The sequence below is a fragment of the Sphingobium sp. 3R8 genome, from assembly GCF_020166615.1.
Taxonomy (GTDB): domain Bacteria; phylum Pseudomonadota; class Alphaproteobacteria; order Sphingomonadales; family Sphingomonadaceae; genus Sphingobium; species Sphingobium bisphenolicum.
Genome location: NZ_JAIQXR010000028.1, coordinates 1 through 56,598, shown reverse-complemented (window position 1 = coordinate 56,598; position 56,598 = coordinate 1). Strand labels below are relative to the sequence as shown.

Sequence of the window (56,598 nt, the reverse complement as noted above, 5' to 3'; positions counted from 1 at the left end):
CGCTACCCCAGTCAGGGTTCGCCTTAATGAGAGCATCGTACAGGCGGGCTAGCTTGCCGGTTGCCTTGACGTCGACCGGGTTCTCTTCAACTGCTTGGTAACGCTCCTTGCCTGCGGCGGGCAGGAAGAAACCGAAATTGTCGCCTATCTCATCAAAGCGGCAATGCAGAGAGTCGCCCGATGCAGGATGCTCGGCCGCAAGTGTTTCGCCGTCGGTGGCGATCAGGATTGCGGGTTTGGCCGATTTGGTTTTCTTTGATGCCCGCAGCGCATCCAGAATAACCGCACTTTGCCCGGTTGCCGCTGGGGCATAATGAAACTTCCTGTTGAACAAGATCCCGCCAGGCAGATCGGATTTGTTGCTGGATCCGTTGCGTAGTTTGGCGATGGCAGCGTTCGCGCCGTCGGTCGCCGCGGCAAAGGCGAAGGGAAACTCCCGCGCATCAAAAGGCTGGCTAGCGATCTCTGCCAATGCATCGTAAATTTCAGTAGGATTCATGCAATTGCCCCGGGTCTAGTCCATGAGTGGTAGTGCAAGAATCCGCGAGAAACTACCGTAAAGCTGATGCGGAAGTCAGGGGCGCCCCGGGCCAATCATGCCGGTCTATGCCAAACCAGTATGGGGATCGGGCACATGCGATGGCTTAACCCCTGCAACGGGAACGGCAATCGATCATGCCGCCTGGATGGGGACAAGACCGTAGACCTGCCCTCTCCGCATGAAAGCCGCTTTTGCACCTTCCAAGATCGCACACGCAGCATCCTTCATATCCGTATCATCGATCGACCCCCGCGCGATGATCAGTGAGCGTTCGCTAGTCGCTTTGAGAACCACAATCTGTTCTGCGTCGCCCAGCACTGCGATGTTGGGGTTGTGAGTGACGATGATGATCTGACGGCGTTCTTTGGCCATGCGGATCACCGGGACGAGTTGCGAAAATATGAACTCGCTATCAAGATTGTCCTCTGGTTGATCAATCAGCAGGGGGTTGATGTTTTCGGAGGAAAGCATCAGCGCCAAAAGCACGGATTGTTGCTGACCTAATGAAAGCTGCCCAAACTCGCGGACCAGAAATGATTTTTTGCCGCTGGGATCTTCGTGGGGGCGGGTAACGGTGAGCTTCGGACGGTCGAAAACCTGTACTGTTTCTAACCGGGCCAGATTTGCAGGCTCCTGAAAGCGCTTGATCAGTTCTTCCGCTTCGGCGCGGTTGAACAATGATACGTCATCCACGGTCCGGACAGCCTGGATCGATGCGCTATCCTTGGCGCGGATCGCAGCGAGCAGCTTTGGGACTGTTAAACGTTGGGTCAGGCAAGTCGCACGCGGCACCTGCGTCGTGCGCCATCCCATAATCTCGACAAGCAGCTCGTGAGCCTCAGGGGAAAATCCGCTCTCCTCGAACTTCAAGGTTACGTTGAGATCCGACAAAGCAGCGCGCAGCTTGGTGGTCGCCATGGTCGCGAACTTTTTGCGCTTCGCACAGATTTCCTTCCGTGCGGCCCACCGATCAGCGACCAGGCCATCGCGGCGCTTTTCAAGCTGTTCCAGATGAGGTGCCCACGCCTGGAGGTTGGTAAGGCCTGCCGTATATGTCGCCTCATCCTTTGTCAGCTTCGAGATGTAATTCATGTTGACGGTGATACCCGCCGCCTCCAGCGCGGCGCGCTGGTTCTGAAGGGTGGCCAGCAATACCTTTTCCTTGCCGCTCCACGCCTCGATTTTCGCCTGCACCAGCGTTGACAGGGAATTGGACCTGACGGTTATGATCGCTTCGGATTGCGTCAGGCCGCTCTCGAACGCGTCCGCCTCAGCGGTGATGGCCAGAAACTCATCCTTGCCGACAACCAAGGTTGAAGCATCCGCCGCTGTCCGCAGCTTTGCCAAGCTCTCTTTGACCTGTTTATAGTCAAGGCTTGTCGCAATGTTCCGAGCCAGGGTAACAATCTGATTGCGGGATTGCCGCTCACCTTCCAGCTGTCGACTGGTTTCAATAATTTGCTTGGCTTTGCCATCCGTGAATTTCTTGATCTGCTGTTGGACAATGGCAAGGTCGCGGCGATATTGAGGAATGAGCGCGATCTTTCCGCGCGCTTCGGTAATCTCAACTTCAATAGCCGCAATGGCGGTTCGAGCCTTTTCTTCGGCCAAGATCTCTTCTGCCACATTGGTGAAGCGGTCGAGATAAGAGAGTAATGCACCTGGATCGTCCTGCGCCTTTTGGCTGATCCGTTGCGTTTCGCCCTGTCCATAGCATTCGATCGGTAGAACCTCCGGTCCTTCTAGCGGATCGTGAAGGTTGGTTCCTGTTTCATCGCCCTTGCTGCAAAATAGCCGGTGTGGGGCGCCAGCAGGGTCGATGTAGGCCAGATTGATCCGGTCAGGCCATACGTCCGAATTAATGACGGAATTGCCGCTTGGATATCCTGAGAAAAAGCGCAACGCTTCGAACATCGTCGATTTGCCGGTGCCCCTGCCCCCGATAATGCAGGTAAGGTTAGGGCTGAAATGAATGGCCTGATCGCGAAGGAAGCACCCTTCTAGGCGCAACCCCAGAAGTGTAGGCACTTGTCTGGGAATCTCGTCCTCAAGACGCACGCGGGCGTCAGCATTCGAAAGCGCGTAGCGCAGGGCGTCAAAGCTCAGGTTCTGCACCTTGTAGCGCGTGACCTTGGTATCCCCCTTAGCGTTCCGGCCGAGCGCCTTAAGCGTGTGGGCATCAGAATTCAAAATTCTGGCCAGAGGCATCAAGCTCCCCCCATTGCGACCGGCTCGGTCGCGGCCCATGTCGGCACGCACATTGTCGGGATCGTCTGCAGTGAAGGTGATCGTCGACGCTGCCGATTTCAGCTCAATAGCCAAAAGAGCCGGGTGGCCGATGATGTCCCGCTTATGGGGACTGCCGCCGGGCATTTCGGTGTCGAGCCCTTTGGGCGCATCGACATGAGCAAGAATACCAAAGCCGCCGAGGGGCAACAGCTTATTGAGGCAATCAACCATAGCATTCTCTACCCGCGAATTTGCGGTTGATCGATCGCGCAAAGAGAGCTGACTATGAAAAGTCTGAAGCCGGTCTACATCCGGCAGGTAGCATAAAAGGTGCCCTTGCATGGTGCTAAGCTCAATGGCTGGGACCACGAAAATCGGCTTGCCCTTGGCGGCCGCGATCGCCTGCACCGCTCCGCTGATCTCGTTGTGATCGGCTACCGCGATGATTTTTAGGCCCTCAGCGACGGCGGCGTCCACGATCGCCGAAGGAGTGGCTAAGGCGTCCGTTACATCGTGGGATCCGGCATTACTGTGAATGTGAAGATCACCACGGACAAACCGCGCGCCATTTGTCAGACCAGTAACGTCTTCAAAGTCATCGAGTACGCTCACTTTGCCCCCTGCATCGACATTTTTGTCAACCACTTAGGATCATTGTTGAGGGTAGATAGCGCGATGTCGAGCAATTCGTGCAAACCGTGTAGAAATTGCCGGCTTGGTCGATGCGTATCATGAGGCGGGCCCGATCTGAACGAGGTGTGCCATGTGGCACACCTTATCGTGCGACCGGTATTTGATCGATGCTAGTGGTCCACGCCGGACTTTTCTGGGAGCGTTTGGTGTCGAAAGACCTGGCACCGCATCCTTGTGCGGCCAATACGATGGTGTTGCGGCCAAATCGGGCATTGATGCCATCCATTGCGGCGAGCAGGCCAGGTGCTTTGGGATCAGGCGTGACAAACAGGTCGGCTTGCCCCTCCCCCTCTTTGGTCAGATCTTCAAGCAACACGCCGCATTTGGTATAGACACCGCCTGGCTGAAACATCGCATCCATCATCTTTCCCGCGATGCCGACGATCACGCGCGGGTCATTGGTGGGCGGCGACAGCCGCGTCGTGCGCGAGGCAGAAGGTGGATTGGCTCGATAGCGTGAGCCATGGGCGAAGGCGATAAGCCGCCCCGCCGCTAAACCCTGTGCACGGATCTTCTCGGCCGCGCGCGCGGCGCGCCGAGCCATCGCCTCACGCAATTCCAGCGGATCGGTCACTGGTTCGCCGAACTGGCGTGTCACAGCCGTCGCCTTCGACGGTTCCAGGGCAACCTTGAAGTCGTCGCATTCCACACCGCCCAGCTCGCGAACTAGACGTTCGAGGACTACCGTGCCGACATCGCGCGCGACGGCGGGCGGAAGTGCGGCCAGATCGGCGGTTGTCTTGATGCCCAATGGGCGAAGGCGGGCTTCCAGCGCCCTGCCTATTCCCCACACTTCAGATACGGGCCAATGCTCAAACAGACGGCGGCGCAGCTCGACATCGTGGAGATCGACCACGCCGCCCCATACCTTCTCCGTTGCCTTCGCAAGCGCATTGGCAACTTTCGACAGGGTTCGTGTCGGTCCAAGGCCGATCCGGGTAGGCAGGCCCACCGATCGCAGAATGTCTTCGCGGACCTGGTGCGCTGTTTTCACGTCGCCCAAACCCGTGGCCAGCACCGGCAGACGGAAAAAGCTTTCATCAATCGAATAGACTTCGATCATGTCGGCGTGCTCCGCAATCACCGCGTTGAAGCGCCGGTTCATGTCCGCATAAAGCTCGTAATTGCTCGATCGAAGCTGGATGCCATGACGCTTGATATGGTCGCGCATCTTGAACACCGGGTCGCCCATTTTGACATGGAGCGCCTTTGCTTCCTCGCTCCGGGCAATAGCGCAGCCATCGTTGTTGGAAAGGACAATGACAGGCGCTCCGCGCAGAGACGGATCGAACACCCGCTCTGCGCTAACATAAAAATTGGCGATGTCGACGATGGCCCAGGACATCGGCTATCGCCGGTAATCGCGGACGCCGGTCCGCACGACGCCCCATATCTCGACACCTTCGGCCGGGGTTGGCTCATAACATTGCAGGCTATTGCGCGCTTCAAGCAGCATGACTCCGCAGCGGCACACGAGTTGGCGGCAGACGAACCCGCCATCGACGATTGCGATGACGATGTGCCCCTCGACGGGCCGGGTATCGCGATCGACCACAACGACATCATTGTCGTGGATCCCGGCGTCGATCATGCTGCTGCCGCTGATACGGAACACAAAACTCGCCGCTCGATCGAGCCGTAGCAGCTCGATCAGGCTGATCGCATCATCCTCCCAATCCTGGGCGGGGCTTGGAAAGCCGGCTCCTGCTGCGCCGACGATGCGAAGAACGGTCCCCTTCGGTGCGTCGGCAAGCGGGACCGGCTGCATCATCGGCAGCATATATGATTCCCTTCAAGCCGCTTATAGCCCGCATTGGAACGAAAAGTGAACAGATAGATTGCGCGTTGGCCGTGGACGAGTGTGGAGCGGCCCCATATGTCGCATGTGTAGCTTTGAATATGATGTGAGGAATGCGGTGCGGCTCTATCACTTCGTCAACCGGGAATTTGGGCTGGCCAATCTTACCAAGCGCCGTTTGAAGATCGCCCGGTGGAATGACCTGAACGATCCGTTCGAGCTTGCCGGAGCGATCTTTGCTGACAAGGATCTGCGCAAGGAGATGCGCCGCATCAAGGATGAAATCCATGCTGCGATGGGGATGCTCTGCTTTAGCAAAAACTGGAGAAATCCTGTCCAGTGGAGCCACTATGCCGACAACCATAGAGGCATTTGTCTCGGTTTCGACGTACAAGACGATATATTGCAGGAGGTAGATTATGTGCCCAAGCGTATCGAGTGTACGCTTGAAGAGATTCAGGCGTCATCGGATAAGGAAACACATGAAAATCTGATCCATGTGATGATGGCCACAAAATATATAGATTGGCATTACGAGCAGGAAGTCCGAGTTTTCTCCATGCTCAAGAACGAAGACAATGGACTGTTTTTTCAAAAGTTCGATCAGGATGTTGAGTTGCGTGAGGTCATCGTGGGGGCCAGTGCGCAAGTGTCACGCGCTGATGTAGCTCAGGCGCTGGGCGCGCACGCAGAGGGTGTCGATGTTTGCAAGGCGCGCTTGGGCTTCAACAAATTCGAGATCGTCAGAAATAAAGACGAAAGCCTCTGGAAGTGACGGAGGCCGTCTGATCGCCGTAAATGTCAGGTGGTTGCCGAAGCGTCGTCCAACCTGGTTTCCGCATTGATCGCTTCCTGCTCCGGCGCTGGAAGATGCCTATATAATGTGGCGACCGACACGCCGATCGTCGGCGCAATCTCTCTAGCGGTCATCCCAGACGCCAGGAGTTTTCGTGCGGCCTCGATGCGTTTGGGAGTCATGACTGTCTTGCGGCCCCCTACCCTGCCCTCACGCTTTGCAACGATCAGCGCGGCCGTCGTGCGTTCACGGACCAGATCGCGTTCCATCTCCGCCATCGCCGCCATGATGTGAAAGACGAGCTTGCCGGCAGTGCCTGCCGTGTCGATCCCGTCAGTGAGCGAGCGCAGGCCGATCTTACGTTCCGCCAGATCGGCGGCAAGATCGACCAGCCCTTTCATCGTTCGGCCGAGCCGATCGAGTTTCCATACCACCAGCACATCGCCAGCCCGCGCGTGGGACAAGGCATCTGTCAAACCGGCGCGGTTGGCTTTGGCGCCACTGGCCTTGTCGGAGAACACTTTTTCACACCCGGCCTCGTCAAGCGCGGCGAGCTGTGGGGCAAGATCCTGCTCCGGGGTGGAGACGCGCGCATAGCCGATCAGCATGGTTTGTTCTCAAAACTCATCTGCGATGCCTAGCACGAGACTTTTATTTTGCGAAAGTGTTTTGAGACGCGCGCAGTGGCTGCTACACGTTCTCACATGATGGCGCTTCAAAAACGATCGTTTGCGAGACAAGCCGGCGGGTCTTTGAGCACAACGGTCGCCGAAAGCACGAATGCCAACGGTGAGATGTGGCAAACGGTCGTCGAAAGCACGATCTTTGAACCATCAATGGCCTGCGCCCCCCAGCCAAATGGGGTGATGACCCGGAATCTTCGTGTTTTTGGCGACCGATCCATGCCGGCAGCACTCGCATGAGCCAGGAACCGTCCGTGCAAGGCGACCTGTTCGCTTTCGACAGCCCGCTGCTGACAGAGGTTCGTGGCGAGCGATCGCTTATGGCCTTCCCCTTCTTCGCGCTCAGCAAGACGAAGTGGACGAAGCCGCTCGAATATAAAACAGAAGCGGTCTCGATCGAGATTGTCTGCACGCCAAAGGGCGTAGCGACGATCTACGATAAAGAAGTGCTGCTTTATATCGCGAGCCTCATGGTAGCGAAGCTGGACGCCGGTGAGGAGGTATCGCAGGACTTCTTCTTCACCGCACATGATCTTTTCAGAGTAACGGGTGTGAGCGGTTCATCGCGCTCGTACACTCGTCTTTCCGATGCTCTGGAACGCCTGCAGGGTACTCAGATCAAGACGAATATCGAAGCGGGGGGCGAAGGTCAGGCCGGGTTCTTCTCGTGGCTATCAGACGCCCAGCTCCACTACACCAAGACCTCCAAGGGCGACAAAAGGCTCAAAGCCATCAAGGTCCGCCTGTGCGACTGGCTATTTCGTGCGATCCAGCGCGATCGGCGCGTACTCGACTATGATCCGACCTATTTCCAGCTCGGCCCAATCGAACGGCGGCTGTATGAAGTTGCGCGCTCGGCCTGCGGTCATGGACCGATCGAAGTGGAACTGGAAGAACTGCGCTTGCAGACCGGGTATCAAAGTTCGCTCAAGCATTTTCGTTATGAAGTGAAGCGCGTAGCTGACGAAGGTAGTATTCCGGGTTTCCTGTTCGACTTGACGGATCGCGCCGAAACCATCGGCGCAACTCGCGCACGAAAGAACGCAGGCGCAACTAGTGTGAAGATTACGCCAAAGCTACTGCTTCAGAACGCCTGATCCAGCCACGTTCAATCTCCCGCGAATCATGTCGTAGCTTCGGCGCCTGAACGGTCGCCGAAAGCACGAAAGACGGTCATTGAAAGCACGAACGTCGGTCGCCGAAAGCACGAAAGACGGCGCAAACGGTCATCGAAAGCACGAAATTTAGTGGCGATCGGTCATCGAAAGCACGAATCCTGAAGGTTTAATTGAGCCGCCCATTCGGCCACAAATATTGCTGTGCTGATTGCATCGTGCGTCGGCAAAGCGGGGATCGGCTGTGACCACCTAAAACGAATGCCCGGCACGGAGGCCGGGCACCCTGGAACGTGATGAGCGATGCTTGCAGGCATCGATCGGGACGTAAGACATCCTCCTCATACCTGTTCCTGAGCTTTGGTTCAAGGGAGCGTGCTTCGCGCCACGGATGAGTTTTGCCTGGTCCAGCCTCCATTCGGAGGTGGAATATGGCTCTATCAGTAGGCAACGCTGCGTTGTCCGCATTGGGCAGCATGGTGTCGACGCGCAAACCTGCGCGCTCGGGTGCGCAGCATCGGACTGGTGCGCCCGTTCGGCGTGACAGCGCTGAAGCCGGCACGTTCGAAGAGACATTCTTCGCCATTCCCGCGAAGGGGGAGACAGATCGCCTCCTTCATGTTGCGCGCAGGACGCTGGATGCAGGACGCCGCTTACGTCGCGATGCGCGCAGCGGAGCCAGAGAGCTGACCGCTACCGAAATCCTCATAGCGCGCCTCACCGCGAGCGCGGTGCGTATTTATGAGGAAATCCTGACACTGGCGCGGCTGAATAAGGGCCGCGTTTATCCCAGCTACGAGCATCTTTCAGGCGCGACGGGGCTTGGAAGGGCAACCGTCGCCCGAGCGCTGGTGGTCCTTGAAGCGATCGGCTTCATTGTGCGGCAGCGGCGTTTCAATCGCGTTGCAAATGAAGGAGCTGGACCGCGCTACGAGCAGACCTCCAACGCCTATCGGCCGCTCTTGCCTGAGAAGGTGCTTTCCTATCTCCCGCGCTGGCTACGTCCGGCGCCTGTGCCAGAAGACGAAATTCAACGTCGCCTCGATCACGAGGAAGACACCCAGCTTATGCTCAAATCCCTGTCGTGTCGCGATCTAGCTGAAACCGTCGTCGATGGGCCGTTGCGCAAGATCCTAGCCAAGCTGGGCGCTGCCATTGATAGCAGAGAGCGTGAGTATCAAATTGATCCTGAACCGCTAACCGATTCATATAATAATGGGCTCAAAAGAGTTGGCCTAGCCGGCCAACACTCTAACGCCTGACGGCGACAATGCTGAAACGTCATCGCCCCCCGATAAACCAAAGCAACCGGCACGGGCAGGACGCGCCGGCTACGCCGTCGCGAATGCTCCCCAGCAGGAGCAGGCGGCTTGGTCAGCGCCAAAACGATGATGCTGTGTATGGGGAAACGTCGAAATCGTTGCTCAGTCGAACCGTAGCGCCTGTTTTGGCGATAGTGCATGACGGCACCTTCGTTCTATCTATCCATGACATCGTACCAGCCCGATAGACTTACATCGTCCGCGAAAAATGGCACTCTCGTCCCTGCTTCACCCGGCAGTTCCTGAGCAGATGGGCATATGGGCGCTGGCCGCCTTGTACGATCAAGTGAATAACCTCTGCGCTACGGCTTCCGCTGTGCGGACCCTCCGTTTTTTCACTGGATCGCGGCGGCTGCGCGCCCCTTCAATTCCCATCAGGAACGAGCCTGATCGATTAGAAGGACAGGACCATGCAGAACATCGCGGAATTTCGGATCATCGGGCGGGTGGGCAAGATCACCGAGTATGACAAGGTAACGAAGGTCAGCGTCGCCTCGAACTACAACCGCCAGGACAATGGCGAGTGGGTGACGGACACGCACTGGAACGAGGTTTCGCTATTCGGCAAGATGATCGAGCGCGGCGCCAAGGCGCAAAAAGGCGATCTGGTGCATATCGCCGGTCGGCTTCGCCAGAACTCCTACGATACACCCGAGGGGCGCCGCTACACGGTGGAGGTAATCGCCGACGGTTTTGCCGTACTGGCGAAGGGCACTGACGAAAGATCTTAGGTCCGATCGGGGCCGCCTACCGGCGGCCCTTCCCGACGGCGCAATTCCAGCTCGACCGCTTCGCGCATGAAGTCGGCCTGGCTTTCGCCATCGCGCAATGTGGTCTTGATACGATCAAGCGTGCCCTTGGGAAAACGCGCGATCGTTTTGTCCTCCATTGGAGGGCGACCGACAGATCGGATCTTGCTAGAGGTCATCCAATGCCCTAATTACCGATACCGCATATTGACGGTATTAGCGGTATCGTATATTAGAGCGATTACCTTTTATCAAGGTGCGACGGAGGCGAGTGATGTGGGACAATCTACTGACGATCGGGCTATTTGTCCTGATCGCGTGGGCCGTCTTCACCAGCGATGGAAAGTATCGCGGCGCTCGCACCTGGAGCGGTGACACCCCCGATGAGGAAGGCCGTCGCAATACGCGCACGGATTCCAATTATCGCGGCTATGACCATTGGAATAACAACCGTTCGGATCGGGGCCTCTAACGCGTGCGGACCATTGCGATTAACGTAGAGAAAGGCGGCGCCGGAAAGACCACGATCGCCTGCCATCTGGCATGGGTTTTGGCGGACGCCGGGCATAGGGTTCTGGTTCTCGACCTCGATCGCCAGTGCAATGCCACCGACGCGCTCAGCGATTTCGAGAGCCTGGGATCTTGCAAGCCGCTGTTCGAGCCGAATTACGCTATACCCGACGAACTGCCCAAGCAAGCAATCTATTCCAACCGGATGGGCGGCGAATATGATGCTTCCTATCCGACGGCGCTGAGCAATGTGCGGAAGAATTTTCCGGTCCTCGGTCCGCATTTCGATTTCTGCGTCATCGACACACCGCCATCCTGGTCATGGATCAATTTTGCGGCCCTGCTGATTTGCGACCATCTGATTGTTCCGGTTGAACTTGGACCTTTCGGTCCTGCGGCGACCAAGCAGGTATCGGACTCGATCGCGACCGTGAACCAGCGGCGTACCAAACCCATCCATGTCGCCGGGCTGGTGCCCAACCGCGTGCGTCCGAATGACAGCCATCAGATGAAGATGCTGGAAGCGCTCAAGAGCAAAGTCGGGAAGAACCTCTTCACCAACTACCTGCCCGAGCGGGCACATTATAGCCAGGCCATTCAGGAGCATGTTCCAGTGTGGCGGTTTGGCAAGGACGTGCGCAGTTCGTTGCCGCCTATGCGAGCTTTCCTTGAGGAAGCTATGACCCGGATCGGGAGCGTGAAGTGATGGATTTCGACAATTTCGATGTCTTCGGCGAAAAGGCCGCCGTTGCCGATGCCGATCGCGTCCTCCTGATCGAGCCGGAACTGATCTATCCCGATCCTGACAATGTGCGTCGCGAGATCGATCCGTTCACCATCGATGAGATGGCGGAGACAATCAGCGAACGCGGCCAGCTTCAGCCGATCACCCTCGCCCCCAAAGACGAGGACGGTCGCTACCGCATCCTCTTTGGCGAACGGCGCTGGCGTGCTTGCAAGAAGCTCGGGATCAAAGTGCGGGCGATCGTCAGCAAGAGCGACGATCTATCCCAAGTTCGCATCGACCAGTTCATTGAAAACGACCAGCGCGAGGATCTTTCGACTGCCGACATGATCGCTTTCGTGACCGGACAGGTGGCGCAGGGGCGCAACCTGTCCGAACTCGCCCGCCTGACTGGACGTAACCGCACGCTGCTGACCCGCTATCAGGGACTGGCCAAAGCGCCCGACTATATCAGTGCGCTGTTTTCCGACATTTCGATGCGTAGTGCTGTCGCTCTGGCCCAGGCTGCGAAGAAAGATGATGCAGCTGCGCGGGCTTTCGTGGCGAACACATCGGCAGAAGATATGACTGTGCTGGCATGTGAGCGATTCGCGCGCGACATCGGTGCGAAGAAGACGGCCGCCCCAGTTACTTCGCCCGCTGAACCTGTGGGTGATGATGTCGAGCAGCCTGAACTTGCCCCGACCGATCACAATGCTGACGAAGCGCCTGAGAGCGAAGTCCCGCTTTCGACGGATGAGATCCGCTCCGCCGAAATCGAGCGCGCGATTGAGAGAACCCCTCCTCTGACGGTTGATGCGCCTACCCCTTCCCCGGCTCCGGCACGCACCGGCAAGTCGAAGCCCACCAAGCAGAAGGTGGAGCGCCCGACTATCGAGATCGGCGGGCAGCGCGCGATCGTTGTAGAGGCCCTGCTACATTTCGACGGTGAAGAAGCCCCGCGCATTGTGAGCTGGCGGTAAGCGCAACCGCTTATTCGGCGCAGGCACGCGCCGGATCGAAGCTCAATTTTTCCTTCCGCGAAATTCCGACTTCCGAGCTTGATGGTGTGCCACGTGGCACACGTGAAGGCTGTTTTAGGTGGGGGATGTTTGATGGCAGGATAGGTATTGCGGCGTCTAATGTAATACATTACCCTTCGTGCCATGTCCTCGACGCCGCAGCCTTCATCCCCCACCAAGGATACTGCGATGCTTACGATGCGAATTGATCGTGAGCTGCTGGCGGCATTCGATGCCCTCGCTGAGGGCAGGGGAGGGCGCAGTGCTCTCCTGCGTAATCTGATGCAGCACGCGATGAAGCAGGTCGCCGATGCCCCCCAAATTGCTCCTCGTTCGCAAATCGCTGGCAACCGCGTGTCGCTTAGACTTACCGACGCCGAAGCCGCCGTTGTTGATCAGCGCGCAGCGGAGAGGGGGGTAGATCGTGCCGGTTGGATTAAGGCGCTGGTTCGTCGCCACACCGGATTGAAAGGGGCCGTCGATGATGGCCTGCGCGATGCAGTGGCCCCGGTCCGAATGCAGCTTCAGCGCATTGGTCGCAATCTCAACCAGGCCATGAAAGCGGGCAATGCTGCCATGATGGCAGACAGCGGACTTCAGATCGATCGCGAGCTGCGCCGGATCGCTGACATGCGTGAGGACATCAATGACCAGGTGGTGTTGCTCGGCGATGCGCTGCGCGGCGACCTAAGTTTCTGGAAGGTCGCAGACTGATGCCTTTCGGTGAGAACGAAGAGGAACTTTGGGAGGCGATGAAGCCGCGCTTCCGTCCTCGTCTCGTAAGCGATCCGAATGCCCGTTATGCGCGGACTCTGGTCAGGGGAACCGGGGTTGCCGCTATCCCCGCCGCACTGCGCGCGATCGACCGTTCCGCAAGAGCTACGCTTGCGCGGGTCGTGCGCCGCACGCCGGAAGTGTTGGTGAAGGTCACGGGCCGTAAGAAGGGCGCCGAGCATCTTGCGGCTCACCTCGACTACATCGGTCGTAAGGGGGAAATCCCGCTTGAAACTCGGGATGGCGAACTGATCTCCAGCAAGGCCGAGGCACGGCAGATTGCTGAGGAATGGTCGGAGGCACTGGCTTGGCGTCGCGGTGCAACAGTGTCCGCTGTCTCCATGGTGTTTTCGATGCCCGCAGGCACGGACCCGGAGACAGTCAAGCAGGCGGTGCGTGAAACTGCGGAACGTCTGATCGGCGATAATCATGATTATCTCATGGCGCTGCACACGGACACACCGCGCCCACATGTTCATCTGACGGTCCAAGCCGAAGGGCTCAATCGCAAGCGGTTCGATCCTCGCCGGGAAGATCTTTTCCGGTTTCGTGAGGGCTTTGCAGAGGCGTTGCGGAGTCGCGGCGTCGAGGCCGAGGCAACGCCCCGCTACACGCGGGGACAGGGTCGAGCTGGAACCAGCATGGCGTTGACCCAGCTTCGGGAGCGCATTCGCAAAGGGGCATCGCGGCAACCAACTGACGCGGATATGCGGCAAGCTAGAGAGGCTATGCTGATTGCGTTCGGCAAGGCCGCTCAGCCATCGTTCGTCGGTAAATCTCATGCTCGCTGGGAGAGCATCAAGTCGCGCTATGGCGCAGCGGCCGATCAGCTCGACCAGACTGGCAAGGACGAAGATCGGAAACTCGCGAGTGAGGTGCGGCAATTTCTGCGTGATCGCGCCATTATAGAAACGGTGCCGGACAAGGTGTTGCGCGACGCGGAGCGTCGCATCAGGGCCGAGCAAGAGCGTGGTAATGGTAAGGCCGGACCCGATCCGGGTGTGCCACGTGGCACAGTCCCTCCATCCTCGCGGACCCGCTAATGGCGATTATTGGCCGTAAGGAGAATGGCAGCTTCAAGTGGAGGAGCAGCATGAAGCTGCCGTAGAGATCCACCTCCCCATGCGTTGCAGCTTGACCAACTGCGCATGTCATACGATATGCGTTCGCAAGGCGATGGATTTCCGCCGGGCTTCGGCCGAACCGCCTTCGGGCTGATGATTCCTACCTGATGCGTTTTCGCAACAAGGAGGAATCGTGCGCGCTAAATTCGCAATATTGCTGTCGAACCTGAACGTCCTGGCCTTTGCCAGGGACCGGCATGACCATGCCCTGTCCGTGTTGCGATGGCTGGCGCTCCTTGTTCCCATGGCGGCGGCGGTGGGCAGTCTTTGCGCGGCCTTCCTCTGGAGCCTGGATGTTGCCACGCGCACGCGCTTTGCGCATCCATGGTTGCTGTTCCTCCTGCCAGTCGGCGGGTTCGCGGTCGGGCTGCTGTATCATTTGTTCGGTCGCAGCGTCGAAGGCGGCAACAACCTGATCGTCGAGCAGGTCCATGAACCGGGTGGCGGCGTGCCCTTACGCATGGCGCCGCTGATTTTCGTCGGCACCGTTGTCACGCACCTGTTCGGCGGCTCGGCCGGGCGAGAGGGCACGGCTGTGCAACTGGGCGGCAGCCTTGCCAGCGCCTTCGCCACGATGTTTCGGCTTGATGCCGAGAGTACCCGCATCATCCTAATGGCCGGTATTGCCGCAGGTTTCGGGGCCGTGTTCGGCACACCGCTGGCAGGCGCGATCTTCGCGCTCGAGGTACTGGCGGTCGGCCGTGTGGAATATCGCGCGCTGGTGCCGACACTGATAGCCGCTGTTGTCGGCGACTGGACCTGTCACCAGTGGGGCATCCACCACGGGCTTTATCACATCGACTATCTCAAGGGCACGGTCGTGCCGATCGCCGTCGATCCATTAATTCTGCTTGAGGCTGCTATAGCCGGCGTGGCGTTTGGACTGGTCGGCCTGCTATTCTCCGAATTGTCGCACGGTTTCGGCGACTTCGTGAAGCGCCACATCCGGTTCGGACCGCTGCGTCCCTTCCTCGGCGGCCTTGCGGTGATCGCTCTGGTCTATCTGCTCGGCACGCGCGACTATCTTGGTCTCGGGGTCTGGGCACCCGATGCCTCCACACCCACGATCGCAAGCTTCTTCTCGCCCGGTCAGGATTACTGGAGTTGGGCGCTCAAGCTGCTGTTCACGGTCGTGACGCTGGGCACAGGCTTCAAGGGCGGCGAGGTAACACCGCTGTTCTTCATCGGCGCGGCACTGGGTCATGCCCTCGGCACACTTTTCGGCGGACCTGTCGATCTCTTCGCGGGACTTGGGTTCGTCGCCGTCTTTGCCGGGGCGGCGAACACGCCTTTGGCCTGCACCATCATGGGCATCGAACTGTTCGGTGCGACCCATGCCGTCTACATCGCCGTTGCCTGTTTCGTCGCCTACCTGTGCTCAGGCCACAGCGGCATCTATCTGTCTCAGCAGATCGCCGTCCCCAAGCATCCGCGCATTTCCATCAGCCCAGGCATGACGCTGCGGGGCATTCGCGCAGCGCGCACCCAGATCACCAGGCAGGACCTCCACACAAATGACTGACACAGCTATCCTTACGTCCAGCGAGATCGGCATGCTGCGTATCTATATGGCACCGCGTGATACGGCAGAGCCGCGCAAGGCATGGAAGCTGTGGTCAGCGCGTCCGCTCTATCGCGAGCTTGTCGTCCAGGCAAAGGCTGCCGGTCTGATGAACGCTGTAGCCCATCATACCCACTACGGTTTCAGCAATCACGGACCGGTGCTCGATCAGGGTGCGGAAACGAGCAATCCCTATCTGACCATGTGCGTCGAACTGATCGGTCATCGGGCGGATCTCGAACTGTTCTGCCAGCGCCACGCCGCCCTGCTGGAGACGAAGGTGGTCATCTACAAGCAGCTCGAGCATTGGGCGATCGACGCTGTGACAAAGCAGGAGAGCGATGTATGAAGATTCTCGCCGTCATCGTCGGAGCCGACAGCACTGCGACGTGCCTCAACGCAGCCGTTCTCGCAGCGCAGTGCGTGGGGGACTGCACGATCGAAGCGCTGAATGTCGTGGTCGATCCCGGCCAGCTCGTTGCCGCCAGCGAAGAGGTCGACATGCAGCGTCTGCGTGAACATTGGGAAGGCACGGCCAGCGAGCGATCGGCCGCCTGCCATACGGCGTTCGTGGCATGGACCGCAGGAGCCGCGCAGGACGCGCCGCCCATTGCCTGGCGAACCATCGTTGGGGATGAGCAAGGCGTGGTGACGCAGGAAGCGAACAATGCCGACTTGCTGGTCGTTATCGCCCATGAGCGGAACATGGACGGCGGGGACGCCCTGCATGCCGCGCTGTTCAACAGCCAAAAGCCAGTGCTGATCGTCCCGATTTCCTGGAAGCCACGGGCCGGTCAGCGCTTTTCGCATATCGCTGTAGGCTTGAGCGACTCCCCTGCGGCGAGACGCGCTGTCGAGGCGGCCACGCCTTGGTTGAAAGGTGCCACTGACGTCACCGCTATTCGGATCGGCGATGCAGATTATCCGGCGCTCAAACTGGAATCGCTGCTCGATGACGCAGGGATTGTGAACAGACTGCGCGTGGTCCCGCGCTCGCACGGGAACCTTGGCCATCAACTCCTGACGGAAGCCCATCAAGCCGGAGCGGATATGCTGGTGACGGGAGCCTATCGGCACAACCAGCTGATTGAATGGTTCGCAGGCGGCACAACCCGGCACTTGCTTGCTTGCGCGGACATACCGCTGCTGATGATCCATTGAGGCACAAGACGGCATGGCCGGGCGGCCCCCATCGACATGGTGCGGCAGAGATGGATAGCATCGTACGATGATCTCCATCCCGAACCTGACGCTCGCTTATCTGCTGCTCGAATGGGCGATACGGCTCATCATGGTGGTGGTCATTCCGCTGCGACGTCCGCCCGAAGCGGCACGCAGCTGGCTGCTACTGGTTCTGTTCCTGCCGGTGCCCGCCTTCATCCTGTACCGCCTGATCGGCCGCGCCGCGTTCCCGTCCTGGCGGCGGGATCGCTTCAGGCGTGCGGCGCCGGAGCGGGAGAGCGCCGCGCAGGCGCTAACAAGCAGTAAAAGCGCGCCTTCGCGGACAGCCGTGCTTGCACAATGGCTGGGCGGGTTTCCGAGCTGTGGTGGCAATGCCCTCTCTCTGCTGGAGGATTATGACGGCGCGATCGCCGCTATGGCGGCAGCGATAGATGCGGCCCATGTTCGGGTTCATCTGCTGACCTACATCTTGGCCGACGATAGGACGGGACTGAAAGTCGCAGATGCCCTTGGCCGCGCCCGCGCGCGGGGCGTTGATGTCCGCGTGCTGATCGATGCGCTAGGGTCGCGCCCCTGGGTGAAGCGCAGCCTGGCGATGCTGGCGGACCGAGGCGTCACCGCCCAGCTGGTCCTACCAGTTCGCTTCGCAGCGCTGCGCCGTGCGCGAAGCGATTTGCGCAACCACCGCAAGCTATGCCTGGTAGATGGCATGGTCGCTTTCGTCGGATCGCAGAATATCGTGAACCGTGATTTCAAACCCGGGATCGTCAATGACGAACTTGTCGCCCGGGTCGAAGGCCCGGTCGTCTGCGCGCTCGATGCCGTCTTTGCCAGCGACTGGTTTCTTGAGACCGAACAGACCATCGCGGTGTTGCCCTTGCCCGACGTCACCGGCGCCTCAGAGTTGCAGGCGATGCCCAGTGGCCCGGACTACCGCGTGCCAGGCTATGAGCGATTGCTCGTCGAACTCGTTCACGAGGCGCAAGAGAATATCACCATCGTCTCGCCCTATCTGATCCCCGACGAGGCCCTGCTGACCGCGCTCAAGAACGCGGTCGCACGCGGCGTCGCGATCGACCTTGTCGTTTCGCATGTTGTGGACCAGCGGCTCGTGAACCTTGCCCAGCGATCCTATTACACCGAACTGCTCGAGGCAGGCGTACGCCTCCACCGCTACCGCGACAGGTTGCTGCACGCGAAGAACGTATCGATCGATGGCCGCATCGCCGTCATCGGATCCAGCAACGCTGATGTCCGCTCCTTCATGCTGAATGCGGAGATCAGCCTGATCTTGCATGATGAAGCGTCCGCCGGACCTCTCGCGGATGTCCAACGGGGATACATCCGCCGAAGCGACCGACTTTTGCTGGAGGAATGGCGTGATCGCCCGCGTGTTTCCCGCTTCTGCGAAAATCTGGCTCGCCTCGTCAGTCCCTTGCTGTGACCTCACGCCTGCGGTGCCGGAAGTGTGCGGCAAGGCCGACGAGGAGCAGCACCGCGAGTACGGGCAGCAGAACATGGCCCACATCGCGGACGCGGCCAAAAGCGGCCTCGATGCCCTGACCGAACAGGTAACCGAGGGTCACGAAAACCGTCGCCCAGACCACGGCCGCCAATGCGTTGATAGCCATGAAGCGGGAGGCAGGAAGCGCTGTCGTGCCGATCGCGATGGGGCTGACAGTACGCAGGCCATATAGAAAGCGGAACCCGAACACGAACAGCACTGGCCGCTGCTCGAACACATCGATGGCGCGGCGGAACGCGGCCTTCTGCTGGACGCGCCGAACATAGCGATGATCGCGGGACCGGCGGCCGAGGGCAAAGAAGATCTGGTCCGCGATAAAGGACCCGAGTGCTGCCGCCGCGATGGCCGCCGGGTACGCGATCAGGCCACGATGGACCATCACGCCGCCCAGCACGACCACCGTCTCGCCCTCGATCCCGGCGCCGAGGAACAGAGCGGCAAAGCCGTACTGGCTAAGGACCGCTTCAAGCGTCACGGCTTCTGCCGCTGGACCACCGCGCCTGCCTCATCCGGCGCGCCGGAACGGATTACGAGGAAGCGGCGCTCTGCAGGCGCGGCGTCCTTGACGATCTGCCGGATCGGGCCAACCGCATTGACGATCGCCGCGCCTGCCGGATTGGTCATGAACTTGGCCAGCGGCTCGACCGTACCGGTACCATCCTGACGCGCCGCCAGACCCAGCGTAAAGGTCTGCTTGGGCGCCAGTCCGGCGACCGCGGCCTGCAGGATCTGCACCTGGCCCTGATCGAACAGCGACACCTGGCTCTGTCCCTGACCTTCCAGCACGACCTGCACTTTGCCCTGCGCCTTGGCGAGCGGCACGAGGTTGTCGAGGCCTTGCCCTGATGGCACGGCACCGGGAACATAGGCGACGCCTTGCGGGCCCTGTCCGATCGGGATCGTGGCAATGACCTTGTTCGTGGCCGTATCGATGACGGCGACCGCATCGTCATTTTCCAGCCCGACATACATCCGGCTGCCGTCGCCTGAGGGCCAAAGGCCGTGCGGCAGGGCGCCGACCGGCACCGAGGCAATTTCCGAAAAGTCGTCGGTGCGGAAGACCCTGACGATATTCTGCGTGCCGACCGTGACATAGGCGAACTGGCCTTTTGGTGTCCTGGCGATGTTGACGTGGTTGGTGATCGGCCCGGTGTCGATCGTCTTCCGCACGGCAAAGGGCGGCTTGGCATCGAAGACCATGACCTTGCCGACGTCCTTGAGCGTCAGCCATACCTGCTTGCCGTCAGGCGTGGCGGCGATGTCCGGGCAGAACGGGCTGTCCTGCTTCACACGGCCAACGATACGCTTTGATCTGGTGTCGATGACGACGGTTTCTGGCGAGAAGCTGGAACAGACGTAGCCGTATTTCCCGTCGGGAGAAAAGATTGTCATGCCTGGTCCGTTGGGCACGGCGATACGCCCCGTCTCCTTGAAGGTGGTTCCGTCGAGCACGGCGATATAGTCCTCGCCGCGCACGCTCACCCAGACTTCTCGGCCATCGGGCCGGAAGAAGGCTTCATGCGGCGAGCGCCCGACATAGGCGGTGTGCTTCACGGCATTGGTCGCGGTATCGATGAAGCTGACCGAATTGGACCCGATCGACACGACCGCCAAGGTCCGGCGATCGGGCGAGAAGCCCATGCCATGCACCAGAAGCTGGCCCCGATAGAGCGGGCTGAGATTTGCAGGCGTGGGATCGCCGAGCTTGATGACACCCAGCAGCGTGTTCGTCGACGGATCGATGACCGATACCGTGTTGGAAAACTGGTCCGAGGTGTAGAAACGGTCCTGCGCACTGACTGCTCTGTCAGGCTGGGCATTGGGGACCTGCTGCGCAGTTGCCGGGAATGCGACCAGTGCAGCCGCTATAGGCAAGGTGCGCGACGCGATGCTCAGCGTCTTCTTCATTTGTCGTCTCCCATGTGATGGTGCGCGCCGGCAGCGGGGCCGGTCTTTTTCGCGAGAATGTCCTGCATGACGGCGATCTCCTGCCGCTGCTCGACGATAATGCCCTGAGCCAGACGGCGCAGGCGCTCGTCTTTTCCGTATCTGAGTTCCGCCTCTGCCATCTCGATCGCGCCCTGGTGATGGGGAATCATCATCGCGGCAAAGTCGCGGTCCGGATCGCCGGTTGGCGCAATCATCATCGCATGGTGCATCCGTTCCATGGAGGCTGCCATCTGGCTTGCAAAGCCATCAGGCGATGCCGCCAGTGCGGCCGCCGATGCTGTCGCCGCGCAAAGGCCGGCCAATCCCCATAGCAGTTTCAAGTGAAGCCCTTTCGACATGGCGTTCCGGCGATAACGCCCACAGCGGACGCAAGTGTCATCGTCGCAGCGTGCAACGGAAAAAATGCGAGCTGTTGAGGAGCAGGCGCGTCAACGCATGCGTTGCCTGTCGAACACATGGCGCAACACTCGCCATCGATCCAACCGATGGTTTTTGTAGTTTCAATAGGATTTGACGATCAATGGTCTGGCTGGATGATCCCGCGTTGATCGCCGAACGCAGCGCAGCACTTGGTAAGCCGCACATCGCACCGCTGGAGATATGGCGTGAGGGGCTCGTTGGCGCAGGACACCCGGTGCCGCATTTCGACCCGTTCGATGGCGGCATAGACGCGCGCCTTCTCCTGCTTCTTGAGACGCCGGGACCCGGGCCCGATCGCACTCGCTTCGTGTCGCGGGACAACCCGTCAGGCACTGCTCGGAACCTTCGCCGCTACCTTGAGGCAGCAGACATTGGCCGAAACGACGTAGTTCAGTGGAACTGCGTGCCCTGGATCGTCCACGTTCCCGGCGCCCGCAATCGCGCACTGCGCCGCGCAGAGATTGCCAAGGGCCTCGCAACGCTCCCCGGCCTGCTTGCGAGACTGCCGTGCGTGCGGGTCTGTATCTTGGCGGGACGGGTGGCGGCGGAGGCGAAAGCGCTCATCGAAGAGGCACGGCCCGACGTATCGATCATCACTATGCCCCACCCCAGTCCGGCCAATGTCTGCACCAATCCTGATGTCGGCCAACGGATCGCGAGCGCGCTGGCGGCCGCCAAGAACGTCCTGATCGAATGATCTCCCATTATGATTGGAATGATACAATCAATGCGTTGGAGTGATTGATCGGCCTGCGGTATCAATGGTGACAGGAGATCACCATGACCCTTGAACAATTACGCATCTTCGTAGGCGTTGCCGAACGCGAACATATGACACGGGCCGCCGAGGCACTGGGCGTGACCCAGTCGGCCGCCAGCGCCGCGATTGCCACGCTGGAAGCTAGGCACGACGTGCCGCTATTCAACCGCGTAGGCCGCGGCATTGAACTGACCGAGGCGGGTCGCATGTTCCTCGACGAAGCACGCGCCGTCCTTGGCCGCGCCGCAACGGCGGAGCTGACGCTTGCCGAGTTCGGTGGTCTGAAGCGCGGAACCCTTCGCCTTGTCGCCAGCCAGACCATAGCCAGCTACTGGTTGCCCTCACGCCTGGCCCAATTTCACAGCCGGCACCCCGCGATCCGCGTCGAATTGGCAATCGACAACACCGAAGGTGCGGCAGCGCGGGTACTGGATGGCCGCGCGGAACTGGGCTTTGTCGAAGGTTCGATCGACCAGCCCGCACTCGCCCACTGGAAAGTCGGCGAGGACCGGATGCTGCTGATCTCGGGGCAGGCTGTTGATGCCATCGACGAGGACTGGGTGCGCAGCGCCAACTGGATTGTGCGGGAGCACGGATCCGGCACACGATCGAGTTTCGAGGACGTCCTGCGACAGCGAGGCATCGATCCGGCAGGCCTCAACATCGCCATGACGCTGCCGTCCAACGAAGCGGTTCGTTCTGCTGTCGAGGCCGGCGCGGGCGTCGCGGTCCTGTCCGAACTGGTGGTGCGCCGCGCGCTTGCCGCGGGGCATCTTCACGAATTGCCGCTCGCGATGCCTGCCCGTCCATTTGAAGCGTTACGCCACAAGGAGCGGTATCGCACTCGGGCGGCCGACGCGCTGACCGAACTGGTCAAGGAGTTTGGATGATGACCGCGGATATCAAGCCCATCCTCGAAGGGATGCGCCCACTCAGCCGGCTCGATCACCCGCGCGAGATGATCCGCCAGTTCACGCCCAACTGGTTTGCGGCCACCATGGGCACCGGCATTCTCGCGCTGGCTCTGCCGCAGGTGCCGGGCATCGGCGCTTCGCTCAAGCCGGTGGGAGAAGTGCTGTGGTTCTTCAACATCGGGCTCTTCAGCCTTTTCACCGCGCTCTATACCGCCCGCTGGATCCTGTTCGGCCACGAAGCCCGGCGCATCTTCGGGCACAATACCGTATCGATGTTCATCGGCACGATCCCCATGGGCCTCGCCACGATCATCAACGGCTGCCTCGCATTCGGTATCGCGCGGTTTGGCGAGGGCATCGTGCCTGTCGCCACGGTCTTGTGGTGGATCGACGCCGCCATGGCGGTGAGCTGCGGTGTGCTGATCCCGTACTTCATGTTCACGCGCCACCAGCATTCGCTCGACGGCATGACGGCGGTATGGCTGCTGCCGGTCGTGGCCGCCGAAGTGACCGCTGCCAGCGGAGGACTGTTGGCGCCGCATCTGGCGCAAGGCAGCGCGCAGTTCGGGATGCTCGTCACGTCCTACATCCTGTGGGCCTATTCGGTCCCGGTAGCTTTCAGCATCCTGGCATTGCTGATCCTGCGCATGGCGCTGCACAAGCTGCCGCATGAGGGCATGGCCGCATCAAGTTGGCTGGCACTTGGCCCGATTGGCACCGGCGCGCTGGGCATGCTGGTTTTGGGCGGCGATGCCCCTGCGATCATGGCTGCGCATGGGCTGGCAGATGTCGGCGATGTCGCTCAGGGTATCGGCACAATCGCCGGCCTGTTGCTCTGGGGGTTTGGCCTCTGGTGGCTGGCACTCGCCTCGCTCATCACCTGGCGCTACTGGCGGGCAGGTATCCCGTTCAACCTTGGCTGGTGGGGCTACACCTTCCCGCTAGGCGTCTTCACCGTCGCAACCTTTCGCCTTGGCACGACCCTGCACCTTGCCTTCTTCGGTATCGTCGGCACCGTTCTGACCCTGGCGCTCGCCCTGATGTGGATGGTGGTCGCCGCCAAGACCCTGATTGGCGGATGGCGCGGCAATCTGTTCGTATCGCCCTGTATCGCCGCCACAAACTGATCGGGCATTGCGATCAGTCACAGCGTTCTGATCGCTTGCTTCTCACAGCAGCACCCGCCACCATTTTGCCCGAGAGGATACGACCATGGACAGACTGGATGCCGAGCTCGCGGCCGAAACAAGCCGCCGCCGTTTCCTGCAGAATGCCGCTCTCGGCGGGGCAGCTATCGCCGCCGCGCCCGCTCTGGCGCAAGGCATCACGCAGGGTCTGACCGACCTGCATCTGCCCGGCGGCAATGCGCAGCGCCCGATGACGAGCGCTTTTCCTGGCAAGGGCAGCATGATCCTCCAGCGCGTCCATCCGCCGTTGCTGGAAACGCCGATGGATGTGTTCGACCGAGATGTGTTCACCCCCAATGACCAGTTCTTCGTGCGCTGGCATTGGGCGGACATCCCGACCTCGATCGACGTCGATGCCTTCCGCCTCAACGTGCGAGGTCATGTCAACAAGCCGATCGCGATCAGCCTCGAACAGCTTATGCGCCTACCACGGGTCGAGATGGCCGCGGTGAACCAGTGCTCGGGCAATTCGCGCGGGCTGTTCCAGCCCCGCGTCCCCGGCGCGCAGTGGGGCAACGGTGCGATGGGCAATGCAAAGTGGCTCGGGGTGCGCCTGCGCGATGTGCTCGATCTGGCCGGGGTGAAGGCGGGGGCCGTCCAGGTTCGTTTCGGGGCGCTTGATCAACCCGTGGTTGCAGGTGCCCCGGACTTCGAGAAGGCGCTAGACATCGATCATGCCCGCGACGGCGAAGTGATGATCGCCTTCGGCATGAACGGGATGCAGTTGCCGCTTCTCAACGGCTTTCCGATCCGGCTGATCGTGCCGGGCTGGTATTCCACCTATTGGGTCAAGATGCTGAACGACATCGAGGTCCTGCCTGGGCCTGACGATGAATATTGGATGGCCAAAGCCTACAAGATCCCGGCAACGCCCGGCGCCAATGTAAAGCCCGGCGCCAAGGACTTCCCGACCGTTCCGATCAACCGCATGATCCCGCGTTCGTGGGTCACCAGTCTGGGCGAAGGTCAGCGGATCGCACACGAGGCTTCAATCCCGCTCGGCGGTATCGCCATGGGGGGTGACTGCGGCGTGGCGCGGGTCGATGTGTCCACTGATGGCGGCCGCCACTGGTTCGCGACGAAGCTGGGTCCGGATCATGGCAAATACAGTTTCCGGCGGTGGGACGCGCAGGTTCCCTTGCCCGGCCCCGGACAGACTGCGCTCATGTCGCGCTGCTGGAACACTGCAGGCGTCGCACAGCCGATGGCGCCGATCTGGAACCCCGGCGGTTTTATGCGCGGCAATATCGAAACCACCACCATCGTGACGGCATAAGGAGCTCTGGCATGAAAGCGCCAACCCCAGGCATGCTGGCCGCCGGACTGCTCGGCGTCACTGTCTTCACCCTCATGATGGTGGGACCACCCGGCAGCTATTCCCCGCCGCCCGAGCCACAATCGACTGGCCCTGCGCCCAGCAGCATTTCCGTGAACGGCTTTACCCTGACCTCGGATACTGTCGATCTTCCTATCGATGAGCAGCAATATCCCGATGGCCCTCATGCCGATGTCATCAATGCGAACTGCACGTCCTGCCATTCGGCCAGCATGGCGATGACCCAGCCCGTGCTTTCAGCGGACCAGTGGAAGGCCACGGTCACCAAGATGAAGGATGTCTACAAGGCTCCCGTGGCGGACAAGGACATTCCGGCTATCGTCGATTATCTGACGGCAATGAGCGTCGCGCAGGATGGGCCGCCGACCGGAAAGGCTCAGGATACTGCTGCTAACGCTGCGCCGGACGCCTCCGGAGGGACCGGTTGAGGCGCCAAGCTGCGTAACGTCTGCTTTCGGGCGCAACCCTCGGAGCTTTGAGCGGCGGGAATGGGCGCCGAGCTGCCGTTTAAAGACTAACGGGTGTGCCATGTGGCACACCCTATCGGCCCCCGATCGAGCGCGACTTCTGCAATATCTGGTCTTGGGCCATCTCCCGCACTCGCTGATCCTGTCGAGCCTTCACCTCAACACCTGAGATTGTCTCCCCACGCCCGATGCGCGCAGCGACATCTTCCTTGCGTTCAGCGATGAACTCGTGCTGCCGCAATGGCTCGCTGGGAAAGCGTTCAATCGCTATGGCCATGGCGAGAGCAACATGGCTTTGGGCTTTACGCAATTCGGGGTCTTTGGCGTTCTGAACATCGGTTTGGCGACGAAAGCGCTCGGCAAGATCCCTGCGTGGGTCGGGCTGTTCATTGGTGTCCCGTGACTGGTTGGCAGTGCGAGGCGCCTGCGCGGTCGGGGCTGGCTTTCCTGCCTGACGCGCCAGTTCACGGTCTGCGGCAGCCTGCGTTTTGGAATCTGGTGAATAGTCGTCAATTTGCAGGCCTTGGGCAGAAGCGGCGAGAAACGCTGCACGTTTGAACTCTTCGTCGCCGCTGATCTTTAGGGATGTCCAACCGTTCTCCTTGGCGAGCCTGATGAGATCAGGAAGAGCGGCCTGATCCTTGGCCTTGATGCGATCGGCGGTAATGGTCGCGACCGGCTCCTTATCATGCGCGCTGCGATAGAGCTTGTCGCCGACACGTAGGAAACGGCTTTCCAAGTCAGCCGGTATTTCCATCTGCCGCCTGCGCCGATCGCCCTCGGCTTCAATATTGTCGGTCCGGTCCACCATGTTAATGCTCCTGTTCGATCACACCTACACGTTCGCTTCCGCGCTGCTCGGCCGCCACGTCGATGAGCATGTCGGGCAAGTCCTGGATGACGATGCAGTCCATTGCGAACTCCATCGGGTCGGGGTCGGTAAGCTGGTCGAACGTGGGTTCGACACAGCCGGGGAGATCCTCGTCATCATGTATGATCCGCGGGATCATCGCGACCTCTGGGGCTGCCATGACGCGGCTGCGGAATAGGCCATCTGCATAGTAGCGGATCTTATCGCCGTGGATGGGAGGGATGCCGCCTCGCAGCAGAATCAATTCTTCCTGCGGGAACTGCATCAGTTCCTGGGGGAGGAGCAGCGCGCGGCGCTGGTCGGACATGGACTTAGAACGGTTCGCCAATATGCCATGTATCGTGAGCGATTTGGTGATTGCCTCCTGGCCCACATATCCAATCCGCTCAGACAGCTCGTTGGCGACCCGCAATTCCTTCGGCGTGAAAGCGACCTCCACACCGCAATTGGCTACGATTTCGTTCGCCACATGCTCGCCATAAACGGCGCGGAGCTGGGACCGTGACTGGATGACCGGAAGCAGGCGGATGCCGTAGCCCGCCACATAGGAGAATGCGCTGGCGATCACCTGAGCACGGCCGATACGCGCGAACTCGTCGAGAATGACCAGAACCTGATGCGGCGTGCTTGCGTCAGGCAGCGCGCGGACATTCAGGTCAATGAGCTGCTGGAACAGCAGATTATAGAGGGGGGCAACCCGATCCAGCTCATCCGGCGACACGCCTAGGTAGATCGACATCGGCTTTGTGCGCAGAGCGCGCAGGTCGAAATCGCACTCTTGGGTTGCCGCATCGACGCGCGGATTAAGCCAGAGGCTCAGTTTCGATGTCACGGTCTGCACGATGCCGGCAAAGGTATTGTCGGCGGCCGAAGTGAAGTCGGCCAGCGCGTTGCGGCAACCTTGGGAAAGCGTCAGCGACCGATCATCCAGCACACGGCGGAAGAAACCGCGCGTGTCGCCGTTTGTCATCAAACGGTAGATGCCGCCGATCGTGAACGTCTGATCGGCAACCGCGAGATATGCGCCTACGCCAACAAATGCGGTCCGCGCGGAATCCGTCCAGAAGGGTTCCCCGCGTTCAGGCGGTACGAACAACATGGTGGCGATCTTCTGAAGCTCGATCACGACCTGATCGGGATCACCCCGGTTGATGTAACCCAAGGGATTGTAACGCGCTGTCCGTCCCTCTGGATCGGTTGGATTAAACAGGTAAACGGCTTGGCCGTGCTTCTGCCTGAAGCCGGCTGTCGCATCCCAATTCTCTCTCTTCACGTCGAGAACGACGACGGAATCCTGCCATGAGAGCAAATTGGGAATGACAATGCCGACGCCCTTGCCGGAGCGGGTAGGGGCTTCAACGATCGCATGTTCGCTCCCGCCGAAGGTGAGGAATTTGCCTGCCCGCTTGCCAAGGACGATCCCATTGTCTGCGCGAAACCCCGCGCGGCGGATCTCGCTCTCCTTGGCGAAGCGTGCTGCGCCATGGAGGGGCGGCTTTCGTCGGGCGAGCCACCACAACATGATCCCGGCCAGAACCAGCCCGACGACCATGCCGGCACCCAGCGCCTTCAGGACGACTGGATCATGCCGATAATACCAGAAGAATGCCGGCATCCTGAAAGGGTCGAATTTTGCGCTTGGCAGATCGAGATAGAGCCAGGCCACGACCGACCCGATGGCAAAGGCCAGTATCAGTGCGAGCGGCACGCCGATGGCGAGGATCGCCTTTCTATTAGGCGGCATGGCGGCCTGCCGGATCATAATAGATTTCGGTCATGCGGAATTGGCCGTCGACCTTCTTCATCTGGACGACCACATCGACGAGGATCTTCAATAGCGAACGAATGTCCTCGCGAGCCAGATCGGAGCCTCCCTCGCTTTCTTTGACAAGCAGTGTCAGTTGCTCGAACGCCAGTTCGGCGGAGTCCGCATGGATTGTGGTGATCGACCCAGGATGTCCGCTGTTGACGTTGCGGAGATAGAAGAAGGCTGTTCCGTCGCGTAGCTCCTGAAGCAGAATGCGATCGGGCCGCATGCGCAAGGCGCTTTCCAGCAGCTCCTTGGCCGTCACCTTCGCCGTTCCAGTGCCATCCTTGCTGTAAATCATATGGACGACGTTCTTGTGAGGTACGACCAGCTCTCGGGTATCCTCGATCGTCAGAAGCCGTTCGTTTTCCGGGATCAGCTTGATGAGACCCTTGGAAAAGGTGGTCTTGCCCGAGCCGGTAGCACCCGAGATCAAGATATTGAGACGGCTCCGCACGGCCAGCTCGAAAAACTCGACATGCCTACCGGCGTGGAGGAGCCCCTGAAGCCGCTCTTCAACGCTGCTGACCCGCTTGCTTGCCACTTTCGTATCAGCGAACAGGCCGCTCGCCTCGAAATCGGCCATCGACATCGTTTTCGTGGATGGCTTGCGCACCGTGATCGATACTGTCCCGTCGGGAACTACAGGTGGAAGCACCAGCTGGACACGTTCGCCGGTTGGAAAAATGGTCGAGCAGATTGGGGTTTCGCGCGATACATCCTGCGATGTGAACGCTGCTGCTGCCCGAGCCAGTTGGTTGAGCGATTCAAGGGTCAATGCGCCTTCGCGCTCCCACGTCCATCCACCCCGGCGCTCGATGCCGATGATTTCCGGCTCATTGATGACGACTTCAGTTACATCGTCATCGTCGAGAAAGCGGCGGAGCGGGCGAACGGCGTGATCGAGGATCGCTGTGTTGCGGAACGCCGCCGAGGTCATTTGAGGCTCAGCCCATAGACCTGCGAGAAATCGAAGTCCTTGGCCACGGTGATGGCCAGTTCCGTCCCTTGGTTCACGCGTACGATCGGCCGTATCTGTTGGGTGTCCTGCAACACCTGCGATGTCGTGTCGCCGGGAGTGCGGAAGACGGTGGAGCCAGCGGGGCTGACGGCCTGGCCTGCAATCTGACCGCCAGCATCAAGCACACTGAAGAGCATCGCGGCACCGAAGCGTTGCCAGAAGAAGCGATCGATCTTGCCCGTGATGCCGGAACGGCCGACTGGATCGGAAGCAGGCGAGCCAATGTCGATGGCAACACCGCGCGGTGTCACTGCACGGGTCCACATGGCGAAGAGGCGATTTTGGCCGCGCTGCAATCCGCCTTGGTACTCGCCGAATACGCGCGTCCCCTTTTCGAGCAGCACGACACGGCCGTTGTCCGAATAGATGTCGCGCGGGATGATGCAGGTCGTATAGCCTGGCACGCTGCTATCCATCGCGGTCTGAAGAGTACACGGCAGGATGGCGCCAGCGGTAACGAGATAGTTGCGGTCCCCGATCATCCGCGCAGAGGCCGTGCTGATCGAGGAAGTTTGCTTCAGGCCGTCCAGCTTCGTGGCAGACGGTCGACTATTATCCGACCCGCCTGGGGATGGCGGCAAATCAGCGCGACCATCGTCTTGAGGGCGCGCCAAACTTTGATTGGCGTTGTAGGCAATTAGTGTCGACCGGCGCGCATTGTCGCTGAGCTGGCGTGCTTCATTGGCGCGGCGCTCAGCTTCGCCTGCCTGCCGACTTTGCTGTCCACCTGACGCGCCATAGGGCGTGATAGGTTGGCCGTCAGGTCCGATCGCCGGCACCTGATCGCCGGCTAGCTGGACCGGAGCATTGGGATCGCGTGGCGCTGTCGCCAGCGTGGGTGCAATGACCGTGTTAGGATCATAGGGGGCTTCTGCCGCAGCAGGGGGCGCCTTTCGTTTGGCTTGGATGGCTTGGTTGTTGCCACCCGAACCTGTGATGAGGGTCAGGATGGTGAAGATGGCCGCGCCTCCCAGCGCTGCGCCAACGATCATCTTCTTATTGTCCCACTGGACGGCGTTGAGGGAAGGAATGCGGTTCGGGCGATCGGCTGCCGGTGTGCGGTCGATTTCGTTCACGTCAGGCGTCGCATCGACGTCAAATCTTTTGTCCGTCACGTCAGTTCTCCGTCGTGCGCTCGACCACTTCCGATGCCGTGTCCGTTTTCGGATCACGGCCATAGAAGGTGGGATTTTCGTTGTAGATGCACAGGACGACCTTGCCCCGGCGCAGCCGCATTTCCTTGTAAACGCCGTGGATGACGACGAACTCGTCTCTCACGTCGAAAGGTGCGGTTGCCTCGCTCCCGTCAGGGTTAACGGTGAAGATGGCGGGAATCTCACGCTGGTTCGGGAAGCGTAGAACAGTGAATTGCCCGTTGTCGCTTATCTCCGACGGTTGGAGATCGGACGCGCCCTGCACCTGATAAGCGAGGTTGCGCTTGCCTTCGAGCACGCCAATGTCGAGGGCGGTCTTGATCGCCCCGTTCTGCATCTCCAGCGCCTTGGTAAGCTGAGCACGCTGGGCCGCAAGACGAGCTTCCTGCGCTTCAAATTCGGGATAGCGCAGGCGGACCTTGAAGAAGGTGCCTGCGGATCGAGCGCTCGCTACAGCCGCCAGCTCGAACGTGTAGTTACGCTTGGTTCCCTGAAAGTCAGTGACGACGATCAGGTTGGTAGCCCCAGCACGCTCACGCGGCTTCACGAACAGCGAATTTTCCGCCGGGGCCACTTCCCAGGAGACGGTATCGCCCATGGCCACGAACTTGATGACCTCGCCTGCGGCAAATTCGATTTGCGTTGCCGTGCGGAAGGCGCTGCGGATCGCGATCACATTGCCGTCGGTATAGTTGACCTCGCGGATACGCATGTCAGGGCCAAGTTGGCGCGGTGTCTGCTCGGCCATGGCCGGCAAGGATACGAACACGCTGATCGCGGTCGCCATGAGAAGCGTAGTTTTCATCGCGTCGGAACCTCCGCATCGGCCCGATAGGATCTAACCTGGAATCCTAGCGGGTTGGCATATCGTCCAGATTCCGTTTCCGGCTTCGACAGCACATCGAAAGTGATCGTCGCGATGGCGGGCGTCTCGATCACCTGCTGGTCGCGCTCTAGCCGTTTGACGAACCGTACTTGGGCGACGTTCGGCGAGATGAACGCTACCGAGCGGATCGCCACGAACACGGAGTCATTGGCCGTGAACTGGTTTTGCGGAGAGTCCGGGTTGTCTTTGCGATAGAAGGTCGTCCAGCGGGTCTGTTCCTCACGGTTCGATAGGGCCAGCACCTTACGGAAGAACTCTTCCCGCGCTTGAGGAATCCACCCTTCGCGATTGCGCACGTAGTCAGCGAGGAAATATTTGCGAACCGCCTCGTCATAGGTGATCGTCTTGTCGCCGCGCAGCTCCTGCGTGACGTCGGTTGCCCCCGTCGATCGGTCCACTGTCACGACGTAAGGCACGACGGTTTTGAGTGGCGACAAGGCCATCACCGATCCCACGCTGACGACAGCCAATGCCGACGCGACGCCGGCAACGATCCATGCCACCCGGCGCGACCGCGCAGCGGCAACGAACCTGTCCCGGTCCCAGCTTTCCGCTTCCGCGAAATATGCCTTCAGGTCTTCGTCCTGATCTCTTACGCCGATCGCCATATCAGCAGCTCGCAAATTTGGGAGGGAGCGCCGCCCTGGCGCTTGAGGAAGTCGTTACCGCACCGATCGCCGGTACTTTGTCAGTCCGCGACGTATCGGCTCCCAACGGGGGATTGGGCGGCGCATCAGACGGAAAGAGATTTGTCGCAGGCGGCGCCGACGAGTTTGGCTCACCCGGCGTTTGGGGTGTGCCATGTGGCACAGGTGGCCCTGCCGGACTGGCTGAGCGATCCGGGACCGTTGGCAGGACGCTTCCATAAGGGTTCGCTGGACGCCTATGCTTGCCGTTGCAGCGGGCCAGCTTTTCATCCTTCGCCGCGCTTGCTGGCATCGGAGATGTCAGGGATGCAATAGCGAGAACAGCAAAGGCAGATGTGATTTTCATTCCATCTCTCCGAGCTAGTTGGTGCGGCTAAGCGTGCCGCCAGTGGCACGGCTTCCTGAGCCGCCACGGCGGCCCGCGCGCCATGCGCGTGCAACAGCGTTCGATGGCGCGTTGGACATCGCGCGTCCGATCATGGGCCCAACATTGCCGGTGGCCGCATTCGCGAACTGCGTGGCGAGGGATGCGCCACCTCCTCCGAGACCGGCAGCGAGGCCCGGAATTTGGAGGAAAAAGAAGAATCCCAGCACATAAAATGCGATAGCTCTAATCGCGATGACCGGAATGTTTGTGTCCCCGGTGAAGGCTTGGCTCATGAAATCTTCGCCAGTGTTACGGATGAAGATTGTTAAGAGGAGTGCGAACGCAACCAGCATCACGTAGTTGATGACTGATCCAAGCCATGAAAAGAAAAAGGATCGGGTCGATTCGAATAGCAGTGCCGCAACGAATATCGGGCCAACCACTGCTAAGAGTGCCAATGAGAATAGCGCGAAGGCGCAAATGGTGAAGCCGAGTGCCGCTGATAGAATGGCGAGTACCATTAAAATGAGGCAGTAAATTCCGGTGAAAAATATCTCGACTATATTATTTGGTAGCCCAACGAGATTTTTCCCCGCAGCGGCTGTTCGGGCGTCCTGAATTTCTGTAATTTTGACTACGGTGTTGGATGCACCCCTGACGATCTGGTCGAAGAAGTCGCCAAGGCCATTAACGCTTGGCCCTCCAACCGCAGTCGCTACGTCACGCGGTAGCCCATCCATGGTGAAGAGGCTTACGGATGCGCCGTATAAGGTCGTGACAGCGAAAACGAGCGCCGCCAGTTTCATCCCACGATAGACAAATTCGCGGAACGGATATTCGACTGCCCCACGAAGGATCGCGAGGCCCAGCAAGATAATATAGATTGTCACGCCTACCCGAAGGGGGCCTGAAATCCAGCCCACCACACCGGCATAGGCAGCGATAACGCCAGCCAGTGCATCGTTTAGGTAAGTGAACATGGTCTGGAAGAGGTTTCCCACTATCCTACCCCTTACTCGGTGGTGTGCATGGAAACTGGGTCAGAGACCCATTCCTTTCTTGAAGTCGTCTCGGTCTTTTCGAGATTTCAGCAGCTCATTGGCGCTATCGACGTTGTTGCAGGTAGACACGACGATTGATGGCCAACTTGCAGGCGGCCGCTGTGAGGATTTCCACTGAGCACAGACCGTTTCCATCTCTCCGCGCTCGGGCCGATGGTCGGCATAAAATGCGACATCACGAAGGGGCATGTCCGACCGGAGGCCATCGCCAGCCTGTTTTTCCTCCGACTTCGTACAGCCAGCGATCGCCATGACGGCCAAAGCAATGCCCAAACACCGAATAGTCACAAGGGGCATCAATCGATTCCCATCCCAGCTTTGAAATCAGCACGGTCGGACTGCTGCAAAGCGACATATCGCTGGTAATCAGCCTCAGCCTTCGCACGGCGCTGAAGCTCCACTGCTTGTAACGCCATCTGGTCGTTCATCATCTGCGCCTGTTCCAGTTGGAGGCGAGCAGACATATCGGCTCGCTCTGCAGCCGATGTCGCACTGCCAAGGCGGCCGCGAAGCTCTTCCAGCCCTTCGCGGCGGCTTGTCACCGCATCGCCGACGTTGCTGGCAAGGCCGGTAGATACCGCCGCTTCGCGTGCGCCCTGCTCATAGGCGGCGCGTTCGCTTTCGGTGGAGGCTTGTGACGAACGCCCGATGAGATCCTGATAGACATCGTTCGCCTTGCCGCGCAGGCCGCCTACGACATCGACGTTGCCGCTCGTGTAGCCGTCAAGGCTGGACGACGAGACATCGCTTGTGCGCAGCATGTCGCTCTTGAGCTGGTTGGCAACATTGCTGATGTCGGTCGCCTTATTAAGATCGCGATACAGCGATTGCGCCTGCTCGATCTGCTGCTTGCCTTGGAGGATGGCCTGGCGGGCCTGCTCCAGTTGCTTGATTTGCTGCGCAAAGGCCCGTGGATCGAACACGATCCCGGTGCCAAGCTGGGCCTGCGCCGTCCCGGCGCACATGAGCGCTGACCCCGCCAGCGCGATGGTGACACCCTTCAAACGACGCATGTCATTTCTCCTTCAGCTTGGGCGGCGACGTTGGTGGAAGATCGGGAGCCAGGTCGCCGGGTCCGGCCCAAATTCGGCAGCGGTTTCGATCGCGATGGAGGTGGTTTCCGTGCGGCCCGACAGCACAGCCAATTCATCGTCGAGGCCGGTCAGGTCCAGCTCGACAACCACGCTGTCATGGCCCTGCTTCACTAGAAATTTGCGGGATTCCGGGGAAAGCTCATCGCGGATGAGCTGATATTCGGCGTCCGTCAGCGAGAACCCGTCAACATAATCGCGGCGTGCGCCCTTGGGATTTGGTAGCATCACCTGGGTCGCGACCTGTTCAAGAATTGAATGGGCAATATCGCTCTTGAGCGCGTCAGCCGGCGACTGCGTGGCAAACACCATCAGCGCGTTGCGCTTCCGGTAAGTTTTCAATCCGTCCTGAGCGAAGGAGCGAAATGCCTCGTCGCCCAACGCCTTCCAGAACTCGTCGACGGCGATGATCGTGCGCTCGCCCGTCAGCAGCTTGTCGATCCGGTGGAAGAGGTAAAGCATCACCGGCGCGCGGATTTCGCCATTATCGAGAAAGTCCGTCATGTCGAAGCCGATGAAGCGGGTATCGAGCGTCATTTCGTCGGCCGCATTGTCGAAGACCCACCCCATCGATCCCCGCGCCGTCCACTTCTCCAGACGCGCGCCGATCCCACTGGCGTCCGCCATGCCCAGCATGGTGCGCAAGGCGTCGAGTGATCGATCTTCACGCGGCAGCCTCATCACTGCCGCAATCCCCTCGTCGATCATCCGCTCTTCTTGAACAGAGATCGCGCGGCTCTCCGTGCGAACCAGCTGGCGCACGAACAGCGACAGCCAAGTCCGGTCTTCGGCAGTGTTCTCCAGTGCCTTTAGCGGTGCGAAGCCGGTGGGCGTCCCATTCGCCAAGGCGAGATATGTGCCCCCGGATGCCAGCACGAAAATCTGCGCGCCGCGATCCTTGTCGATGAATATCTGCCTCGCGCCCGTCTTTTCTGCCTGCGCCATCAGGAAATTGACGATGACAGTCTTGCCCCCTCCAGAGGGGCCGATGACCAAAGTGTGCCCCAAATCGCGCTTGTGGAAGCTGAAGAAATAGGGGCTGCGCGCACTCGTCTTCATGAGGGCGATGGCGTCGCCCCAATGATTGCCCGTGGCGAGGCCCGCTGGATAAGTGTGGAAGGGGGAGAAGGCAGCGAAGTTGAGCGAGGTGATGGGCGCTGGCCTTGCCCGCCAAGCGAAATTGCCGACAAGCTGGCTCCAATAGGCCGCCTCCAGCGCTGCCCCCTCACGGGCCGCTACCATGCCGGTATCGGCAAGAGCGGCGCGCGCGATCGACATATTATCGCGCAGGCCCTTCAGGCTGTCGGAATAGACTGCCAGCGTAAAATGATGGTCGCCCAGCACAAAGCGGTTCGACATCAGATCGTCGGCGGCGTCTTCGAGATCGAGCATCTGGCTGACGGCACGATCGTCGGCGTTTTCCATCTGCTTCTGGCGCAGCCGGAACCGCTCCGATGCGGCAGCACGGCCTAGGAACGTGAAGGATTGGGTGAGGACAAAGCCGAAGTCGACGGCGAGCAGCGATTCAAACTGGCGCGGTGTGGTGTAGGCCGGATATTCGCGAATGCCGAAGATGCCGCCAAACGCGCTGCGATCGGCATCGCGGACCTCTACTGTCTCGCCGCCGAAGATGACGCGCTGACGGTATAGCGCACTGCCAAGGTGCCCGCGAATGATCGGAACCCGGCGATGCCGACCCGTCATCACCATTTCCGCGACTTCCATGGTTTCGGAGAATTTCAGGCCGTTATGGCCGTAGATCGCCAGTCTGCGCGGCGAGCAGCGGTCCATCAGCTTTTCGAAATCACGCGCCTTGTCTTCCAACGCTTCGAGCAGATCGGCATCGATCGTATCTGCCTCTGCGCTCGCACGGGCTTTGCTCTTGAAGAGCTGGACCAGCTTGTCCGCGCCGTGGATGGCTGGGCGCAGCACCAGGGTTACGAAGAAGCGGTTGATGAACATCCGCTCCTTGTTCATCCGCGCAAAATAGGCGGCATCGAGATCGCGCGCAAAGCGGGAGCGGAAATTGCCGCCGGGATATTGTTCGACCCGCGCCCTAACCAGATGCGTCCAGATCGACAGCCGATCATCGTGCAGATTGCGCAGCATGCCATTGAGTTTGGCGTGCCAGTCATTGAGATCGCGCACGTCGGCGGTCTCGAAGGCACGCCCCTGTAACTCGAACGTCAGCATGATGGCGCCGGAATCGAGTGCGACCACCTCGTCAGTGACATGGCGCGCATAGGGCAGGAACTTGGTCGGCAGCACTTCCTTGAGCGCCACTTTCATAGGCACCTGGTCGGACAGGCGGCTCGCTTTAGGCATGGCGGCCGAACCCCTTGCGCTTGATGCCCTTGAGCGGGAGCGGCGTGTAGCTGGACCCGCCCCAGAAGGCGCGGTTGCGGTTCGCTGCCTTGGTGCGTCCCCACAGGAAGATCAGCCGGAACGCGTTGACGTCATGTCGCACGATCAGGCGCGAAATGCCGAACAGCACTGCGGCGATGACCGCTGCGTAAACCGGATTGTTGAACCCGATCAGCACGATCACCGAGGACAGGAGGATGACGACGGCTGCCTCGATCGGGATGCCAGCGAAGAGTGCAGGTCGCGTGACCGCCAGAAACAGCGGATTGCGGGCCATGATTTCCCGATCGTCATCCATGCCACGTCTCCACCTGATAGGGGTAGTGGCGGGGCACCCTCGCCCCGCCGTAGGATCAGCCGGCGTTGAGCTGATCGACGATCCAGGGCGCCGAGAAGATCAGCGCGATGCCGATGATGACCGTCACCAGCGCGCCCGTGTTTACCCGCCCTGTCAGCCAGCCAAATCCAGCGGCAATGATCGCCAGAATGGCGACCGTGCGCAGGAGGCCATTACTGAGCAGGTTCAGCACAGACTGGCCAAAACTTTCGAGGTTGGTTTGCGCCAGCGCCGGTTCTGCCGAAAGCAGCAATGCCAGTGCCACCAGGCCGATCATCGACAGGAAGCGCGCCAACTTGCGGTGGCGAGCCGACATCGCATCGATGCGAGCAGCGACGCGCGATCGGAATGGAAGCGTCGGCACGCCGAGCGACACAAGGTTCATCGGTTGTCTCCTTCTCCGGCGAGCCTCGCTCGCTCAAATTCCGCCTTCGCGAACACGTCCCACGATGGCGGCGGGGGGATGGGGGTGGCCTGCGCCTGCCCCGTGTCGGACGTGTTTTCCTCGACCAGTGCGGCCAGCATCGTCGCCGGGGTCGACCCGGCGGCATCAGGGGCACTGGAAACGGTCACAGGCTGCGCAGTGACGGGCATGGCCGTGTCGGCGATGCCGGCATTATCGACCACGCGGCCGACATAGCCATTGGCAAAGCCCCGCGATTGCGAGCCGGTGTTGTACATGGAAAGCGCGATGCGCAGCGCCCGTTGCGGATGATGGGCGCCCCTCACCTGCCGGTAATTGCCAGCGAGCACGGTGCCGGTGGCTGCGAGATTGGTGCAGGGTTCGAAGACGGTATCCCACGTGAGGCCAAGCGCCTTCATGTTTCGGGAGTTGATCTGCCCAAGCCCCAGGTCGACCGAGTAGCCCTTGGCGACATAGGCTCGCGATACCGCGATTGCCTGCGCCAGCGTTGTTGGCTGGGCAACCTTGCGCGCCAATCCGTTGACGTTGATCGCCAGTTCATAGCCCTGGCTTTCGGTCTGGACGATCGCCGCAATCGTCTCTGGGGCCACGTCAGGCGCGCATTGCGCGGCGAGACCCAGAATTGCTGCGGCGGAGAGCGTCACATCACCCCTCCCGCCGAGTCAAAGCGTCAGGACGGATGTATAGCCGCCTTGCTCCAACTGCGCTGGAAGCGAGGGGAAATTCGGCTGAACGTGCCGGGTGAACTGCACTCGACGCGCGATATGGCGCGATGCACAACACGAATGAACACAAGCGATTTGCCATGTTTTCACTCCATTTGTGAAAACAGGCTATGTTAAGAAATCTGCCTTGGCCACCCCGAAAGCGACAAAGGTTCATTCCGGATGGATCAATCTACCCCGCTAAAATGTCGCCTCGTCCCTCATGCCGGGATATGGGTGCAAGCTTATTACGCCTTCGTACCCATAGCCCATAATGATATGTCGGATCGCTGAAGAAGCGCGTTTATACAATCGGATGCGCTTCTTGTCGTATAGACCTACATGAAAGAGCGCGGTCCCGCGCCAGCTCACGCGGATATTGATATGCCACTTGCCGGTGTCATGCTGGCAGACGTGAACATCGGTGATCGTCCCACCTGGAGGGCGTTGCGTCGTGAGTTCGCGTTCCAAAAGTAGCTCTAATTCCATTATCGTCCTACAAGCGATTTATTATGTTTTCGCTGGTGTCACATATCGCACTGCGATACCGTGATGCCGCGCTTCAACGGAGGTCTCTTAAATGGCCCGACGGCATACCGCCACGATTGAGGATCAGGCAGATCGAATTGTTCGCCAGCTTGGCGGTCGGTGGACCGGCGATTTTGCGATGTGCAAATGCCCCGCCCATACCGATGGCAAGGCAAGTCTTTCCATCCGCGTTGGCGATCGGGCCGTGCTGTTCCATTGCTTCGCGGGATGCACGGCAGAGGCGATCATGACGGCCCTGCGGTCCGGCAAGATCCTCGCGCCTGCCAACCATGATCCGGGGCAGCGCCAGGAGGGCAAGGCAGATCTCAACAAGCTCGCACTCGCCGTTTGGCGTCACGCCGATCCGTTCCCCGGTACGCTGGCAGATCGCTATCTGCGCGCACGTGCGATCGTGCCGGCGGGGATCAACGTGCGCTTCGATCCGCGATGCCAATGCGGGGCGGGTGCCGCCAAAGCCTTCGCCCCCGCCCTGATCGTGCCGATAGAGGAAGACGCTGGCGTCGTCGCCATCCATCGCACGTTCCTCACCCCCGATGGCCGCTGGAAGGCCGATATGGACGAACCCAAGCGGATGCTTGGTCATCCCGGTGTCGGTGCGGTGCGGTGGGGCGGCATCCCAAGCGACGGCGTCCTGCGTCTCGCTGAAGGCGTCGAAGATGCCGCAAGTGTCATGAACCTGCTCGAACCGGGTCACTTCGTCTGGCCGGTATTGGGTATCGAGCGCTATCAGGGGATTTCCATCCCAGAGAGCATCCATACCGTTATCGTCTATAGCCAGCATGGCGTCGAGGCTGCGCGGGCGGTGGAGCGAGCGACGCCGAACCTGACTGGCAACGGTCGCCGACTGCTCACCAAGCTGCCGCCCCATAGGGGCGACTGGAACGACCTTCTGCGTGAGATACGTGCGGCATGAAGCTGTTCCCCGGTGTCCCGCCCTTCCAGCGCTGGATGATGGGCGCGGCCTTCGTGATCGTCGCGGTCTATTCCATTTCCCAGAATAAAGCGTCGCTCGTGGAGGCATCGCAGACCCAGCTATCCTCCCCTTCCCCGCGGATCATCGATGGTGACACGGTAGATTTTGCCAATGGGCGGGTGCGGATCGTTGGCATTGATGCTCCTGACGATGATCGTCCCCAGCTCAAGGCGATGGCCAGCGAGGCGTTGCGGGAGTTGGCACGGCGCGACGGCGGCATGACCTGTTCGGCATCGTTGTTCGACTATGCGCTGCGGCGCGAAGAGCAGTGCCGCACTACGGCCAAGAGTTACGGGCGGCTCAACCTGTCGTGCCGCTTCCCCGGCAACAAGGCGAGCGTCGGCGCCACGATGGTCGCACAAGGCTACGCCGTCGATTACCGCGTCTATTCAGGTGGCGCCTATGTCGATCTGATGCGTAAAGCGGCGGCGCAGCGTGCAGGTCTGTGGGGCGTCGATTATGAAGGCATGCGGCAGCTCGCGATCCAAAAGGCACAGGTGCCAGAGGGATGCGATGTCGGCACCCTCAAAAAGTAGCCGGCCCGCGCGGTCGGCAGTCCCTGTGGATGGCAGGGGCCGGTGATGCAGCGCGGTTCGGGATTCTGCGCGCTGGTGGGGCGCTGGGGCCTGGCGCTGTCACTGGTGATTGGCGCGGTCCTGCTCGGCCGCATCTTTCGGGATATGCCTTACCTGCTGCCCAATCGTCTCCCCGGCATCGTTCTTACGAAATGGGGCCTGGATTGCTGCTCGCCGTGGCGAGCGGGTGCGCCGTCGCGTTGACGCGCGGGCATTGTCGCGGATTGACAAGAGTGGTCCTGTTCACGCTCGCCGCCCTGGCCGCTGGCACTCTTGTCCTTGGCACTACGCATAGTGCTTCGCTTGCCGGGCAGTGGCTTTGATCGAGCAGGCAGGCGCCCTGCGGGGCGAGGCATCGGCGCCTTTGGCGGCCGTGGACCTCGCCCCGATCGGGCGCGCGGGTCATCCGAACAGTTCGCTGTGCGAACCGATACGGGCGAGGACCAGCGCCTCTTCGGTCTTGCGGTATATCAGCACCAGATCAGGTTTGACGTGGCAGTCCCGGTAGCCCTTCCAGTCACCGGAGAGCGGGTGGTCTGAAAGGTTCGTCGGCAGCACCTCGTCCATGACCAGCATGTCGAGTACAGGCTGCAGGACGGTATCAAGCGTGGCGTCGGATCGCTTCTCGCGCTTGTAATCGCGCTTGAAACGGCCCGTAATCTCTACGGGTCTCATTCCGCGCCTCCCGTGGTCGGCAGGTCCACCTTGGCCTTGGCTGCCGCGTCGATGACAGGCTGCGGAATGACCGGCGGCGCGCCATCAGGCGGAAACGGCGTCCACTCGACGGTCATATCGCCCGCGCCGATCTCCAGCGCCGTTTCCAGCAGGGCGGCATAGCTCGTGGCAGTCAGGCCCGGCGTCTTCACCGAATGATGCCAGCGCAGGATGAAGTGCGGGTTCCAGATGATCGCGTTGCCCATCGGCCCGGACTTGCCCGGCTTGATGTCGATGAACTTCAGTTCCTGAAGTTTCTTCATCCGGGTGGCCCAGGTATGTTCACCGCGCTGACCGCCGAAACCCGAGGCATTGGCCATGTCGCTATGCTTGTTCAGGATGACATACGAGTTGTCCCACGTATGGCACCACAAGGTCAGGTAGGTCGACGATACCGGCGCCCCCTTGGTCATCTCGTCCATGATCTTGAGGATCAACGGCATCGTTTTGGGGATCGTTGCAAACCCCTTGTTAGCCTTGCGATTCCACAGCCAGGTTTCCATACCCGGCCAGTGCAGTTCGCGCATGGCGAGCTGCTTTTTCGTAATCGCACTCGCCTCCCTGGTCGTCGCCATTCGATTTACTCCATAGTGTCGCGGCCCTGTTGCGGCGACAAACAGGTTATGCGAGATTTATTGTCGTTTTTCAATGACTTAGGTATTGACTCGCGCAACATAGGATGTGCGCTCGTTGCAACTACGGTATGATTATTTGCGCAAGTTAATGCAACTAAAATCATTCTGTGCAACATATGTTTCAGAGAGACCCGTTTTTTCGGCTTGTTTTCAACGGGTTACAGGCGCCTTTATCTGTGCTCGAATGTGCTTATGTCCTCCCACGTGCTCTCCGTTCTCCACGTGCTCCCGGGAGAGTGCAGAGAGGGGTAGTGGTTGACTCTGTGCCGTTAAGAAGCCATTTACGCTTTGTAGCTACAATGTGGCTCAGATGATTTCAATGGGGTGATTAAAGTGGCAGCGGCCGACGTAGTACGTGCTCGGATTGATTCCGATTTGAAGAAGGAAGCCAGCGCAGTGCTTGCCGGGATGGGCCTGTCTGTGTCCGACGCTATCCGCCTGATGCTGGTACGCGTCGCCTCCGACAAGAACCTGCCCTTCGACATCCGCGTCCCTAACGCCACCACCCAGGCCGCACTTCGCGATGCGTCCGAAGGGCGCGTGGAGCGCTTCGCCAGTGTTTCCGATCTCATGGGCGCACTCAATGCCGATGATGACGAGGATCAGGACTGACCTTCCCCTACCGCTTCGCCGGGCAGCAGATCCGCGCTGAAGCTGAAACTTGCATGTGGTGGGTGACGGGAAACGTGGTCGCATTCCGGCCCGCCACCCGCGATGGCGCATAGCGCCAGCCTATCTTCGGTCAAGGTAAGAGGCGGGGCACGACCCTTGCGGGTACGGCTCTATCGGCCCCTACGGCGCCGACCGAGCCGCCGATGGCGTCTCGGCCCATCCGGGTCACGATCCTCGCGCTGGTGCCCCTGTGGCGCACCCAGCAGAGCTCGCGCGCATGGTTTGACGCGCCGCAGCCCTCCCCCGGAGGCCATCGACACATGGGGAACACCAAGGGCTACTGCCCTTTCGTTCCCGAACGACAATCGTGCCCCCCGTGTAATCCGCCAAGCACGGCACCCGACGCCTTGCAGCCGTCGGCCGCGCTAGGGCGGCTCGCCCGCGCCAGGAGCAAGATTCTCGCCCTCCCTCCCCATCCCGTTCCTCGCCGGAAAGGCAGAGCCGTATGCCGCAGAGCAAGCGGCTTTCAGCCTCAAGTGGAAAGGACGAAATCATGGGACGCATCACCGACAACCGGGCCGACGTCTATCAGGAAATCACCGACCAGATGATCGCCATGATCGAGGCTGGCACTCGGCCTTGGTCGAAATCGTGGAACGGCAGCAATGCGCCCACCATCCCGCTGCGCTCTACCGGCGTGCCCTATCGTGGCATCAACGTCCTGACCTTGTGGGTCGCTTCCATGACCAAAGGTTTTGCCTCCCCCCATTGGCTGACCTTCAAACAGGCGCTCGCGCTGGGCGGCTGTGTCCGCAAAGGCGAGAAGGGATCAACCGTGGTCTATGCCAACAAGATCATGGTGGGGGATGGCAGCCACGGTGAAGCCAACGGCGAAGCGGGTGAAGGGGGGCAGCGGCAGGTTGCTTTCCTAAAACGCTACACGGTGTTCAACGCCGAGCAGATCGATGGCATCGAGGCGCAATATCCCACCCCCGTGCCGATCATCACCGCCACCAATCCCGATGACCGCGACGCCGAGCTTGATGCGCTCTTTGGCCGGGTGCCCGTCACGGTGCGCCATCACGGTGCGCAGCCCTATTACCGGCCGAGCGCGGATCATGTCGTCATGCCGCATTTTGCCGATTTCCATACCAGCGACGACTATTATTCGACCCTTGCCCACGAACTATGCCACGCCAGCGGCCATCAGGACCGGCTTGCCCGTCCCACCCTCCTTTCCACGAAGAGAGAGGACTACGCACGGGAGGAATTGGTGGCCGAGCTGGGCGCCGCATTCGTCAGCGGCGCGATCGGCATCAAACTTCATGATCGCGAAGACCATGCCGCCTACCTGTCGAGCTGGTTGCAGGCGTTGCGCAATGACAAGCGGTGCATCTTCACTGCCGCGCGCCAAGCACAAGACGCCGCAGACTGGCTATTGAGCCATATGGGCGCAGAGCAAGCCGCAACGCTGGAGGAGGCAGCCTGACGGCCATGCGGTCCCGGCCCTACGCGGGCCGGGGCTGATCGGGAAAATTCGCGCGCCGCACTCCCGCAAGCGGGCGCGCGGCGCAGGTCGTTCGATCACGACCGGGATTGTGACGCCAGTGCGGTGTGGTTGGCCTCAGCGTACCCCATCATGATGCCTTGCTTCAAAAAGGTGGTCATTGATCAGCTTCTGAAGCTTCTCGCTGAACACCGCGTCAGAGTAGTTTCCCTGCCGATAGGAAACGCCATCGGTCGAGCGGAAATCAGGCTTTTCACGGTTGGGCTGAACAGACGATATTTCCAGATGGTCGCCCGATATTGCCTTGTTCATGTGCAGCGCGCGCTTGCGTCCGTTGCCGTGAACCAACGTGACGCCAATGCCCGTCGCCCCGGTTGAGACCTGCATAGTGATCCCGCGGGTTGCCAGTTGCGCCTTGTAGGTCTCGGCGATCGCGGCTGCATCTTTCACAGCCTGCTCGATGAAGGCTGCTTTAGCAGGAGCTGCAGCTTCAGCCTCAGCGGCATCCGCCTTCTGCTCGGCAAGCGTCGCATCGACCTTGGCAAAGAAATCATCGAACGAAGCGGGTTCGGACACGAGCAAACTCCATCATATTATGTCCTGGCAAGGACTTGGGTTTGATCGACTAATCGATGCGCCTACAAGCCGCAATCTCGCACCCTGCATTTGCAGCAATGATCCTGCCCGGTGGTACGATCGGCACTTTCGCCTTAACCGCTTTAGCGCGCGCTACTATGTAGCGCATTGCGCACAACTACGCTGGGGGCAAACTTGGTCGATTTCCATGTCACAGTAGCCCAAGCGGCTGCCGATAGCAGCAGTGCATGGAAAGACTACGGCGTCCCGTTTGCTACAGCTATCCTGGGCGCGCTGCTGGCCTACGTACCGTCGCGGCTGCTCGCCGGTCGCGCCACGAAGGAACTGGTCGCGCGTGACGAGAAGGCACGCCGGGAAGCAGAGGTCGTGGCTGCGCGCCGCGTGTTCATTAAGCTCAGTGTCCTGGTCAATGCGATCCTCGACTATCATAATGAGATCGAAGGAAGGATCGCTCAGGCTGAGCAGGCCGGTAATAGCGAAATGACGATAGCCCAACGACTTTCCGCGTTCGTGGGCGTTAACCGAGAACCCTCCGTATCGTTTTCGGTTGACGAACTGGAAGTGTTCATCGCGGCGAAAAGGCCCGATTACGTCGACAATCTTGTGCTCCTTTCCCGCCGCCATGGTGCGATGTTGTCCATGCTGGCAGCCTTCGGTCAGATGAAAACAGACCTTCATTACGAACTAGCCAAGCACGGGCATACCAGCAGGGATAGCGATCAGGTTTCAACCACCGCGGCACGTATGCCAGCATCGCTGGGCAACTATTTTCGCGTTCAAATGGACGAATTGAACCTCTTTGCGGTTTCGATGCGCCAGACGATTGCTGCCTTTGCGGCCTTCGCGCGCGAGGTAGCGCAGGATTATGGGCCTATTACGCGGGCCTATCTTGGCGCTGATGCGACATTGGATCTTGCTGAAGGGCCAGCGGAACCTTCTAGGGACCAGTAACAAGCGGGGCGCGACCCTGTCGGGCACGGCTCTATCGGCGCACGCGCCGACCAAGCCACCGTGCCGGCGTCTCGGCCCATTCGGGTGACGATCCTCGCGTGAGGGGGTGTGCCATGTGGCACACCCCTACAGCCGCGCTGTAGCGCGCGGTGGCGTTCGTAGGGCGTCCACGGCCCCCCCCCGGAGGCCCGCTGCCTTGGGGGAACACCAAGGGCTGCTGCCCTTTCGTTCCCGAAGCAAAATCGACAGCCCCGTGTGGTCCGCCAAGCGCGGCACCCGTCGCCCCATTCGGGGCGTCGGCCGCGCTAGGGCGGCCTGCCCGCGCCAGGCCATCGATTTTCCCCCTCCCTCCCCATCCCGCTCCTCGCCGGAGGGGCAGAGCCGCATGCCGCAGAGCAAGCGGCTTTCAGCCCAAGGAAAGGAGACAAGGACAATGGCTTACACCCGATACAAGGGCGATCCCTACTGGAAGCGGGCCAAGGTGGACGGGACCAGTCAGGACGGCACCCCCTATCGCAAGGGCGAGCGGGTGTTCTTCTACCCCCGAACCGGCGCGACCTACGCAGGCGATGCCGCAACGCGCGCCTCTGCCGAATTTGACGAACTTGCAGCCCTTGAAGGCTGACCTCCCCCATTCCCGACATTACAGATCAGGAGCTTTCATCATGGCTATCATCACCCCCAAGCTGTCGCAGCTTCGCCTTTCCCCGCTCAATCAGCGCCGCATCAAGCCCGCCGCCATCGACTCCATGGCCGACGACATCCACGCACACGGCCTGCTGCAGAACCTTGTCGCCTATGAGGAAGACGGCCTGTTCTGGGTCTTCGCAGGGGGGCGTCGCTATCGCGGCCTCAAGGAACTGGTGAAGCGCAAAAAGGTCAGGAACAGCGACCTCATCCCCGTCGAAGTCCGCACCAAGGAAGAGGCCATCGAACTGTCGCTGGCAGAGAATTTCCAGCGTGAGGACATGCACCCGGCAGACAGCATCCGCGCCTTCGCCGCCTTGCGCGATACCGGCATGGACGCCGAGGAAATCGCGGCCCGCTTCGGTCAGGCGGTCAGCTTCGTCTATAAGATGCTGCGCCTTTCTGCGCTGGCTCCGGTGCTGATCGAGCTGATCGCAAAGGATCAATTGTCGCTCGAAGCAGCGCGCGCGCTCACCCTTACCGACGATCATGATTTCCAGATCAAGGTCTGCAAGGCTGCGAACGGCCACGCCCACACCATCCGCAGGATGCTCACCACCGAAAAGGTCGAGACGACCAGCGGCCTGTTCCTGTTCGTTGGGCGCGAAGCCTATGAGGCCAAGGGCGGCACGATCACCGTGGACCTGTTCAGCCAAGGCGACGAAGGTTTTGCCGACACCCCCGAACTGGTGGAGGAACTGGCAGAGGAAAAGCTGGAAGCCATTGCCGCCGAGTATCGCAGCATCGGGTGGTATGAAGTGTGTGCGCAGATCACGCAGCCTTATGACCTCTACATGAAAGGCAGCATGTATCCCGCTACCCGCGAACCGACCGAGGCTGAAAGCGAGCGCCTTGCTGTCCTTGCCGCCGAGATCGAGGCCATTGCCGACGATGAAGGCGAAGACAGCGAACGGATCGAACCGCTGGTGGACGAGCAGGATGCCATCATGGACGGCCAGCGGGTATTCACGCCCGAGCAGATCGCCGTTGGCGGCGTAGCGCTGTGGATTTCGCGGGACGGGACGCTGGGCAAGAGCATCTATCGCGCAAAGGCCGAACCCAAGCCCAAGGCAAGCCATGACGGGCCAACCCCGCTCTATAGCAATGCCCTGTTCGCGGACCTCTCGCGGATCAAGACGCGGATCGTGCAGGAAGCCGTCGCCGCCGACCCGGCGCTGGCGCTCGACATCATGCTGGACAGCCTCGCAGGCCAGTTGCTGCACGGCGCACACAGCTATCAGATGGCGGCAGAGGTTCAGGCCAAGATGGTCCCGACCGATGTGGCTGACGAACTAATGTCGACCAGCGATGTGCAGGCGGTAGAGGAAGTGATGGCAACTCGCTTTGCCGCCATCCCTGAACAGGGCCGGTTCGACGCGATCCGGGCTATGACAGGTGACGACAAGATGGCGCTGCTGGCGGGTCTTGTCGCGATGACGGTGGACGGCACCGTGTTTTCGGGCGGTTCGCCGGGGCAGCGGCATCACCAGTTCGAGCAGATCGCCCGTGCCAGCGGCGTGGACATCGCGGCGCGGTGGAAGGCTCCCATCGCCCTGTTCGACAAGATGCGCCGTGCTGCGCTGATCGATGTGCTGCGCGAGGAGGTGGGCGCGCCCAGCGCCGAGAATTGCGCTACCATCAAGAAGAAGGCCGACCTTGCCGTCAACGTATCAGAACGGTTGCCCGCTGGCTGGCTACCCGCGCCCATGAAGATCGGCGCGTTCGATCAGGCCGATACCGGGATGGAGCAGGACAGCGACATCATGGACGAAGAGGGTATGACCGAGAACGAGGACGCCTGACGGCTTGGGGGCTGGTGCGAACCGGCCCCCTTCCCTTTTGCCCGCGATTAGGTGTGATGCGGCCCGTCGCCCCCAGCGCGCCCGCCCTGCCACGGCAGGACGGGCGCTTGCGCTGTTCCTGGCGAAACCGCGCGGCGCCGCGCGACCAAGGCCGCGCGGCGCATGGGCATAAGTTTGACGATCATTGATATAAAACTGAGATCTAGTGCCATAACATCGGCAATGTATATTGATACCTTGTCTAAGGTATGTCAGATACCGTTTCAACGAATCAGGGAGGTATCAATGAGCGACATTATAGCTGTCTTCACGTCCAAGTCCGTCGAAACGATCCTGTCGGACGGTGGCTCTCAATCTTGGGCGCTCGATCGGGTTCGCGCATCGCGTTGCGATTATCTGGTGATGTGCCGGAATACGAACGATGAGCCTGAAGGACCGGAACCGCATGGTTCGGCGTTTCTTGTCGGGAAGATTTCGGACGTCGTTGCCTCGACCGAAACCCCCGGAAGGTTCAAGATCAACATCAGCCACTTCGCGCATGTCGATTGGGAAGATGAATGGACCGGCGCGCGCAATCCGGTCGCTTACTGGAAGGACAGCGATTACACCGATGGAAACGGCGGCGTCCGCGACTTTAAGGCGCTTGAGTTTCATAGCGTAGAAGAATTCGCGGTGAAGCGCAGGGCCGAAGAGGCCACGTCTGGACTGACGATCGCCGCCGCCAAAGCGGGGCTGGCCGCGAGCTTCAACGTACCGGAATCCTCGATCGAGATCATCATTCGCGCTTAAATCGAGGCTGCCGCGCGCGTGCGAGAACCGCTTGGCCGGACCGATGATGTCGGTGCGCCAAGCCGGGGTCGCCCCGTGCGCCGGACAGCAAACTTTCATGGGATGTTACCATGCCGGATGATGCGCCGCTGTGGAAGGATCAGCAACGCCATTACACTGACCCCTATCGGGGGCGACTGCCTGAACTTGAGCGCTGCATGATCCGGCATCGTGCCTTGCAAATGATCCTGGTCCTCTACCATGCGGAGGAATTGAAGCGTTCCGTCGTTGAGGCCGTTGAAACGCAGGCACGCTGGAAGCAGATCCGGGACGGCGCGGCGGAGGCCGCGCCAGCGGTATCGGAAGGCAAGAAGGTGAAGCGTGCCTTTGACTTCTTGGTGCAGGATGGGGTGCTGACGCCAGATGAGCGCGCAGAAATGGTCACGCTGATCGGCAGGCGTAACAGCATCGCGCACCATCTCGATCAGGTCACTGCCGACCTTAGCACGGACAGTTGGGTACGCGATCACCTCGCTTTCATGCCTGATCGGCAGCAATATGATTATGAGGCGCTGGATCGCCTTCAAGCGCTGCGCCGACTGCTGGAGCAACGCACGATCGAGAAGCGCTATGTTGGCATGATAAATATGCGCAGCCTGTTCTTTGACGCGACCGAGCGCGCATTGCGCGATGATCTGAAGCGTCTCGATCGGCGCATCCGCAAACTCGTCCGCCAGCGTATTGGCGCGATCAAGGCGGTAAATGGTGAACTGTCGCTTGAGGGTAGTGAATTGGTCGGGATTTTCGACCCTCGCTGGCCCGATAACCGCTATCACAGTGGCTGTCTGACGCCGCGTGGCGTCGAGATCTGCTACCGTCTCTTCGATATGGGTAAGTCTGCGATGGCGGTGGCCCATCTGATGGATTTGTCGCTGGCATCAGCGCGCGCGCGTGAAAGACAATGGCAGGGCCTGGGCGGCGGCAATCGGAGCCGCAAAAACCTTCAGGACATTCCTGCTGCCAAAATTCGTCTCAGGTACGAAGACATGCGGTGAAGACAGGCTTGGGCGCGACCCTTCCGGGTACAGCTCTATCGCTGCCTCTGGCACCGACCAAGCCACCCTGCGGGCGTCTCGGCCCATTCGGGTGACGATCCTCGCGCGGGGTGCGCCACGTGGCACACCCCTGTCGGGACTTCGCTTGGAGGGAACACCAAGGGCGCTGCCCTTTCGTTCCCGCACGACAATCGGCCGCCCGTGTAATCCGCCAAGCGCAGCACCCGAAGCCCTGCGGTCTATCGGCCGCGCTAGGACGGCTCGCCCGCGCCAGCGGCAGATTCTCGCCCTCCCTCCCCATCCCGTTCCTCGCCGGAACGGCAGGGTTGCCCGGCCCAACGGCCTTGCAGCCCATGCCAGATGAAAGGAATAGGAAATGCAGACCCCTGAACAGACCGAGGCCATCCGTCGCCTCAACGACGCTGCGCGCGCTATTCCCGGCGTGTCATGCCTTGCCAGCGCGACGATGGGATTTCAGGCCCTCCCCGATCATGACCGTTCCGCCGCATTGGCGTTGATCGCGGCGTTCTCGAAATTTGACGACAACAATGACCCCTATGGTGAGCATGATTTCGGGGCAATCTATCGCCTCGTTTCGGGCGCATGGACGCAGGACCAGCCCGATGACGATCAGGCGATAGAGGTGACGGTGTTCTGGAAGATTGACTATTACGAGCCAACTCTCACCTCCGGCAGTGAAGCACCATGGGATGCGCAACGCACCAAACGCGTTATGACTGTCATGTTATCCAATGAATACTGATGCTTATCGGTTTCAAAGTGCGACCGAACGGATGAGGCATTCGTTCGGTCGAACCGCGCTTGGCTCAAGTGATTTGTTGAGGAATCACGATGGATTGCGTAAGGTAAAGCGGGAAGGGACAGACCAGATGGCGCATATCGACCTTGAAGCATTTCGCGAGCGTGTGCGAGCCATGGCGTTCGAGCGCGGTACGCCCGATCAGGTCGCGCTTTGGCGCGAGGATGTTGCCGACGCCCGCGCCAATCTGGTCATTGAGGACATGACGCCCAGCAACGACGACGATGCGATGTTCAGCATAATGCTCGACGAGGGCGTGCCGCCCTCGCTGATGGCCTCGATCATTCTCGGCCTCTACGAGCCGGGATCATCTCCCCCAGCAGCCTGACAGTGGCTGACGACCCCTACACCTATCCCGGCACCGACATCCTGCGGAACCGGCTTGGGATTACCGATGATGCGCTGCTCAACGAAGCTGAGCGACGGCTGACGCTGGCGCGCGGCGCACACGCCGCGCGCCTTGTCTTTCCCGGTACGGCTGAGGGATACCGCGCCCTTCACAAGCACCTGTTCCAAGACCTCTATGATTGGGCCGGGCAAGATCGCAGCGTCAGCATCGCCAAGGGCGGTTCCAGCTTCGCCGCGCCCCCCTATATCGCCCGCGAAATGGACAAGGTGTTCTCGGACATGGCCGCGAGAAATGACCTGCGCGGGCTTCCACGTGATGAGTTTTTCGATCGGCTTGGAAACCACATCAACGAACTCAACGCCATTCATTCCTTCCGCGAAGGCAATGGCCGCACCATGCGCCATCATGCAGCACAGGTTGCGCGCGAGGCCGGACACCCGATCCGCATCGCCTCGATCGACAAGACAGCTTGGATGGAAGCGTCGCGCCACGGTTTCCTGAGCGGCGACCATCGTGTGATGGTCGCCGTTCTGGCTGGCGCTGCCGTTCAGCGTGATGCAGCCCCGGAAGCGCGCATCGGCGCGCATGGCATTGCGTTGCTTCCGCAACGCGCACCGCCAACAGGCCAGCGCTACCGCGTGACCTTGAACAAGGTGCGCGATGAGTTGGAACGCTATCTTCCGACCGCGCGACAGCAGGCGAACGAGCGCTTGAGGGCATTGGTTGCTGACGACGCGCCTTCAGCCCAAATCGCTAATGCCCGCACCGAATTGGCTTATGTTCGCCACGCTAAAGGGCCGGTCTATCAATCGCACCTCCTGACCTATCTCGGGGTGCGGCAAGTCGATGCGGTCATTTCGGCCGAACAGACGCCTCTGGAGCGTGTCCGTGAGATTGGTGCGGCGCTGGGTGTCCAAATCAATGCTCAGCAGTCCGTACAGCTTCAGCGGGCTGTGCGGGCGCTGGAACGCCCTATCCTTCCTCCTGGCCATGCGCCCGGGCAGGAGCGGCTAGCCGCCACGTTCCTGAAGAACTCACCTGAGAATAATTTAGCCGATACCCGGTTGGTCGCAGCGCAAGGCATTGTTGATGCTGCCATGCACACCGCTCGCGAGCGGGGGGAAAGCGCCCGCATGGTAACATCCATTGGGGAATCGACGCGCCAGCTCGTCGCTGATCGCATCAGGAGTGGTGGCGTACTAGAAGCCGATCTTCACCAGGCTTGGGAGAAACCAGCGCGATCTGACAAAGACCGTTCGCGCTAACCTCCTGCGTAGTCTGCCTACGGCGCTGCCTTTCAAGCTTTCCGAACGATCTTCTGGGAAGCGACGTCGTAACGGTAGAGATGCAGCTGGCCTTGCTGGATCAATTCCGCTGCTTGGGCTACGTGCTCAGGCAGCACATAGAACCATTCCCGGGGGGACACCTTTTTTCCGAACCTGTCGGTGATGAATAACTCTGCTGGGCGCGCAACATCAAAAAATCGATGGAGTAGGCTTTCTACTTTTTGGCGTGAAAGATTTTGGAGATGATAAGTCGCGAGAATCTCCACAGGGGCTAAGAGAAATGTCGGATCGTTGCGCGCATCGGCGATACGGCGGTGAACATCCTGACTTGTCACGCCGATCTTGTGCAGGATCATCCGCTGTTCTTTGATCGCAGGATCATCGGAGCGTGAACGAGCTACGTAGATCGTGCCAGATAGCTCCAATTGGTCGGATTCCCACTCGGGATCGAGCGGACCAGTCCCGATCTTCTGGACAATTCGCGCAGTCTTGTCGTCGTTCAACGATTTGCGGAAGGACGACATTAGAGGATCACTCTCCGTGCCATTGGAAAAGATTACTCGTAGCCGATGATCGCGTGAGCCGCCCCTCGCGGTCATTTCTGACTTTTCAGCGATCATGGCGAGAAGCCCATTCCTGATGAAGAAGTCCCCCTCGATCGGTTCGATAACAGACCACTTTTTTACCGGCTTTGCGCTGCGCTCGCCGCTTTCCAGCCCTCGCTGTACGGTCTCAAAGCGCTCCTGAAACCTCTCAAAATCTGGGCAATGTACAAATTCCGCTCGGTGGTCTGGCATGTGTCGGTCAGCAGACGGTGTCGTGTGCTTCAACTCGGTCAGAGAAAGATCCACTGTAAGATCATCATCGTCGAAGATGTCATCGAGGCTTTCCGGAACATCCATGTCCGAGGGTTCGTCACGCCACGATCTAATGGGCGCAGACACAGGCATGATTGCATTCAGCAGCCCGAGGCTGTCTGCGGCACGCATCTGATCGGTCGGTGCTTCCCGAATTTTATGCCAGATCGCGCCCAATCGCATTTCATCGTGATCCAATGCATCTGGATCAGGCAGGCGCCTATGTTTTTCGGTAAAAGCTGCGACCTCTCGCAGACCTGCAACCCCTCGGTCATGAGATGGGTCTAAGCGCGAGTTGCGGGATTTTACCTCCAGAAGCCCATATTCATCGTTCTCAGCAAAGATGTCGTCCAGGCTCGGGCGCATCACAGAGCACCTTCGCGAAGGCGCTTTGCTTTCTCAGCCTTCAGCCAAGCCTGTGCTTCGGCCATGCGTTTTTCGAGTGGATCTGCCGAATGCACGTTTGGCTCTCGGCCTTCGGCGACACGAAATGCTTTTATTCGTGGCCAGAGGGTTCGGGCCTCATCACCTGTCATATTGATGCGGAGCGCAACCATAGCGGACTGCACGTGTGCCAAAAGTTCGGCGTTAAGCGATTTCGATGCCACCTCGAAACGCTCTTGGAAAGTGTTAACGCTGTCGATCAATTCCACGTCAATATCGCGGACATTGATAAATTTTCTTACCATCTCAAGCAATGTGTTGGGGGCGGTGCCCAGCCCCTCTTCATCACTCACGTCGCTGACGAGCCGGGCAGAGGTTCCATTGAGCGGTGATTGCCCTTCCGCGAAACTTCGCTCCGCTTCCTTGCGAGCCAGCGTTAGCACGTTCATTTGTGCTGCAAGATGTTGCCGAATGGACTCGGCTTCTTCAGGATCGAGGGTCTCATAGCGTCGCTCGATAATGTCGGAGAGCACCATCTGGGTCGCTACCTCAGGTGCTGTGTCTGGAACGAGCACGCGGCGGTCCATTTCCTGATACGCCGTCGCCATCAGGTCTTGCATATCCTTTTCGCAAATTTCCCGAGCGCGATCGGTAGGAGGCTCTATCAAGCCCCTGATTCCGATCGTCACATTGCCTTCGCTGTCAGTGCCGATTGGGGCGCGCACATCACCATCTTCCCGGCGATAAAATTTGAAATTCGGTGCCAGAACCTGCTCCATCAAAAGCGAACCAGAAATCGCTTTGAGCATGTCGTTCACAGCATCGGTTACGATACCTGTCTCGACGCCAGGTTCGGCCACGAGATTTGTGAACAGTGCCTTTGGCTTGCCGGGAGCATCGCGTGTAGCCCGCCCGATAATTTGGACAATCTCGGTCAACGAGGATCGATAGCCGATCGTCAGAGCGTGTTCGCACCACACCCAGTCAAAGCCTTCCTTTGCCATGCCTAGAGCAATGATAATATCGACCTTGGCACGATCCGCAGCATCATCACGACGTCCATCCGACCCTTTAATCTCGCGGGTGAGGGAAGCCTTTACGATGTCTCGCCCAGGTCCATCGTCAACAAGATCGGCAACTTTGAGAATACGACCGTCCGGCCGACGCACTAAATCAAAACCAGTTTCGGGATCTCGTCCTTCGTGCTTTCCCAAAAAATCGATGATTTTGCCAACTTCATTGTATTTGTCGTCGAACGCTTCGGACGCTCCGCGGTGCGGGATATGAACAATGGTTTTTTGGTCGGAGTTGAGTACCCCCGGCAGCCCGTTAATGTATTTTCCTTTGTAAAATTCGTAGTTAATCCCGAGAGCCTTGAGAAACTCATAGCCTTCAAGCTGTTCGTAGTAGCTGTAAGTGATCTTTGTGAAGCGATCCTCATCTTCAGCCCGTAAGACCGGATCGGCGTCACCACGGAAATAGCTGCCGGTCATCGCCATCACATGGCATTCGGCGCGGATTATCAGGCTGCGGAGGATCACGCCAAGACGATTATTGTCGGACGCTGATACGTGATGAAACTCGTCAATGGCGATAAAGCAGCTATCGAAAGCCTCTATCCCGATATTCCGCACCACTTCGTCAAAACCAAAGCGGAACGTGGCATGTGTGCAGACTAGCACCTTGGCATCACTGTTCATGAAGGCTGCGAACGCCTTCACTTTCTGTTTGTCTGCATCTTCGCCAGTTAGGCACAGGTTCCATCGATCATCGACTTCCCAATCGGCTTCAAAGCCGTCGCGGGCTAGATCAGTAGATCGGAAAGACCCGCCGATAGACGTCTCAGGAACGCAGACGATAGTTTTTGCCAGGCCTTGGTGGCGCATCTTGTCAAGGGCGACAAACATCAGAGCACGGCTTTTGCCAGCAGCCGGAGGCGCTTTCAGCAGCAGAAATTGCGCCGCTCGGGCCTCATAGGTGCGAGCTTGCATCGGTCGCTGGCCCAAGGCGTTAGTCTTCGCCGTGGACTTGCCATACGTGACATTGAGCATCTCAACCATTCGTCAGACCCCCTTTTTCTGCGAGGCTTGTTTGTCCAACGATTTCGTTTTGGCTGCATAAAGCTTGAAGAGCTTTTCCAGCCTTTCGGTGTCGTTGCGGAATGGGCGGCCGATATACATCGTTTCGAGCAGCTCGTCGTTTTCGCGGTGAGCCTCCCTCAAGTCATGAGGCATTTTATCCGGATCATATAACTCTGCGATCGTAGCCGGATAATGAGAATAACGGCATTTTAGGATGCGACGGGCAGAAGCTGACAGATCCTCTAGCTGTCCCTCGCTAAATTTCGGCACAGGGAAGGTGTTCCAACCAAGGGTGTTTGAGTAGCGGAAATCGGATTTCAATTTGCCGCATACGGTGGCGATCCAAGTGAGATGCAGGCGCGATGCGATGATTGCGATGCACCATTCAGGTGCATCGTACAAAACCTGATTGAGGTTGGAAGCAATGACATCAGCGCCCACCCTTTCAACTGGGAGATAAGGTCGTCGTTCAGAAGTCACACTTGGAATCAAGATCGCATGATGCCTTGAAGAAATATGCTCTCTGAATTGATGAGGTCTTTCTGCCAAGGCTATGCCGGCGTCATCCTTCATTTCCAACCTAGCTATTCGCGTCTTCTCGACACGGTCTGCAATCACAGGAATATTAAGCGCTTCACTAGCGTCATTGTCAGAGATCCATAGGCAATATCGTTCAATGCCTTTGACTACCTCTTGCGACCCCATGAGTTTGCGAATGAACTTTTCCGACTCTGGATAACTGGATATGAACTCAAACTTTTCCTCTGGAGATAAAATGAGATTTCCAGCGTCATATGGCATGCAGCCAAAAGACATATGGGGGAGTCCAAATAGACTTTTGTTGGATGCGCTCACTAGCACATCTTCATAGTTAACCAAATATGGATTGATATGATCGACGGAAGTTTCGATATTTTCATCGAATAGGCGTTTTTTTGAATTAGATACATTTCTAATTCCGGTAATTACGCAAATCACCGCTGCATTTTTCGCTGCGCTATTTCTCCATTTAAAAGATCGATGCGCAAAATGAATCTCTAATTCGTTGGTAAGAACCGATGGCCATAGTAGAGGCACTGAAGCGCCTTGGCATAGAGAATTAGTCGAAACGAGTGCAGCGGCAGCATTCCGTCCACGAATATACTCTGCAGATTTGAAAGTCCAACCGGCAACGAAATCCAAAGCCTTAAAAGTCTTCAGTTTTCCCGAGAAAACATAATCTCTATCGGACTTTTGGTCATCGTCTTGTTTAGCTTTTCCCAAAAATGGGGGGTTTCCAG

Annotated in this window: 58 protein-coding genes and 1 riboswitch (1 of these 59 only partly in view); of the genes, 31 read left to right on the top strand and 27 right to left on the bottom strand. The window is 59.7% G+C overall.

The features are described from left to right. The 4 genes from K9B33_RS20680 to K9B33_RS20665 form a co-directional block, all read right to left on the bottom strand. On the bottom strand, positions 1-499 hold part of the coding region annotated (locus K9B33_RS20680) for a DNA methyltransferase (protein ID WP_318011159.1) (this coding region is incomplete at its 3' end). 900 nt of the annotated region lie to the left of the window's left edge; 499 of 1,399 annotated nt are visible. 174 nt (positions 500-673) lie between these two features. Beyond that, positions 674-3,415 (bottom strand): TrlF family AAA-like ATPase, encoded by a 2,742-nt coding sequence (locus K9B33_RS20675; protein ID WP_224551002.1) that lies wholly within the window; start codon positions 3,413-3,415, stop codon positions 674-676. 130 nt (positions 3,416-3,545) lie between these two features. Continuing rightward, positions 3,546-4,808, bottom strand: coding sequence for a Y-family DNA polymerase (locus tag K9B33_RS20670; protein ID WP_224551001.1), 1,263 nt, complete (start codon positions 4,806-4,808; stop codon positions 3,546-3,548). A gap of 3 nt (positions 4,809-4,811) precedes the next feature. Then, on the bottom strand, positions 4,812-5,243 hold the full coding sequence (locus K9B33_RS20665; protein WP_224551000.1) for a LexA family protein: 432 nt from the start codon (positions 5,241-5,243) through the stop codon (positions 4,812-4,814). Positions 5,244-5,379: 136 nt separating this feature from the next. On the opposite strand from K9B33_RS20665, the gene K9B33_RS20660 reads away from it, so the two are divergent. Beyond that, positions 5,380-6,036: a DUF2971 domain-containing protein gene (locus tag K9B33_RS20660; RefSeq protein ID WP_224550999.1), complete on the top strand. Its 657-nt coding sequence runs from the start codon at positions 5,380-5,382 to the stop codon at positions 6,034-6,036. Between the two features lie 26 nt (positions 6,037-6,062). On the opposite strand, the gene K9B33_RS20655 is transcribed toward K9B33_RS20660, so the two are convergent. Next, on the bottom strand, positions 6,063-6,665 hold the full coding sequence (locus tag K9B33_RS20655; protein WP_224550998.1) for a recombinase family protein: 603 nt from the start codon (positions 6,663-6,665) through the stop codon (positions 6,063-6,065). Between the two features lie 311 nt (positions 6,666-6,976). On the opposite strand from K9B33_RS20655, the gene K9B33_RS20650 reads away from it, so the two are divergent. From K9B33_RS20650 to K9B33_RS20640, 3 genes are all read left to right on the top strand, one after another. Further along, the gene (locus K9B33_RS20650; RefSeq protein WP_224550997.1) at positions 6,977-7,837 is read left to right on the top strand and encodes a replication initiator protein A; all 861 of its coding nucleotides are present in this window, start codon (positions 6,977-6,979) and stop codon (positions 7,835-7,837) included. A gap of 449 nt (positions 7,838-8,286) precedes the next feature. Further along, positions 8,287-9,117 carry a helix-turn-helix domain-containing protein gene (locus tag K9B33_RS20645; RefSeq protein WP_224550996.1) on the top strand — a complete coding sequence of 277 codons (831 nt, stop codon included), beginning with the start codon at positions 8,287-8,289 and terminating at the stop codon, positions 9,115-9,117. 470 nt (positions 9,118-9,587) lie between these two features. Continuing rightward, positions 9,588-9,908 (top strand): single-stranded DNA-binding protein, encoded by a 321-nt coding sequence (locus tag K9B33_RS20640; protein WP_224550995.1) that lies wholly within the window; start codon positions 9,588-9,590, stop codon positions 9,906-9,908. Here K9B33_RS20640 and K9B33_RS20635 read toward each other — a convergent pair. After that, positions 9,905-10,066: a YlcI/YnfO family protein gene (locus K9B33_RS20635; RefSeq protein ID WP_224550994.1), complete on the bottom strand. Its 162-nt coding sequence runs from the start codon at positions 10,064-10,066 to the stop codon at positions 9,905-9,907. The two genes, K9B33_RS20640 and K9B33_RS20635, sit on opposite strands and share 4 nt — an antisense overlap. Before the next feature lie 134 nt (positions 10,067-10,200). On the opposite strand from K9B33_RS20635, the gene K9B33_RS20630 reads away from it, so the two are divergent. The 9 genes from K9B33_RS20630 (at position 10,201) to K9B33_RS20590 (ending at position 18,267) form a co-directional block, all read left to right on the top strand. Next, positions 10,201-10,398 (top strand): hypothetical protein, encoded by a 198-nt coding sequence (locus K9B33_RS20630; RefSeq protein WP_010339510.1) that lies wholly within the window; start codon positions 10,201-10,203, stop codon positions 10,396-10,398. 3 nt (positions 10,399-10,401) lie between these two features. Then, entirely contained in the window at positions 10,402-11,142 is a 741-nt protein-coding gene (locus K9B33_RS20625) for a ParA family protein (RefSeq protein ID WP_224550993.1), read from the top strand. After that, complete coding sequence (locus K9B33_RS20620; protein ID WP_224550992.1) at positions 11,142-12,143, top strand: ParB/RepB/Spo0J family partition protein; 1,002 nt, start codon at positions 11,142-11,144, stop codon at positions 12,141-12,143. Before K9B33_RS20625 ends, K9B33_RS20620 begins: the two co-directional genes overlap by 1 nt. Positions 12,144-12,371: 228 nt before the next feature. Next, complete coding sequence (locus K9B33_RS20615; protein WP_224550991.1) at positions 12,372-12,896, top strand: hypothetical protein; 525 nt, start codon at positions 12,372-12,374, stop codon at positions 12,894-12,896. Continuing rightward, entirely contained in the window at positions 12,896-13,999 is a 1,104-nt protein-coding gene (locus tag K9B33_RS20610; protein WP_224550990.1) for a relaxase/mobilization nuclease domain-containing protein, read from the top strand. The genes K9B33_RS20615 and K9B33_RS20610 overlap by 1 nt, the downstream gene beginning before the upstream one ends. 120 nt (positions 14,000-14,119) lie before the next feature. Continuing rightward, positions 14,120-14,190: riboswitch (Fluoride riboswitch) on the top strand. 23 nt (positions 14,191-14,213) lie between these two features. Next, positions 14,214-15,602 carry a voltage-gated chloride channel family protein gene (locus K9B33_RS20605; protein ID WP_224550989.1) on the top strand — a complete coding sequence of 463 codons (1,389 nt, stop codon included), beginning with the start codon at positions 14,214-14,216 and terminating at the stop codon, positions 15,600-15,602. Continuing rightward, complete coding sequence (locus K9B33_RS20600; RefSeq protein WP_036528654.1) at positions 15,595-15,990, top strand: DUF190 domain-containing protein; 396 nt, start codon at positions 15,595-15,597, stop codon at positions 15,988-15,990. The genes K9B33_RS20605 and K9B33_RS20600 overlap by 8 nt, the downstream gene beginning before the upstream one ends. Further along, complete coding sequence (locus tag K9B33_RS20595) at positions 15,987-16,802, top strand: universal stress protein (RefSeq protein WP_224550988.1); 816 nt, start codon at positions 15,987-15,989, stop codon at positions 16,800-16,802. Before K9B33_RS20600 ends, K9B33_RS20595 begins: the two co-directional genes overlap by 4 nt. A gap of 67 nt (positions 16,803-16,869) precedes the next feature. Further along, positions 16,870-18,267: a phospholipase D-like domain-containing protein gene (locus K9B33_RS20590; protein ID WP_224550987.1), complete on the top strand. Its 1,398-nt coding sequence runs from the start codon at positions 16,870-16,872 to the stop codon at positions 18,265-18,267. Here the strand turns inward: K9B33_RS20590 and K9B33_RS20585 are convergent. Genes K9B33_RS20585 through K9B33_RS20575 form a run of 3 tightly spaced genes read right to left on the bottom strand, consistent with a single transcriptional unit; the run spans position 18,251 to position 20,618 of the window. After that, a complete protein-coding gene (locus K9B33_RS20585) occupies positions 18,251-18,823 on the bottom strand; it encodes a DedA family protein (protein ID WP_224550986.1) in 573 nt (190 codons plus the stop codon). The two genes, K9B33_RS20590 and K9B33_RS20585, sit on opposite strands and share 17 nt — an antisense overlap. Next, complete coding sequence (locus K9B33_RS20580) at positions 18,820-20,256, bottom strand: YncE family protein (protein ID WP_224550985.1); 1,437 nt, start codon at positions 20,254-20,256, stop codon at positions 18,820-18,822. Before K9B33_RS20580 ends, K9B33_RS20585 begins: the two co-directional genes overlap by 4 nt. After that, entirely contained in the window at positions 20,253-20,618 is a 366-nt protein-coding gene (locus K9B33_RS20575) for a DUF305 domain-containing protein (RefSeq protein ID WP_263499663.1), read from the bottom strand. The genes K9B33_RS20580 and K9B33_RS20575 overlap by 4 nt, the downstream gene beginning before the upstream one ends. 200 nt (positions 20,619-20,818) lie before the next feature. On the opposite strand from K9B33_RS20575, the gene K9B33_RS20570 reads away from it, so the two are divergent. The 5 genes from K9B33_RS20570 to K9B33_RS20550 all read left to right on the top strand — a co-directional run bounded on the left by K9B33_RS20570 (position 20,819) and on the right by K9B33_RS20550 (position 25,343). Beyond that, complete coding sequence (locus K9B33_RS20570; RefSeq protein ID WP_224550983.1) at positions 20,819-21,415, top strand: uracil-DNA glycosylase; 597 nt, start codon at positions 20,819-20,821, stop codon at positions 21,413-21,415. Positions 21,416-21,498: 83 nt separating this feature from the next. Beyond that, on the top strand, positions 21,499-22,368 hold the full coding sequence (locus K9B33_RS20565; RefSeq protein WP_224550982.1) for a LysR family transcriptional regulator: 870 nt from the start codon (positions 21,499-21,501) through the stop codon (positions 22,366-22,368). Further along, complete coding sequence (locus K9B33_RS20560) at positions 22,365-23,519, top strand: TDT family transporter (protein WP_224550981.1); 1,155 nt, start codon at positions 22,365-22,367, stop codon at positions 23,517-23,519. Before K9B33_RS20565 ends, K9B33_RS20560 begins: the two co-directional genes overlap by 4 nt. Before the next feature lie 85 nt (positions 23,520-23,604). Further along, positions 23,605-24,855 (top strand): molybdopterin-dependent oxidoreductase, encoded by a 1,251-nt coding sequence (locus K9B33_RS20555; RefSeq protein ID WP_224550980.1) that lies wholly within the window; start codon positions 23,605-23,607, stop codon positions 24,853-24,855. An 11-nt stretch (positions 24,856-24,866) separates the two neighbouring features. Continuing rightward, the gene (locus tag K9B33_RS20550; RefSeq protein ID WP_224550979.1) at positions 24,867-25,343 is read left to right on the top strand and encodes a hypothetical protein; all 477 of its coding nucleotides are present in this window, start codon (positions 24,867-24,869) and stop codon (positions 25,341-25,343) included. A 112-nt stretch (positions 25,344-25,455) separates the two neighbouring features. On the opposite strand, the gene K9B33_RS20545 is transcribed toward K9B33_RS20550, so the two are convergent. The 12 genes from K9B33_RS20545 to K9B33_RS20490 all read right to left on the bottom strand — a co-directional run bounded on the left by K9B33_RS20545 (position 25,456) and on the right by K9B33_RS20490 (position 38,056). Next, positions 25,456-26,193, bottom strand: coding sequence for an LPD7 domain-containing protein (locus K9B33_RS20545; protein ID WP_224550978.1), 738 nt, complete (start codon positions 26,191-26,193; stop codon positions 25,456-25,458). A 1-nt stretch (position 26,194) separates the two neighbouring features. Then, a complete protein-coding gene (locus K9B33_RS20540) occupies positions 26,195-28,015 on the bottom strand; it encodes a type IV secretory system conjugative DNA transfer family protein (protein ID WP_224550977.1) in 1,821 nt (606 codons plus the stop codon). Continuing rightward, positions 27,987-29,000 (bottom strand): P-type DNA transfer ATPase VirB11, encoded by a 1,014-nt coding sequence (virB11, locus tag K9B33_RS20535; RefSeq protein ID WP_224550976.1) that lies wholly within the window; start codon positions 28,998-29,000, stop codon positions 27,987-27,989. Before virB11 ends, K9B33_RS20540 begins: the two co-directional genes overlap by 29 nt. Then, positions 28,997-30,196 (bottom strand): type IV secretion system protein VirB10, encoded by a 1,200-nt coding sequence (virB10, locus tag K9B33_RS23200; protein ID WP_224550975.1) that lies wholly within the window; start codon positions 30,194-30,196, stop codon positions 28,997-28,999. Before virB10 ends, virB11 begins: the two co-directional genes overlap by 4 nt. A 1-nt stretch (position 30,197) precedes the next feature. Then, positions 30,198-31,040, bottom strand: coding sequence for a TrbG/VirB9 family P-type conjugative transfer protein (locus tag K9B33_RS20525; RefSeq protein WP_224550974.1), 843 nt, complete (start codon positions 31,038-31,040; stop codon positions 30,198-30,200). Beyond that, positions 31,037-31,729 carry a virB8 family protein gene (locus tag K9B33_RS20520; RefSeq protein ID WP_224550973.1) on the bottom strand — a complete coding sequence of 231 codons (693 nt, stop codon included), beginning with the start codon at positions 31,727-31,729 and terminating at the stop codon, positions 31,037-31,039. The genes K9B33_RS20525 and K9B33_RS20520 overlap by 4 nt, the downstream gene beginning before the upstream one ends. Positions 31,730-32,128: 399 nt before the next feature. After that, positions 32,129-33,136, bottom strand: a complete 1,008-nt coding sequence (locus K9B33_RS20515) for a type IV secretion system protein (protein WP_224550972.1) — start codon at positions 33,134-33,136, stop codon at positions 32,129-32,131. 356 nt (positions 33,137-33,492) lie between these two features. Then, a complete protein-coding gene (locus K9B33_RS20510; protein ID WP_224550971.1) occupies positions 33,493-34,209 on the bottom strand; it encodes a type IV secretion system protein in 717 nt (238 codons plus the stop codon). A gap of 12 nt (positions 34,210-34,221) precedes the next feature. Further along, positions 34,222-36,612, bottom strand: a complete 2,391-nt coding sequence (locus K9B33_RS20505; RefSeq protein WP_224550970.1) for a VirB4 family type IV secretion/conjugal transfer ATPase — start codon at positions 36,610-36,612, stop codon at positions 34,222-34,224. After that, on the bottom strand, positions 36,605-36,949 hold the full coding sequence (locus K9B33_RS20500) for a type IV secretion system protein VirB3 (protein WP_164546165.1): 345 nt from the start codon (positions 36,947-36,949) through the stop codon (positions 36,605-36,607). Before K9B33_RS20500 ends, K9B33_RS20505 begins: the two co-directional genes overlap by 8 nt. A 55-nt stretch (positions 36,950-37,004) precedes the next feature. Next, positions 37,005-37,373: a TrbC/VirB2 family protein gene (locus tag K9B33_RS20495; RefSeq protein WP_224550969.1), complete on the bottom strand. Its 369-nt coding sequence runs from the start codon at positions 37,371-37,373 to the stop codon at positions 37,005-37,007. Next, positions 37,370-38,056, bottom strand: coding sequence for a lytic transglycosylase domain-containing protein (locus K9B33_RS20490; protein WP_224550968.1), 687 nt, complete (start codon positions 38,054-38,056; stop codon positions 37,370-37,372). The genes K9B33_RS20495 and K9B33_RS20490 overlap by 4 nt, the downstream gene beginning before the upstream one ends. Positions 38,057-38,696: 640 nt before the next feature. Between K9B33_RS20490 and K9B33_RS20485 the strand changes: the two genes are divergently transcribed. The 3 genes from K9B33_RS20485 to K9B33_RS20475 are packed head-to-tail and all read left to right on the top strand — an operon-like array spanning position 38,697 to position 40,417. Further along, the gene (locus K9B33_RS20485; RefSeq protein ID WP_224550967.1) at positions 38,697-39,578 is read left to right on the top strand and encodes a toprim domain-containing protein; all 882 of its coding nucleotides are present in this window, start codon (positions 38,697-38,699) and stop codon (positions 39,576-39,578) included. Then, complete coding sequence (locus K9B33_RS20480) at positions 39,575-40,174, top strand: thermonuclease family protein (RefSeq protein ID WP_224550966.1); 600 nt, start codon at positions 39,575-39,577, stop codon at positions 40,172-40,174. Before K9B33_RS20485 ends, K9B33_RS20480 begins: the two co-directional genes overlap by 4 nt. A gap of 45 nt (positions 40,175-40,219) precedes the next feature. Then, positions 40,220-40,417, top strand: a complete 198-nt coding sequence (locus tag K9B33_RS20475) for a hypothetical protein (protein WP_224550965.1) — start codon at positions 40,220-40,222, stop codon at positions 40,415-40,417. A gap of 198 nt (positions 40,418-40,615) precedes the next feature. Here the strand turns inward: K9B33_RS20475 and K9B33_RS20470 are convergent, their stop codons facing one another. Together K9B33_RS20470 and K9B33_RS20465 are read right to left on the bottom strand one after the other, a co-directional pair. Beyond that, on the bottom strand, positions 40,616-40,888 hold the full coding sequence (locus K9B33_RS20470) for a type II toxin-antitoxin system YafQ family toxin (RefSeq protein ID WP_224550964.1): 273 nt from the start codon (positions 40,886-40,888) through the stop codon (positions 40,616-40,618). Continuing rightward, the gene (locus tag K9B33_RS20465; RefSeq protein ID WP_224550963.1) at positions 40,885-41,454 is read right to left on the bottom strand and encodes a hypothetical protein; all 570 of its coding nucleotides are present in this window, start codon (positions 41,452-41,454) and stop codon (positions 40,885-40,887) included. The genes K9B33_RS20470 and K9B33_RS20465 overlap by 4 nt, the downstream gene beginning before the upstream one ends. Positions 41,455-41,895: 441 nt before the next feature. Between K9B33_RS20465 and K9B33_RS20460 the strand changes: the two genes are divergently transcribed. After that, the gene (locus tag K9B33_RS20460; RefSeq protein ID WP_125999676.1) at positions 41,896-42,174 is read left to right on the top strand and encodes a type II toxin-antitoxin system RelB/DinJ family antitoxin; all 279 of its coding nucleotides are present in this window, start codon (positions 41,896-41,898) and stop codon (positions 42,172-42,174) included. 553 nt (positions 42,175-42,727) lie between these two features. Further along, a complete protein-coding gene (locus K9B33_RS20455; protein WP_224550962.1) occupies positions 42,728-43,663 on the top strand; it encodes an ArdC family protein in 936 nt (311 codons plus the stop codon). A 135-nt stretch (positions 43,664-43,798) separates the two neighbouring features. Here K9B33_RS20455 and K9B33_RS20450 read toward each other — a convergent pair whose 3' ends face one another. Then, a complete protein-coding gene (locus tag K9B33_RS20450; protein WP_224550961.1) occupies positions 43,799-44,257 on the bottom strand; it encodes a hypothetical protein in 459 nt (152 codons plus the stop codon). A 195-nt stretch (positions 44,258-44,452) separates the two neighbouring features. Here K9B33_RS20450 and K9B33_RS20445 point away from each other — a divergent pair, with 195 nt between their 5' ends. From K9B33_RS20445 to K9B33_RS20410, 8 genes are all read left to right on the top strand, one after another. Beyond that, positions 44,453-45,229: a hypothetical protein gene (locus tag K9B33_RS20445; RefSeq protein WP_224550960.1), complete on the top strand. Its 777-nt coding sequence runs from the start codon at positions 44,453-44,455 to the stop codon at positions 45,227-45,229. Positions 45,230-45,662: 433 nt separating this feature from the next. Beyond that, the gene (locus tag K9B33_RS20440; protein ID WP_224550959.1) at positions 45,663-45,854 is read left to right on the top strand and encodes a hypothetical protein; all 192 of its coding nucleotides are present in this window, start codon (positions 45,663-45,665) and stop codon (positions 45,852-45,854) included. A 40-nt stretch (positions 45,855-45,894) separates the two neighbouring features. After that, positions 45,895-47,718, top strand: coding sequence for a ParB/RepB/Spo0J family partition protein (locus K9B33_RS20435; protein WP_224550958.1), 1,824 nt, complete (start codon positions 45,895-45,897; stop codon positions 47,716-47,718). 174 nt (positions 47,719-47,892) lie between these two features. Beyond that, positions 47,893-48,507 carry a hypothetical protein gene (locus K9B33_RS20430; protein ID WP_224550957.1) on the top strand — a complete coding sequence of 205 codons (615 nt, stop codon included), beginning with the start codon at positions 47,893-47,895 and terminating at the stop codon, positions 48,505-48,507. Between the two features lie 110 nt (positions 48,508-48,617). Beyond that, the gene (locus tag K9B33_RS20425) at positions 48,618-49,541 is read left to right on the top strand and encodes a hypothetical protein (protein WP_224550956.1); all 924 of its coding nucleotides are present in this window, start codon (positions 48,618-48,620) and stop codon (positions 49,539-49,541) included. A gap of 376 nt (positions 49,542-49,917) precedes the next feature. After that, positions 49,918-50,304 (top strand): DUF3768 domain-containing protein, encoded by a 387-nt coding sequence (locus K9B33_RS20420; protein ID WP_224550955.1) that lies wholly within the window; start codon positions 49,918-49,920, stop codon positions 50,302-50,304. A 127-nt stretch (positions 50,305-50,431) separates the two neighbouring features. Then, positions 50,432-50,689 carry a hypothetical protein gene (locus K9B33_RS20415; protein ID WP_224550954.1) on the top strand — a complete coding sequence of 86 codons (258 nt, stop codon included), beginning with the start codon at positions 50,432-50,434 and terminating at the stop codon, positions 50,687-50,689. A 2-nt stretch (positions 50,690-50,691) separates the two neighbouring features. After that, entirely contained in the window at positions 50,692-51,975 is a 1,284-nt protein-coding gene (locus tag K9B33_RS20410) for a Fic/DOC family protein (protein WP_224550953.1), read from the top strand. 32 nt (positions 51,976-52,007) lie between these two features. Here the strand turns inward: K9B33_RS20410 and K9B33_RS20405 are convergent, their stop codons facing one another. From K9B33_RS20405 to K9B33_RS20395, 3 genes are all read right to left on the bottom strand, one after another. Further along, complete coding sequence (locus tag K9B33_RS20405; protein ID WP_224550952.1) at positions 52,008-53,219, bottom strand: GIY-YIG nuclease family protein; 1,212 nt, start codon at positions 53,217-53,219, stop codon at positions 52,008-52,010. Further along, positions 53,219-55,297, bottom strand: coding sequence for a DEAD/DEAH box helicase (locus K9B33_RS20400; RefSeq protein ID WP_224550951.1), 2,079 nt, complete (start codon positions 55,295-55,297; stop codon positions 53,219-53,221). The genes K9B33_RS20405 and K9B33_RS20400 overlap by 1 nt, the downstream gene beginning before the upstream one ends. A 3-nt stretch (positions 55,298-55,300) precedes the next feature. Further along, positions 55,301-56,598: class I SAM-dependent DNA methyltransferase (locus tag K9B33_RS20395; RefSeq protein WP_318011158.1), on the bottom strand; the 1,298-nt coding region annotated here is incomplete at its 5' end.

Excerpts from the sequence above, each read along its gene's own strand:
- K9B33_RS20670 (WP_224551001.1), bottom strand. The coding sequence starts at position 4,808 with ATGTCCTGGGCCATCGTCGACATCGCCAATTTTTATGTTAGCGCAGAG.
- K9B33_RS20665 (WP_224551000.1), bottom strand. The coding sequence starts at position 5,243 with ATGCTGCCGATGATGCAGCCGGTCCCGCTTGCCGACGCACCGAAGGGG.
- K9B33_RS20655 (WP_224550998.1), bottom strand. The coding sequence starts at position 6,665 with ATGCTGATCGGCTATGCGCGCGTCTCCACCCCGGAGCAGGATCTTGCC.
- K9B33_RS20650 (WP_224550997.1), top strand. The coding sequence starts at position 6,977 with ATGAGCCAGGAACCGTCCGTGCAAGGCGACCTGTTCGCTTTCGACAGC.
- K9B33_RS20645 (WP_224550996.1), top strand. The coding sequence starts at position 8,287 with ATGGCTCTATCAGTAGGCAACGCTGCGTTGTCCGCATTGGGCAGCATG.
- K9B33_RS20640 (WP_224550995.1), top strand. The coding sequence starts at position 9,588 with ATGCAGAACATCGCGGAATTTCGGATCATCGGGCGGGTGGGCAAGATC.
- K9B33_RS20635 (WP_224550994.1), bottom strand. The coding sequence starts at position 10,066 with ATGGAGGACAAAACGATCGCGCGTTTTCCCAAGGGCACGCTTGATCGT.
- K9B33_RS20630 (WP_010339510.1), top strand. The coding sequence starts at position 10,201 with ATGTGGGACAATCTACTGACGATCGGGCTATTTGTCCTGATCGCGTGG.
- K9B33_RS20620 (WP_224550992.1), top strand. The coding sequence starts at position 11,142 with ATGGATTTCGACAATTTCGATGTCTTCGGCGAAAAGGCCGCCGTTGCC.
- K9B33_RS20615 (WP_224550991.1), top strand. The coding sequence starts at position 12,372 with ATGCTTACGATGCGAATTGATCGTGAGCTGCTGGCGGCATTCGATGCC.
- K9B33_RS20610 (WP_224550990.1), top strand. The coding sequence starts at position 12,896 with ATGCCTTTCGGTGAGAACGAAGAGGAACTTTGGGAGGCGATGAAGCCG.
- K9B33_RS20600 (WP_036528654.1), top strand. The coding sequence starts at position 15,595 with ATGACTGACACAGCTATCCTTACGTCCAGCGAGATCGGCATGCTGCGT.
- K9B33_RS20595 (WP_224550988.1), top strand. The coding sequence starts at position 15,987 with ATGAAGATTCTCGCCGTCATCGTCGGAGCCGACAGCACTGCGACGTGC.
- K9B33_RS20590 (WP_224550987.1), top strand. The coding sequence starts at position 16,870 with ATGATCTCCATCCCGAACCTGACGCTCGCTTATCTGCTGCTCGAATGG.
- K9B33_RS20580 (WP_224550985.1), bottom strand. The coding sequence starts at position 20,256 with ATGAAGAAGACGCTGAGCATCGCGTCGCGCACCTTGCCTATAGCGGCT.
- K9B33_RS20570 (WP_224550983.1), top strand. The coding sequence starts at position 20,819 with ATGGTCTGGCTGGATGATCCCGCGTTGATCGCCGAACGCAGCGCAGCA.
- K9B33_RS20565 (WP_224550982.1), top strand. The coding sequence starts at position 21,499 with ATGACCCTTGAACAATTACGCATCTTCGTAGGCGTTGCCGAACGCGAA.
- K9B33_RS20560 (WP_224550981.1), top strand. The coding sequence starts at position 22,365 with ATGATGACCGCGGATATCAAGCCCATCCTCGAAGGGATGCGCCCACTC.
- K9B33_RS20555 (WP_224550980.1), top strand. The coding sequence starts at position 23,605 with ATGGACAGACTGGATGCCGAGCTCGCGGCCGAAACAAGCCGCCGCCGT.
- K9B33_RS20550 (WP_224550979.1), top strand. The coding sequence starts at position 24,867 with ATGAAAGCGCCAACCCCAGGCATGCTGGCCGCCGGACTGCTCGGCGTC.
- K9B33_RS20545 (WP_224550978.1), bottom strand. The coding sequence starts at position 26,193 with ATGGTGGACCGGACCGACAATATTGAAGCCGAGGGCGATCGGCGCAGG.
- K9B33_RS20540 (WP_224550977.1), bottom strand. The coding sequence starts at position 28,015 with ATGATCCGGCAGGCCGCCATGCCGCCTAATAGAAAGGCGATCCTCGCC.
- virB11 (WP_224550976.1), bottom strand. The coding sequence starts at position 29,000 with ATGACCTCGGCGGCGTTCCGCAACACAGCGATCCTCGATCACGCCGTT.
- K9B33_RS20525 (WP_224550974.1), bottom strand. The coding sequence starts at position 31,040 with ATGAAAACTACGCTTCTCATGGCGACCGCGATCAGCGTGTTCGTATCC.
- K9B33_RS20520 (WP_224550973.1), bottom strand. The coding sequence starts at position 31,729 with ATGGCGATCGGCGTAAGAGATCAGGACGAAGACCTGAAGGCATATTTC.
- K9B33_RS20510 (WP_224550971.1), bottom strand. The coding sequence starts at position 34,209 with ATGCGTCGTTTGAAGGGTGTCACCATCGCGCTGGCGGGGTCAGCGCTC.
- K9B33_RS20505 (WP_224550970.1), bottom strand. The coding sequence starts at position 36,612 with ATGCCTAAAGCGAGCCGCCTGTCCGACCAGGTGCCTATGAAAGTGGCG.
- K9B33_RS20500 (WP_164546165.1), bottom strand. The coding sequence starts at position 36,949 with ATGGATGACGATCGGGAAATCATGGCCCGCAATCCGCTGTTTCTGGCG.
- K9B33_RS20495 (WP_224550969.1), bottom strand. The coding sequence starts at position 37,373 with ATGAACCTTGTGTCGCTCGGCGTGCCGACGCTTCCATTCCGATCGCGC.
- K9B33_RS20485 (WP_224550967.1), top strand. The coding sequence starts at position 38,697 with ATGGCCCGACGGCATACCGCCACGATTGAGGATCAGGCAGATCGAATT.
- K9B33_RS20480 (WP_224550966.1), top strand. The coding sequence starts at position 39,575 with ATGAAGCTGTTCCCCGGTGTCCCGCCCTTCCAGCGCTGGATGATGGGC.
- K9B33_RS20475 (WP_224550965.1), top strand. The coding sequence starts at position 40,220 with ATGCAGCGCGGTTCGGGATTCTGCGCGCTGGTGGGGCGCTGGGGCCTG.
- K9B33_RS20470 (WP_224550964.1), bottom strand. The coding sequence starts at position 40,888 with ATGAGACCCGTAGAGATTACGGGCCGTTTCAAGCGCGATTACAAGCGC.
- K9B33_RS20465 (WP_224550963.1), bottom strand. The coding sequence starts at position 41,454 with ATGCGCGAACTGCACTGGCCGGGTATGGAAACCTGGCTGTGGAATCGC.
- K9B33_RS20455 (WP_224550962.1), top strand. The coding sequence starts at position 42,728 with ATGGGACGCATCACCGACAACCGGGCCGACGTCTATCAGGAAATCACC.
- K9B33_RS20440 (WP_224550959.1), top strand. The coding sequence starts at position 45,663 with ATGGCTTACACCCGATACAAGGGCGATCCCTACTGGAAGCGGGCCAAG.
- K9B33_RS20435 (WP_224550958.1), top strand. The coding sequence starts at position 45,895 with ATGGCTATCATCACCCCCAAGCTGTCGCAGCTTCGCCTTTCCCCGCTC.
- K9B33_RS20425 (WP_224550956.1), top strand. The coding sequence starts at position 48,618 with ATGCCGGATGATGCGCCGCTGTGGAAGGATCAGCAACGCCATTACACT.
- K9B33_RS20420 (WP_224550955.1), top strand. The coding sequence starts at position 49,918 with ATGCAGACCCCTGAACAGACCGAGGCCATCCGTCGCCTCAACGACGCT.
- K9B33_RS20415 (WP_224550954.1), top strand. The coding sequence starts at position 50,432 with ATGGCGCATATCGACCTTGAAGCATTTCGCGAGCGTGTGCGAGCCATG.
- K9B33_RS20405 (WP_224550952.1), bottom strand. The coding sequence starts at position 53,219 with ATGCGCCCGAGCCTGGACGACATCTTTGCTGAGAACGATGAATATGGG.
- K9B33_RS20400 (WP_224550951.1), bottom strand. The coding sequence starts at position 55,297 with ATGGTTGAGATGCTCAATGTCACGTATGGCAAGTCCACGGCGAAGACT.